General features: G+C 73.1%; 38 protein-coding genes (1 of these 38 only partly in view). 9 read left to right on the forward strand and 29 right to left on the reverse strand.

What is annotated here, in order from left to right; genetic code table 11:
* Positions 1 to 110: 110 nt before the first annotated feature.
* From B9S64_RS26335 to B9S64_RS26360, 6 genes are all read right to left on the reverse strand, one after another.
* Positions 111 to 566 (reverse strand): nuclear transport factor 2 family protein, encoded by a 456-nt coding sequence (locus B9S64_RS26335; RefSeq protein WP_103489862.1) that lies wholly within the window; start codon positions 564 to 566, stop codon positions 111 to 113.
* A 36-nt stretch (positions 567 to 602) separates the two neighbouring features.
* Entirely contained in the window at positions 603 to 782 is a 180-nt protein-coding gene (locus B9S64_RS34220) for a hypothetical protein (protein ID WP_146060090.1), read from the reverse strand.
* Between the two features lie 138 nt (positions 783 to 920).
* Positions 921 to 1,916 carry a phosphotransferase gene (locus tag B9S64_RS26340; protein ID WP_181012195.1) on the reverse strand — a complete coding sequence of 332 codons (996 nt, stop codon included), beginning with the start codon at positions 1,914 to 1,916 and terminating at the stop codon, positions 921 to 923.
* Between the two features lie 389 nt (positions 1,917 to 2,305).
* Positions 2,306 to 3,049: a DinB family protein gene (locus tag B9S64_RS26350; protein ID WP_103489868.1), complete on the reverse strand. Its 744-nt coding sequence runs from the start codon at positions 3,047 to 3,049 to the stop codon at positions 2,306 to 2,308.
* Between the two features lie 203 nt (positions 3,050 to 3,252).
* Complete coding sequence (locus B9S64_RS26355; protein ID WP_103489869.1) at positions 3,253 to 3,438, reverse strand: DUF397 domain-containing protein; 186 nt, start codon at positions 3,436 to 3,438, stop codon at positions 3,253 to 3,255.
* On the reverse strand, positions 3,435 to 4,301 hold the full coding sequence (locus B9S64_RS26360; RefSeq protein WP_219818761.1) for a helix-turn-helix transcriptional regulator: 867 nt from the start codon (positions 4,299 to 4,301) through the stop codon (positions 3,435 to 3,437). The genes B9S64_RS26355 and B9S64_RS26360 overlap by 4 nt, the downstream gene beginning before the upstream one ends.
* A gap of 144 nt (positions 4,302 to 4,445) precedes the next feature.
* On the opposite strand from B9S64_RS26360, the gene B9S64_RS26365 reads away from it, so the two are divergent.
* Together B9S64_RS26365 and argG are read left to right on the forward strand one after the other, a co-directional pair.
* The gene (locus B9S64_RS26365; protein ID WP_103489873.1) at positions 4,446 to 4,907 is read left to right on the forward strand and encodes an ATP-binding protein; all 462 of its coding nucleotides are present in this window, start codon (positions 4,446 to 4,448) and stop codon (positions 4,905 to 4,907) included.
* 100 nt (positions 4,908 to 5,007) lie between these two features.
* Positions 5,008 to 6,453, forward strand: coding sequence for an argininosuccinate synthase (argG, locus tag B9S64_RS26370; protein WP_028440940.1), 1,446 nt, complete (start codon positions 5,008 to 5,010; stop codon positions 6,451 to 6,453).
* 123 nt (positions 6,454 to 6,576) lie between these two features.
* On the opposite strand, the gene B9S64_RS26375 is transcribed toward argG, so the two are convergent.
* The gene (locus tag B9S64_RS26375) at positions 6,577 to 6,999 is read right to left on the reverse strand and encodes a PPOX class F420-dependent oxidoreductase (protein WP_103489875.1); all 423 of its coding nucleotides are present in this window, start codon (positions 6,997 to 6,999) and stop codon (positions 6,577 to 6,579) included.
* 244 nt (positions 7,000 to 7,243) lie between these two features.
* Between B9S64_RS26375 and B9S64_RS26380 the strand changes: the two genes are divergently transcribed.
* The 4 genes from B9S64_RS26380 to B9S64_RS26395 are packed head-to-tail and all read left to right on the forward strand — an operon-like array spanning position 7,244 to position 12,039.
* On the forward strand, positions 7,244 to 8,509 hold the full coding sequence (locus tag B9S64_RS26380; RefSeq protein WP_109492136.1) for an NAD(P)/FAD-dependent oxidoreductase: 1,266 nt from the start codon (positions 7,244 to 7,246) through the stop codon (positions 8,507 to 8,509).
* A gap of 31 nt (positions 8,510 to 8,540) precedes the next feature.
* Entirely contained in the window at positions 8,541 to 9,773 is a 1,233-nt protein-coding gene (locus B9S64_RS26385) for a lycopene cyclase family protein (protein ID WP_109492137.1), read from the forward strand.
* Positions 9,770 to 10,486 carry a methyltransferase domain-containing protein gene (locus B9S64_RS26390; protein WP_103488644.1) on the forward strand — a complete coding sequence of 239 codons (717 nt, stop codon included), beginning with the start codon at positions 9,770 to 9,772 and terminating at the stop codon, positions 10,484 to 10,486. The genes B9S64_RS26385 and B9S64_RS26390 overlap by 4 nt, the downstream gene beginning before the upstream one ends.
* Entirely contained in the window at positions 10,483 to 12,039 is a 1,557-nt protein-coding gene (locus B9S64_RS26395; protein WP_103505061.1) for an FAD-dependent oxidoreductase, read from the forward strand. Before B9S64_RS26390 ends, B9S64_RS26395 begins: the two co-directional genes overlap by 4 nt.
* A 23-nt stretch (positions 12,040 to 12,062) precedes the next feature.
* Here B9S64_RS26395 and B9S64_RS26400 read toward each other — a convergent pair whose 3' ends face one another.
* The 5 genes from B9S64_RS26400 to B9S64_RS26420 form a co-directional block, all read right to left on the reverse strand.
* On the reverse strand, positions 12,063 to 13,085 hold the full coding sequence (locus tag B9S64_RS26400; protein ID WP_109492138.1) for a DUF5914 domain-containing protein: 1,023 nt from the start codon (positions 13,083 to 13,085) through the stop codon (positions 12,063 to 12,065).
* Positions 13,082 to 14,062, reverse strand: coding sequence for a phytoene/squalene synthase family protein (locus tag B9S64_RS26405; protein WP_109492239.1), 981 nt, complete (start codon positions 14,060 to 14,062; stop codon positions 13,082 to 13,084). Before B9S64_RS26405 ends, B9S64_RS26400 begins: the two co-directional genes overlap by 4 nt.
* Positions 14,063 to 14,094: 32 nt before the next feature.
* A complete protein-coding gene (gene crtI, locus B9S64_RS26410; RefSeq protein WP_103492882.1) occupies positions 14,095 to 15,642 on the reverse strand; it encodes a phytoene desaturase family protein in 1,548 nt (515 codons plus the stop codon).
* On the reverse strand, positions 15,639 to 16,799 hold the full coding sequence (locus B9S64_RS26415) for a polyprenyl synthetase family protein (RefSeq protein ID WP_103492881.1): 1,161 nt from the start codon (positions 16,797 to 16,799) through the stop codon (positions 15,639 to 15,641). Before B9S64_RS26415 ends, crtI begins: the two co-directional genes overlap by 4 nt.
* Before the next feature lie 278 nt (positions 16,800 to 17,077).
* Positions 17,078 to 18,604, reverse strand: coding sequence for a glycoside hydrolase family 43 protein (locus B9S64_RS26420; RefSeq protein WP_103492880.1), 1,527 nt, complete (start codon positions 18,602 to 18,604; stop codon positions 17,078 to 17,080).
* Between the two features lie 376 nt (positions 18,605 to 18,980).
* Between B9S64_RS26420 and B9S64_RS26425 the strand changes: the two genes are divergently transcribed.
* Positions 18,981 to 19,853, forward strand: a complete 873-nt coding sequence (locus B9S64_RS26425) for an SGNH/GDSL hydrolase family protein (protein WP_103492879.1) — start codon at positions 18,981 to 18,983, stop codon at positions 19,851 to 19,853.
* Between the two features lie 149 nt (positions 19,854 to 20,002).
* On the opposite strand, the gene B9S64_RS26430 is transcribed toward B9S64_RS26425, so the two are convergent.
* Genes B9S64_RS26430 through B9S64_RS26445 form a run of 4 tightly spaced genes read right to left on the reverse strand, consistent with a single transcriptional unit; the run spans position 20,003 to position 21,529 of the window.
* On the reverse strand, positions 20,003 to 20,443 hold the full coding sequence (locus tag B9S64_RS26430; RefSeq protein ID WP_103492878.1) for a DUF6010 family protein: 441 nt from the start codon (positions 20,441 to 20,443) through the stop codon (positions 20,003 to 20,005).
* Complete coding sequence (locus tag B9S64_RS26435) at positions 20,440 to 20,736, reverse strand: DUF3817 domain-containing protein (protein WP_309136930.1); 297 nt, start codon at positions 20,734 to 20,736, stop codon at positions 20,440 to 20,442. Before B9S64_RS26435 ends, B9S64_RS26430 begins: the two co-directional genes overlap by 4 nt.
* Positions 20,737 to 20,738: 2 nt before the next feature.
* Positions 20,739 to 21,215 (reverse strand): DUF2269 family protein, encoded by a 477-nt coding sequence (locus B9S64_RS26440; RefSeq protein ID WP_103492876.1) that lies wholly within the window; start codon positions 21,213 to 21,215, stop codon positions 20,739 to 20,741.
* The gene (locus B9S64_RS26445) at positions 21,212 to 21,529 is read right to left on the reverse strand and encodes a hypothetical protein (RefSeq protein WP_103492875.1); all 318 of its coding nucleotides are present in this window, start codon (positions 21,527 to 21,529) and stop codon (positions 21,212 to 21,214) included. Before B9S64_RS26445 ends, B9S64_RS26440 begins: the two co-directional genes overlap by 4 nt.
* A 329-nt stretch (positions 21,530 to 21,858) precedes the next feature.
* Between B9S64_RS26445 and B9S64_RS26450 the strand changes: the two genes are divergently transcribed.
* Positions 21,859 to 22,800, forward strand: coding sequence for a GlxA family transcriptional regulator (locus B9S64_RS26450; RefSeq protein ID WP_103492874.1), 942 nt, complete (start codon positions 21,859 to 21,861; stop codon positions 22,798 to 22,800).
* A 147-nt stretch (positions 22,801 to 22,947) separates the two neighbouring features.
* Here B9S64_RS26450 and B9S64_RS26455 read toward each other — a convergent pair whose 3' ends face one another.
* From B9S64_RS26455 to eccD, 10 genes are all read right to left on the reverse strand, one after another.
* Positions 22,948 to 38,856, reverse strand: a complete 15,909-nt coding sequence (locus B9S64_RS26455) for a hypothetical protein (RefSeq protein WP_375153044.1) — start codon at positions 38,854 to 38,856, stop codon at positions 22,948 to 22,950.
* Between the two features lie 135 nt (positions 38,857 to 38,991).
* Positions 38,992 to 39,348: a hypothetical protein gene (locus B9S64_RS26460; RefSeq protein ID WP_103490406.1), complete on the reverse strand. Its 357-nt coding sequence runs from the start codon at positions 39,346 to 39,348 to the stop codon at positions 38,992 to 38,994.
* A gap of 2 nt (positions 39,349 to 39,350) precedes the next feature.
* Positions 39,351 to 39,803, reverse strand: a complete 453-nt coding sequence (locus tag B9S64_RS26465) for a YbaB/EbfC family nucleoid-associated protein (protein WP_103490407.1) — start codon at positions 39,801 to 39,803, stop codon at positions 39,351 to 39,353.
* A 103-nt stretch (positions 39,804 to 39,906) separates the two neighbouring features.
* Positions 39,907 to 42,255: a hypothetical protein gene (locus tag B9S64_RS26470; RefSeq protein ID WP_258317582.1), complete on the reverse strand. Its 2,349-nt coding sequence runs from the start codon at positions 42,253 to 42,255 to the stop codon at positions 39,907 to 39,909.
* Positions 42,153 to 43,340, reverse strand: coding sequence for an AAWKG family protein (locus B9S64_RS35195; RefSeq protein WP_258317583.1), 1,188 nt, complete (start codon positions 43,338 to 43,340; stop codon positions 42,153 to 42,155). Before B9S64_RS35195 ends, B9S64_RS26470 begins: the two co-directional genes overlap by 103 nt.
* Before the next feature lie 66 nt (positions 43,341 to 43,406).
* The gene (locus B9S64_RS26475; RefSeq protein WP_103490409.1) at positions 43,407 to 43,850 is read right to left on the reverse strand and encodes a type VII secretion system-associated protein; all 444 of its coding nucleotides are present in this window, start codon (positions 43,848 to 43,850) and stop codon (positions 43,407 to 43,409) included.
* 171 nt (positions 43,851 to 44,021) lie between these two features.
* Positions 44,022 to 44,345 (reverse strand): WXG100 family type VII secretion target, encoded by a 324-nt coding sequence (locus B9S64_RS26480; protein ID WP_103488375.1) that lies wholly within the window; start codon positions 44,343 to 44,345, stop codon positions 44,022 to 44,024.
* Between the two features lie 103 nt (positions 44,346 to 44,448).
* Entirely contained in the window at positions 44,449 to 44,772 is a 324-nt protein-coding gene (locus B9S64_RS26485) for a hypothetical protein (protein ID WP_203631478.1), read from the reverse strand.
* A gap of 507 nt (positions 44,773 to 45,279) precedes the next feature.
* Positions 45,280 to 46,860: a type VII secretion protein EccB gene (gene eccB / locus B9S64_RS26490; protein WP_109492140.1), complete on the reverse strand. Its 1,581-nt coding sequence runs from the start codon at positions 46,858 to 46,860 to the stop codon at positions 45,280 to 45,282.
* A 52-nt stretch (positions 46,861 to 46,912) separates the two neighbouring features.
* A complete protein-coding gene (eccD, locus tag B9S64_RS26495) occupies positions 46,913 to 48,313 on the reverse strand; it encodes a type VII secretion integral membrane protein EccD (RefSeq protein WP_109492141.1) in 1,401 nt (466 codons plus the stop codon).
* 433 nt (positions 48,314 to 48,746) lie between these two features.
* Here eccD and eccCa point away from each other — a divergent pair, with 433 nt between their 5' ends.
* On the forward strand, positions 48,747 to 52,682 hold the full coding sequence (gene eccCa / locus B9S64_RS26500) for a type VII secretion protein EccCa (protein WP_103489606.1): 3,936 nt from the start codon (positions 48,747 to 48,749) through the stop codon (positions 52,680 to 52,682).
* Positions 52,683 to 52,742: 60 nt separating this feature from the next.
* Here the strand turns inward: eccCa and B9S64_RS26505 are convergent, their stop codons facing one another.
* The 3 genes from B9S64_RS26505 to B9S64_RS26515 all read right to left on the reverse strand — a co-directional run.
* Complete coding sequence (locus B9S64_RS26505) at positions 52,743 to 53,978, reverse strand: S8 family serine peptidase (RefSeq protein ID WP_109492240.1); 1,236 nt, start codon at positions 53,976 to 53,978, stop codon at positions 52,743 to 52,745.
* Positions 53,979 to 54,019: 41 nt separating this feature from the next.
* Positions 54,020 to 57,328, reverse strand: coding sequence for a right-handed parallel beta-helix repeat-containing protein (locus tag B9S64_RS26510; RefSeq protein WP_103493650.1), 3,309 nt, complete (start codon positions 57,326 to 57,328; stop codon positions 54,020 to 54,022).
* Between the two features lie 181 nt (positions 57,329 to 57,509).
* A protein-coding gene (locus B9S64_RS26515; protein ID WP_258038054.1) for an RICIN domain-containing protein crosses the window boundary here: on the reverse strand, positions 57,510 to 57,671 show its 3' end. 1,263 nt of this gene lie beyond the right edge of the window; only the last 162 of its 1,425 coding nucleotides appear in the window; its start codon lies off the right edge, out of view — the gene reads right to left on this strand; its stop codon occupies positions 57,510 to 57,512.

The following is a 57,671-nucleotide window of genomic DNA, read 5'->3' on the forward strand; positions in this document are numbered from 1 at the left end:
AGGTCACAGCCCCAGATGCACTGGGTGGGCCCCGCGAGCCAATCCGCCGAGGGCTGTCGGCCTCCACCGACACCGGCTCGCGCTCCGACGAGACGCCTGACCCAGGAGTCTCAGCCGGCCCCACCGGGTTCGTTCGAGTCGAAGGCCTGGGCGACGGCGAGGCTGTCCTCGTAGACATGGTGCCGGGTGACGAGGCCGTCCTCGACGGTGAGGTGCAAGGCGAACCGGGCGCGATAGGCGCGTCCGGTGGAGCGGGCGGTCTGGCGGATCTCGCCGAGTACGACCGCGTGGTCACCGTCGACGAGGATGCGCTCGATCTCGGTCGCCGCCTGTCCGGGCACATGGTGTGCGGCGAGTTCGCGGTAGTGGGCGGTGGCGTCGGCGCGGGTGGAACGATAACGGATCCACGGCGTAGCGGCCCGGCCGTGCTCGGCCTCCGGCCAGTCCAGCTTCCAGTCGCCCCGCTCGGCGTACATCTCGGCGATGTGCTCGGGGTCGCCCCGTCCGATCCGGCGCAACAGCTCTTCCACCACAGTGCGGGTGGTCGCGGGTGTGGCTGTGGACACGACTCATCACTCCGATCCGGCATCCGTATCCGCGTCCTACTGACGCGGCGGCGGGATCACCATCTTCGTCGGCACCGGCAGACCGACGCCATTACCTGCCAGGTAACGGCTCAGCGCCTCAAGACCCCCGCTCACGACATGTTCCGGCGCGAACACGGCCTCGGCCTCGGGATCCTGAACACCCTTTCGTAGGTGACCATTCGGAACGACTGCCATACACGCGGCCGGCTCCTGTCCGATGTGCTTCGGCCATGTGAGTCGGCGGCCCTGAGTCCCGTGGGTTCAGGTGAAACACGAGGATGCTGAGCGGTCAGGGAGCGCAGGCCGGCAAGCTGTGTCCGGCGGCCCCGGCATTTAGATCGGTGGCTCAGTGAGGAGTTGCAGCAGCCAGTTGGCGCTTTCTACAGCGCCCGTGGTGGTTGCTCCGGGGAAGAGCCGGCCCCAGGAGCACGCGCGGCCAAGAGCGCCAAGTCGCCACGCCAGAGTCACCGCGCGTCGCAGTTCCGCGCTCGTCCGACCGCCTCCCGTCCAGGGTTCCAGATAGGCATCTCGTAGCCGTGGCAGCACTTCGGACCCGTATCGTGTACTGGCTGCCCGGGCCGGGACCAGGAAGCTGCAGAAAGGGTGGGAGACCGCGGCGTCGCCCCAGTCGAAGAATGTGAATCGGCCTGGTTCTGGGTTGAACAGCTGGCCGTCGTGCAGGTCGGAATGGTCAAGGGAGTCAGCAATGCCCACCGCGGCAAGTTCAGTGCACCAGTTCACGAGGCGCGGCCGGAGTTCATACAGCCTTTTGAGGTCGTCCGGCTGAAGTGTGGTGTTCTCCGCGATGACTTGGTCGAAGACGTCGGGAAGCGCGGTGGTGCGTGCGCTGGGGACACCGAGCAGCTCGATCTCGTGAGCGTACGGAACAAGCGCCTGCTGCATGGTTGCGTACTGGCCCAGCGGCTCTTCCCAGACTCGTGGATCGGCGGGGCTGCGGTTGAGTACGTCCCTGAAGAGCTCGCCGCCGTGGGGAAGTAGCGACCAGCCGTGATCCGCGTCGACGGCGAGGGGTTCCCATACGTGCTCCGGCACCCAGTGAGCCAAAGCGGAGGTCAGCGTCGCCTCAAAGGCGCTGCCGGGCGGATTGGCCTTGAACCAAACGGCGTTGTGGTCTTCGACCGCCAGGCGCACCAGGACAGACCACGGTCGTAGCCGCACTCTCCGTTGCCCTGTCTCGCGCAGACCGCGAGCAGCGAGCTCGCGCTCAACCCATCCGAGGGCAGCGTCTCGCCAGGCTTCTTGCTCCCAGGGCGTGACCGCATCTTGGTATTGGCCCTGGTCCACGACCACCGACGCGTCATGTCGCATCGCGCCATCCCAGCATCGTGCTCGCCGGTTTTTCCATCGATTTTCTTCTTGGGCCCATCGGCAGCGTCTCCCAGAAGTGCGCGCGCTGAGTCCGGGTAGCGAATGGCGGTCTCCGCACCGATGCCGATGCCGATGCCGAAGACGAGTTGGAGCGCGTCGGCGCCGTGGCTGAGGGGGCCTCTTCGAGCTGGCGTGGCCCGGGTGGTCCAGAGCTTGCAGGCCGGGCTGAGTTCGACGGCGGTCTTCTGGGTGATCAGCAGGTGGGAGTCGGCCGTGTTCGGCCAGTGGAGCCAACGCCCCTGAGCACATGGGCTATCCACGGATGCCGGAATTGCCGACTGAGTCCTCAGGCCGGCGCACTGCGGGCGGAGGGAGGGCGCGGAGCGCCGTCACCGGTCCCTGGAGCCGTGGTTCCACCCACCCGTGGTGAACCGGGTCCGCCACAGGTCACGGAGCAACGCGATCTCGGCCATGTGGTGGATGAATTCGAGGTTGGCCCCCGCCAGCACGGCGATGTACGGATCGTCGCGGTCGGAGCCGTACGGGTACTGCGAGAAGCCGACCGTGTCGAGCTGTTCCTCGGTGACGGCGCCGACGTTCTCGCGCCAACGGTTGATCAACGCCCAGAACCGCTCAAGCGACAGCCCGGCGGACGGTGTGAAGTCGACCAGCAGATGGGGATCCTGCCGCCGCTCACCGAAGGTCCACTCCCACTGGCCCGCGAAGAAGGAGTGCAGGTGCGCCAGGCGCCAGGCGATGGTGGTGATCGGCGTTTCGTCGGGGCCCGGCGTCCCGGTGTGGGCGAGGACTTCCTCGACCCGTTCGACGCTCACGCTCCAGTCGTCGGCGATCTTGCCGATCGTCATGCCGCCGGCTGCCTGCCGGGCGACCTCGGCGTATTCGCTCGACGGGATGTCAGGAGCGCCCTTGTCGATGACCCAGGCGCCGGGCCCATACGCCTGGGGCGTCACCGCCTCGTCCCGGGGCCGGAGCGACCAGCACCCGGCCACCGGCTCCCACAGGTGCTCCTCGTCACCGAGCCCCGCCAGCCGTACCTGGGCCATCTCCCGTGCCTGGTCGAACTGGCCGAGCAGCAGGCCCAATCGATCGGTCCGTGTGCCCTCGGTGCTCATGTCCGACCTCTCTCGTCCCGTAGCCGTACCTCGTTCGGCACAGACGGAAGCTAGTGGCTCACCGAGGCAGGCGCGACCGAATTACCTTTCGCAGTGAGGTACTTCGCACTCATCGGTCGTGGTGGCGGAGACGGGGCCGGAGCGAGGTGTCTGTAACCCCGGCCCCACGCGCGCCGACGTGGGTCTGGTACTCCGGCGTGAGTTCAGCCCAGCGCCGCGTACGAGACGAAGTGGGCCCAGGAGGCGGGGGAGAGGGCGAGTTCGGGGCTCTGCTCGTCCTTGGAGTCCCGGACGTGGACCGTTCCGGGACCGGTGGCCACCTCCACACAGCTGTCGCCGGAGCCACTGCTGTAGCTGCTCTTGAACCAGACCAAGTTGGTGGTGCTCATGCTGCTCCTCGCATCTGCCGCAACAGGCTCAAGGATTCCTCTAGGGAAAGTGCCTGTGACCGCATCCTGGCATACCGCATCTGGAGCGTGCTGACCACTTTGGCGTCAGAGACGAACTGGCCACTTTCCTGCCCCTCGCAGTATCCCAGCCACTTGTTGTCCGGCGTCTCCAACAACTGCACTGGCCCGTGCAGTCCAGCATGGTCATGCTTCACCACCCGCATGAGCTGGATCTCGATGTTCCTCAACTCCGCGAGCGCGAGCACTTGGTCCAAGAGTTCCCGGGTCGTACCCACCCCGCCCGTCTGCCGCAGAAAGAGATGCTCCTCAAGGATGAAGCTGTACGTCGTACCCGACTTCCCCCGCAGTAGCTGCTGTCGACCCAGTCGGGCCGCCAACTGCTCTTCAACCTGCTGCTCGCTCAGCAACGGCAACTGGTTGACGAACAGGTTCCGCGCATACGCCTCCGTCTGCAACAACCCCGGAACCAACCGGCACTCGTACGTGTAGAGGTTGATCGCCTCCGCCTCCAGCCTCGCCCACTGCCGGAACCAGCTCGCGAGACCCGGCCGCCGGGACAGATGCCGTGCCGCAGCCCGCAGCGACCCGAAGGCGTCCAGGACCTCTTCGGCACGGTCCACGAAGTCGGCGGGCGGGAACCGGCGGCCCTGCTCGATGGAAGCGACGGTCGGCACCGAGTACCGCACCCGGGGGGCGAACTGTTCCTGGGTCAGCCGGGCCCGTTTTCGGAAGGCCTGCACCACGGCACCGAAGGTCTTCAGGCTGTCCGAACCTTCCGGTTCCGTGCCCCCGGCGGCCTGCGCACCGCAGTCGACTACCGCCCCGTCCGACGCCTGGTCCACGCCGCCCACCTCCGTGCTCGTGCCGCAATCCGCCCATGGTGGTGTGACGGGGCCCTTACTGTCCACAGTCGGTACCCGTACGCTCACTCAGCGTACGGGTGTCTGCGCTGGAGCCGGTTCGGATCGCGGGCCAGATTGGCCGACATGAATACCCCCGTCACGCCCGCCACGGCGCACCCCGCCACCCCGCACACCTTCACCCAGCGTTTCAGCTCCACCCCGCGCGGGGCCAGGCTCGCCCGCCGTCTCGCCGCCCTCCAGCTGGACCGCTGGGGCGTCGCGTACGGCAGTGACCTCGCCGACGCCGCCACGCTGGTCGTCGCCGAGCTGGCCGCCAATGCCGTGACGCACGGCCGCGTCCCGGGCAGGGACTTCGAGCTGCGCCTGACCCGGGTGCCGGGTGCCGTCCTCCGGATCGAGGTCTCCGACGCGCGCGGCGAGAGCCGCCCGTCCCTTCCGGAGGGCCTTGCCGAGCCCACGGCCGACGACCTCTCCGGGCGCGGCCTGCTCCTGGTCAGGGCGCTGGCGGACCGGTGGTGCGTACGCGACCGGGTGCCGGTCGGCAAGACGGTGTGCGCGGAGCTGGACCTGCGCCGACGGCCGTGAGGGGTCGCGTGGGAGTGAGGTTCTGTCCATCCGGGGCTCCCGGAGGCATTCGAATCGAAGCGGTTTTGCATGGTCATGCGTAATCATGCATACTCTTCCTATGTCTAAGGTCCTCACCTCCCTTCCGGCCGGCGAGCGCGTCGGCATCGCCTTCTCGGGCGGCCTCGACACCTCGGTCGCGGTCGCGTGGATGCGCGACAAGGGTGCCGTCCCGTGCACCTACACCGCCGACATCGGCCAGTACGACGAGCCCGACATCGCCTCGGTGCCCGGCCGCGCTCAGGCGTACGGGGCCGAGATCGCGCGGCTGGTCGACTGCCGTGCCGCGCTGGTCGAGGAGGGCCTGGCCGCGCTCACCTGCGGGGCGTTCCACATCCGCTCCGGCGGGCGTGCCTACTTCAACACCACCCCGCTGGGCCGCGCCGTCACCGGCACGCTCCTGGTCCGGGCGATGCTGGAGGACGACGTGCAGATCTGGGGCGACGGCTCCACCTTCAAGGGCAACGACATCGAGCGGTTCTACCGCTACGGCCTGCTCGCCAACCCGAACCTGCGGATCTACAAGCCCTGGCTCGACGCGGACTTCGTGACCGAGCTGGGCGGCCGCAAGGAGATGTCGGAGTGGCTGCTCGCCCATGAGCTGCCCTACCGCGACAGCACGGAGAAGGCGTACTCCACCGACGCCAACATCTGGGGCGCCACCCACGAGGCCAAGACGCTGGAGCACCTGAACACCGGTGTGGAGACCGTCGAGCCGATCATGGGCGTGCGGTTCTGGGACCCGTCGGTCGAGATCGAGACCGAGGACGTGACCATCGGCTTCGAGCAGGGCCGGCCGGTGACGATCAACGGCAAGGAGTTCGGCTCCGCGGTCGATCTCGTCATGGAGGCCAACGCCATCGGCGGCCGCCACGGCATGGGCATGTCGGACCAGATCGAGAACCGGATCATCGAGGCCAAGAGCCGGGGCATCTACGAGGCGCCCGGCATGGCCCTGCTGCACGCCGCGTACGAGCGCCTGGTCAACGCGATCCACAACGAGGACACCCTCGCCCAGTACCACAACGAGGGCCGGCGCCTCGGCCGTCTCATGTACGAGGGCCGCTGGCTGGACCCGCAGGCGCTGATGGTGCGCGAGTCGCTCCAGCGCTGGGTCGGCGCGGCGGTCACCGGCGAGGTGACACTGCGGCTGCGGCGCGGCGAGGACTACTCGATCCTCGACACCTCGGGCCCCGCGTTCAGCTACCACCCGGACAAGCTGTCCATGGAGCGCACCGAGGACTCGGCGTTCGGCCCGGTGGACCGGATCGGCCAGCTCACCATGCGCAACCTCGACATCGCGGACTCGCGCGCCAAGCTGGAGCAGTACGCCGGGATCGGCCTCATCGGCACCGCCAACCCCGCCATCGGCGCCGCGCAGGCCGCCGCGACCGGCCTCATCGGCGCCATGCCGGAGGGCGGCGCCGAGGCCATCGCGTCCCGTGGCGAGGTCTCCGACGACGAGGCCATGCTGGACCGCGCCGCGATGGAGTCCGGCACGGACTGACCCGGCTCCCCGGCTCCGCGCGGGCCGAATCCCGCCCGGTACCGCGAAGAGGCCGGTCCGACGCCCACGGGCGCCGGACCGGCCTCTTCCGCTGTTGCCCGTCACGGGGCCGGCCGGGGTGCGTCAGGTGGACGCCTGGTCGCTGTCCTTCAGCGTGCCCCAGCCGTGCCACCGCTCGACCTCGACCCAGGCACTCACCCGGGTGCGGCTCCGCTCCGGGTACGGCTTGCCCGTGTAGTGGGTGGAGAGCCGGTCGATGTCGGTGAGGCCCTCGTCGTCGTGCATCTCGGCGACGCGCCCGATGAGGGTGACATGGGTGTACCAGTCGTCGTCGGCGAGCACGGTGAGGGTGATGCGCGGGTCGTTGCGCAGGTGCTTCAGCCGGACCCGGCCCTCGTCCATGTTGATCAGCACCCGGCCGTCGTCCCACAGGTACCAGGTGGCCGTGGAGACCGGAGCGCCGTCCGCGCGCAGCGTGGCGACGACGCACGGGTTGGGGCGGCGCAGCAGTTCCACGGCTTCGGGGGGAAGCGGCGGCTTGGACATGGGGACTCCTCGGTGTCGGCGGTCGTGGTCGTCGGTGTACGGACGAGGGTGCCAGGTCGCGGCGGGCGCCGCCCCCCGGCACCGGCCGCGCTTCCGGACCCGGTACCCGGTCGGCGGCGGGCATACGGGTCACACGATGAGGCGATGTCCGTGGAGGCGGCTCGCTTCGGCTCCCGGATCGTGATCGAGTTGACGCACCGTCAGCTGTGTGGCTGTACGGGGACGGAGCGGCCGAGGGGAACGGATGACGAACCGACAGCAGCCACCACCACCGGACGCCGTCGTGGTCGGCGCGGGACTGGCCGGCCTGGCCTGCGCCCTCGACCTCCGGAGCGCGGGTCTGCGCGTCGAACTGCTGGAGGCGTCCGACGCGGTGGGCGGCCGGATGCGCACCGACCGCAGGGACGGCTTCCTGCTCGACCGGGGCTTCCAGGTCTTCAACACCTCCTATCCGCAGGTGAAGGCCCGCCTCGACCTGCGCTCGCTGCGCCTGCGGCCGTTCACCCCGGGCGTCGTCGCCCGGACGCGCTCGGGCCGGGTCCGCCTCACCGACCCCACCCGGTGTCCGGGCGACGCGGCGCACCTGCTGCCCGGACGGGTCCTCTCGGCACGCGACCTCGCCGCGCTCGCCGTCCTCACCGCGCGTGACGCCCTGCTCCCGGCGAAACGCCTGGCCCACATGCCCGACCGCTCCGCTTCGGCCGCGCTCGTCCGCGCCGGGCTGTCCCCGGACGCGATCGAGGACCTCGTACGGCCGTTCCTGTCCGGGGTGTTCCTGGAAGAGGGGCTGGAGACCTCCGCCCGCTTCCTGCACCTGGTCTGGCGGAGCATGGCACGCGGCACCCTCTGCCTGCCCGCCCGGGGCATCGGCGCGGTGCCGGAACAGCTCGCCGTCCGCCTTCCGGAAGGCGCCCTGCGGCTCGGCACGCCCGTCGCGGACCTCACCGGTTCCGGGGTGCTCCTGGCGGACGGACAAGAACGCCCGGCGGCCGCCGTCGTCGTGGCCACCGACGCCACCACGGCCGCCCGTCTGCTGCCCGGCCTGGAGGTCCCGGACGGGCGCACGGTGACGACGTACTACCACGCGGCCGGGAAGTCGCCGCTGAGCGAACCGACGCTGGTCGTCGACAGCTCCCTGGCCGTCCTGAACAGCTGTGTCCTGACCGAGGCCGCCCCCACCTACGCCCCGCCCGGCACCGCCCTGGTGTCCACCTCGGTCCTGGGCGGCGGCCCGGCGGGCGGTGAGAAGACGGTGCGCGCCCGGCTGGCCGAGCTGTACGACACCGACACGAGCGCCTGGGACCCGGTCGCCGCGTACACGGTCGAGGGCGCGCTGCCCGCGATGCGTCCGCCCTGGCCGCTGAGCCGCACCACCCGCTTCGCGCCGGGCCGGTACGTCTGCGGGGACCACCGGGCCACCGGGTCCGTCCAGGGCGCGCTGGCCTCCGGCAGCCGGGCGGCGCGCGAGGTACTGGCCGACCGCGCGGCGGCCCGCGCCCCCCGGCCGTGAACGGGCGGCCCGGGACCCGGAGGCCGCCCCGGTGAGCCCCGCCGGTCCCGCCCGCGCCGCCGGGGACGCGGCGGACGGCGTCGTCGTCCTGGGCGGCGGCGCGGCCGGGCTCTGCCTGGCGCACCGGCTCACCGAGGGCCCCGCCCTCCCGACGAGCGTGACCGTGGTCGAGGCACCGGACGGGCCGCTGCGGCCCCCGGAGCGGACCTGGTGCTACTGGGAGGCGGGCACCGGGGACTTCGAGGACGCCGTCACCGCGTCCTGGACACGGCTGCGGGTGCGCGGCGCGGACGGCACCACCGTGGAGTCGGACCCCGCCCCCCTGCGCTACCGCATGGTCAGGTCGGCCCGTTTCGAACAGCTGGTCCACGCCCGGCTGGCGGCCCGCCCCGGCGCCCGCCTCGTACGCGCCACCGCCCACGAGGTGCGCGAGGCGCCGTACGGGGCCGAGGTGCGCTGCACGGCCGAGGACGGGAAGCCGCTCATCCTGCGCGGCCGCCATGTCTTCGACTCCCGGCCGGTGCGGACCGTACCCGCGCACCGCACCCTGCTGCTCCAGCACTTCCGGGGCTGGTTCGTGCGCACCGCGGCCCCCCGGTTCGACCCCGGCGTCGCCGACCTCATGGACTTCCGGGTGCCCCAGCCGCGCCATGGACTGGCCTTCGGCTACGTCCTGCCCCTCGCACCGGACCGGGCGCTGGTGGAGTACACCGAGTTCTCCCGGACCCCGCTGACCACCCCCGCCTACGAGACGGCCCTGCGGCACTACACGGCCGAGGTCCTGCGCCTCGGCCCGCTCACCGTGGACTCCGCCGAGCAGGGCGTCATCCCGATGACCGACGCCCGCTTCCCCCGCCGTACCGGGCCCGCCGTCTTCCGGATCGGGGCCGCCGGGGGCGCCACCCGCCCGGCCACCGGCTACACCTTCGCCGCCGTCCAGCGCCAGAGCCGGGCCGTCGCCGCCGCCCTGCGCCACGGCCGCCCGGACGTCCCCCCGCCGCACGGCCGCCGACAGCTCGCCATGGACGCCGTCCTGCTGCGCGCCCTGGACACCGGGCGGGTGGACGGCCCGCGCTTCTTCACCGACCTCTTCCGCCGAGTGCCCATGGAACGGCTGCTGCGCTTCCTCGACGGCGGAAGCACGCCCTGGGAGGACTTCGGCATCGGGCTGCGCACCCCCGTGGGACCGATGCTCCGCACCGCTGCCGAACTGCCCTTCCTCGCCCGCCGGGACACCGGCCGATCCGAAGAGAGCCCCCGATGACCCTGTTGCGCGACCATGACCTCGCGCACGCGTTCGACCACGCGTCGCTCAGCTACGACCGTCTCACCGCGCTGAACCCCGGCTACCGCGGCGACCTGATCCGCTCGGCGGACCGGCTGCGCCTGCCGGACGGCGGACGCGGCCTGCGGGTGCTCGACCTCGGCTGCGGTACGGGCGCCTCGACACGGGCGCTGCTGCGGGCGGCGCCGCTCGCCCGGATCACGGCGGTGGACGCCTCGGCCGGCATGCTGGAGCGGGCCCGCGCCAAACGCTGGCCGCCGAACGTACGGTTCCTGCACCGGTCGGCGGAAGCGCTCCGCACCGCCGACCGCGACGCCGGCCCCTACGACGCGGTCTTCGCCGCCTACCTCTTCCGCAACGTCACCGCGCCCGGACCGGTCCTCGACACCGTGCGGGCCCTGCTGCGGCCCGGCGGCCGGCTGGTGGCGCACGAGTACACCCTCAGCGGCTCACCCGTCCACCGGGCGCTGTGGCACGCCGTCTGCCGGGGAGTGATCATCCCGGCGGGCACCCTGACCGGGGACCGCGCGCTCTACCGCCATCTGTGGCGCAGCGTCCTCGACTTCGACACCGCCCCCGCCTTCGCCGCGCGGATCAGCCGGGCCGGATTCCCGTTCGTCCGCACCGCCCCCGCCTCGGGCTGGCAGACCGGCCTCGTCCACACCTTCCTCGCCCGGACGGAGGCACCATGAGACGCGCCCGCCCGCCCGCCGACCGCCATGGACGCGACCGCCGCGCCGAGGTGATCGCCCCGCCGCCGGGGCGCGAACGCCTCACCGGCGACGCCCCGTCCACCGCCGTCGTCGGCGGCGGCATCGCCGGTCTCGCCGCCGCCACCGCCCTCGCCGAACGCGGTGTCCGCGTGACGCTGTACGAACGCGAGGACACCCTCGGCGGACGCCTCGCGGGATGGCCCGTCCACCTCACGGACGGCACCGGCGCGACCATGAGCCGCGGCTTCCACGCCTTCTTCCGCCAGTACTACAACCTGCGCGGCCTGCTGCGCCGTACGGACCCCTCGCTCTCCGGCCTCACTCCGCTGCCCGACTATCCGCTGCGCCACCGCGACGGCCTGTCCGACAGCTTCGCGCGCGTGCCCAGGACCCCGCCCTGGAGCGCGCTCGGATTCGTCGCCCTCAGCCCGACGTTCGGCCCGCGCGACCTCGCCGCGATGGACGCCCGCGCCGCGCTGCCCCTCCTCGACGTGCGGGTCCCCGAGGTGTACGAGCGCTTCGACCACATCAGCGCCGAGGACTTCCTACGCCGGATCAACTTCCCCGAGGCCGCCCACCACCTGGCCTTCGAGGTGTTCTCCCGCAGCTTCTTCGCCGACCCCCGCGAACTGTCCGCCGCCGAACTGCTGTTGATGTTCCACATCTACTTCCTCGGCTCGTCCGAGGGGCTCCTCTTCGACGTACCGCGCGAACCCTTCCCCCAGGCCCTCTGGGAACCGCTCGCCGGCTATCTGCGGCGGCTCGGCGCCGACGTGCGCACCGGCACCCCGGTCCACCGGATCCGCCCCGCCCCGGACACCACCCTGACCGTGGAGCACGACGGCGCGGCCGACCGCCACCAGGCCGTCGTCCTCGCCCTCGACACCACCGGGCTTCGCCATGTCGTCGCCGCCTCCGAGGAGTTGGGGGACCCGGGCTGGCGCGCGGACGTCGCCGCGCTGCGCACCGCGCCCCCGTTCCTCGTCTCCCGGCTGTGGCTCGACCGGCCCGTACGCGCGGACCGCCCGGGATTCCTCGGCACCAGCGGCTACGACGGCCTGGACAACATCAGCGTCCTGGACCGCTGGGAGGGCGAGGCCGCCCGCCGGTCCGCGCGGACCGGCGGCAGCGTCGTCGAACTGCACGCCTACGCCGTCCCCGAGGACGCCGAACCCAAGCGGGTCCAACGCCACATCGTGGACCGGCTGCACGAGGTCTACCCGGAGACCGCCGACGCCCGGATCGTCGACGCCCGCCACGAATGGCGCGCCGACTGCCCCGTCTTCGCCGTCGGCGGCCACCACCGGCGGCCCGCCGTCCGCACGCCCCACCCGCGCGTCGTGCTGGCCGGCGACCTCGTCCGCACCGGCCTGCCCGTCGCCCTCATGGAACGCGCGGCGACCTCCGGCTTCCTCGCCGCCAACGCGCTGCTCGCCGACTGGGGCGTCCGCGGCCAGACGCTCTGGACCGTCCCCCGGTCCGGCCGCTCCCGCACCCTCGCCGCCCTCGCGCGCCGGGCCGGACGGCACTGACCACGACGGATGTTGACGGAGCGTCAGCCGATGAACCGACCGGTGCTCCGCAGCGCCCAGCGCCGCTCGGCATAGGCCAGGTCGTCGCGCCAGAGGCGCCCCGCCGTGCCCCGCATCAGCGGACGCAGCAGCGGCGCGGCGGCGCGCGCCAGGGCGAACCCCCGCCGGTCCGAGGCCGCGACGACCGCCTCGACCACCGCCGTACGCGGCTCGGCCGCGCCCGGCGCGGTGAGCGGCGTGGCATGGGTCTCCACCACCGAACCGGCCCCCTCCCCGTCCGTGATGCGCATGACGACCGTACGGGGCCCGGGGGCCGTGAACACGGCGCGCACCGGCACCACCAGCCGGCCCGCGACCTTGAACGACACCTCGACGGTGAACCCGTCGTCCGCGTCGGCCCCGTCGCCCCCGTCGCCGCCGGGCGTGCCGAGCACCTTCAGCCCGACGAACGCGTACGGGTGGAACCAGGACCCGTGCCAGGGGTCGAGCCGGTTGGCCACGACGTCCTCGGGCTCGCACCGGCCCACCGCCGTGAACACCGCCTCCACCGCGCCCCCGGCATCCGGCCGCACCGGCACCACCGGCCGCCCCGACGCCCGCTCGCTCCCGGCCGCGTCCAGCCGCACCCACACCAGCACCCCGTCGTCGTACACCGGATAGGGCTCCCACCCGGCGAGCGGCCCCCCGTTCAGGGCCAGCCCGTGCCAGTGGCAGAGCAGCGTCCCGCACACCACCCGGCTGTCCCGCAACGGAGCCCCCAGATGCGGGCACACCCCGGGCCCCGCCCGCAGCGAACCGTCCCCGGCCCGCCACAGGACGACCTCCTCCCCGGCCACGGTCCGGCCGTACGGCCGCTCACGGGACCCGACCTCCCGCGACGCGCCGACGACGTACCAGTTGTCCGACGGCCGCGCCGAGGCCCGCTCCAGCGCCCCCGCGATCAGGCCCGGCCGCGCCTCCCGCCAGGTCGGGGCCTGCCGCTCCCAGGCCGGGGCCCGCCGTACCCGCAGCGGCGGGGTCCACGATCTCCCGTGCCGTGCGCTCATCGCCTCGTCCCTTCCGCTCTGCTCGCACCCGGCGCGGCCGCGGGCCGGGTACGCGTCCGCGCCGCCAGCACCCGTACCAGCCCGGCCGCCGCGGTGGCCGCCCGGCGCCCGCGCGGGACGACGGCACGCCCGTGCAGCACCGCGTAGTCGGCGTCGGCCACCGCGTCCAGGATGGCGCCGTACAGCGTGAACGCCGTACGGATGCACGGCCGCACCCGCGGATCGAGCATGGCGATGCCCGGCTCGGCGTCCCGGTAGACGGCCCGGGTCATCGCCTCGGCCTCGACCAGCGCCGCCCGGATCCGGGGATCGCGGCGCCCGGTACGGCGGCTCCACTCCAGCAGCGGGCGCGCCACCCCGTGCGCGGCGAGCAGGTCCGCCGGCAGGTACACCCGCCCCCGGTCCAGGTCCTCACCCACGTCCCGCAGGAAGTTCGTCAACTGGAAGGCCACCCCGAGGGCGGCCGCGTGCGGGGCCGCCTCCTCACGGTCCACGACCGTCCCCAGCACCGGAAGCATCTGGAGGCCGATCACGGCGGCCGAACCGTGCATGTAGGCCCGCAGATCCGTGTACGTCGGGTAGTCCGTGACGGTGAGATCGCTACGCATCGACGCCAGGAAGTCCGCGAACAGCCCGGGGGCGATGGCGTAGCGCCCGGCGGTGTCCGCGACCGCCCGCACCACCGGCTCGTCGCCGCCGCCCGTGCGCAGGCCGTGCGCCAGGTCGTCCTCCAGGAGGCGCAGCAGCCGGTCGCGTTCCGGTGGGGGCTCCCTGCGGTCCAGGTCGTCCACGATGTCGTCCGCCCACCGGGCGAAGCCGTACAGCGCGTGCACCGCGCACCGCCGCTCCAGGGGCAGCAGCCGGGTCGCCAGGAAGTACGTCCGCCCGTGCCGGGCGTTCAGCGCCCGGCACCGGGCGTAGGCGTCGCGCAGGGCGGCCCCGGTGATCCCGGCCGCGTCCAGCTCGCGGCGGTTCACCGGGGGCTCCTCGACGACGTGCGCGCGGCGGTTCACGGGCTGCCCTTCGACGACACGGCCGGGACGGCGGCACGCGGCCGCCGCGCCGCCTTCGGGGGCCGGAGCCCGGTGACGCGCGCCGCGGCGAGCTTCCCGCTGACGAGCACGGTCGGCACCCCCACCCCGGGCGTCGTCCCGCACCCGGCGAGTACGACGTTGTCGTAGTCCCGCACGAGGTTGCGCGGCCGGAACGGACCGGTCTGCGCGAACGTGTGCGCCAGCGAGAACGGGGTGCCCGCCCCATGGCCCCGCGCCGTCCAGTCCACCGGCGTCACCAGCAGCTCCCGGTCGAGCGAGGCGCCGAAGCCGTCGAGCCCCCGGCGCTCCAGCTCGGCCAGCAGACTGTCCCGGTACCGGGGCCCCAGACCGTGCCAGGCGTCCGCCGACGGGCCGGTCGTGGTGTTGGGGCACGGGGCCAGGACGTAGTGCAGGTGCTTGCCGTCCGGCGCCAGCGACGGATCGTGCGTGGTCGGCCGGGTGAGCAGCAGCGAGGGGTCGCTCATCAGCTCTCCCCGCCGGGTGAGTTCGTCGAAGGTGCGTTCCCAGGCGCCGCCGAACGACAGTGTGTGGTGCGCCAGTTCCGGCCAGGTGCGGTCCGTGCCCGCGTGCAGGACCACGGCCGAGGGGGAGTGGCGCAGGGCGACCGGGCGGCGTGGCGCCCGGCCCAGGAGGCGGTGGGCGACGGGGAGGTCGGCGGTCAGGACGAGCGCGTCGCAGGCGATGCGCTCGCCCGAGGCCAGCCGGACGGCCCGCACCCGGCCCGCCGCGTGCTCCAGCCGGGTCACCTCGGACGACCAGCGCAGCCGCGCCCCGGCGTCGGCCGCCGCGTCCGCCATCGCCCGGGGCAGCGCGTGCATCCCGCCCTTGGGGAACCAGACGCCCGCCACCGTGTCCATGTACGCGATCACGGCGTAGGCGGCGAGCGCCCGCGCGGGCGCCACCCCGGCGTAGAGCGACTGGAAGGAGAACACCCGGCGCAGCCGGGGATCGGAGAGGAACCCGCCGATCCGCGGGTCGAGCCGGCCGAACCCGCCCAGCGCGGCCAGCCGGGCCAGGTCCGGGTGCAGGAGCTGGAAGGGGGAGTCGAAGTTGGTGTCGATGAAGCGGCGCATCTGCGCCCGGTACAGCCGCTCCAGCCAGTGGCGCAGCCTGCGGTACCCCTCGGCCTCCCGGCCCCCGGCGAACCGCCGGACCTCGGACTCCATGGCCTCGCCGTCCGTGTGGACGTCCAGCCGGCTGCCGTCCGCGAACAGCGCCCGGTAGGCCGGGTGCAGCGGGATCAGCTCGACGCGCCGGTACAGGCTGTCGCCCACGGCGGCGAACGCCTCGTCGGCCAGATGCGGCATGGTCAGCACCGTGGGACCGGTGTCCAACTGGTACCCGCCCAGCTCCAGCCGTCCCGCGCGGCCGCCGGGGCCCGCGTCCCGCTCGACGAGCGTCACCCGGCGTCCCGCGCCGAGCAGGTGCAGGGCGGCGGCGAGACCGGACAGCCCGGCGCCGACCACCACCACATGGTCCGTGGGACCCGGTACCGTCCTCACACGCCCTCCCCGCCGGCGACGGGCACCGTGCCCACGGCCCGCTCCACCGACCAGGCGAACTCCCGCCGGGCACCCGCGTCCGCCCCGGCGTCCGCGAAATGCCGCAGGCTCGCCGCGGCGAGGGCGTCGATCTCCTTCTCCACCTCCGCGCGCGCTCCCGTACGTTCGAGGGCGGCGCGCATCCGGGCGACCGAGTCCTCCGGGTGCCGGGCCGCGTCGGGGGCCAGCGCGGCCAGTGCCTCCGTGTCGCCCGACTCGGTGGCGTACCGCACGGCGACCGCGAGGAGATAGGTGGGCTTGCGCCCGCGCAGGTCCTCGTCCGCCGGTTTGCCCGTGACGGCCGGGTCGCCGAACGCGCCGAGCAGATCGTCCCGGAGCTGGAAGGCGAGCCCGGCACACCGCCCGGCCGACCTCAGCGCCTCCATGGTGCGGGCGTCGGCGGCGGCCGACGCGGCGCCCAGGGTGAGGGGCCGCTGCACCGTGTAGAGCGCGCTCTTGAGCGTCGCGATGCGCGTCGCCTCGGCGCCGTCCGACGAACCGGTCGCCTGCGCCCGCAGGTCGAGGTACTGACCGGCCACCATCTCCGCGCGCATCGCCCGCCACTCCCGCAGCAGCCGGTCCCCCTGCGGGGAGGACAGCGCGGTCTCGGTGAACAGGTCGTCGGCCCAGGCCAGCGCCAGGTCACCGGCGAGCACGGCGGCCGTGGTGGAGAAGGACGCGGCGGAACCCCGCATCCCGCCGGCCCGGTGCGCGCGGGCGAAGTCCGCGTGCACGGCGGGCGCACCCCGGCGCACCGGCGACCCGTCCATGACGTCGTCGTGGATCAGCGCGGCGGCCTGGAGCAGTTCGAGAGCCGCGCCGACGCGTACCGGTGTCTCCGGGTCGCCCGCCTGCCCGGCGGCCAGCCGGCCGCACCACACGAAGGCCGACCGGAGCCGCTTTCCGCCGCGCAGGACGAAGGCGGCGACCCGGCCCGCCACCTCCTCGGCGAACACGGCGTCCACCTGGCGGGCCTCCTCCAGCCGGGCACCGAGGTGGGCCGCGAGGAACGCGTCCACGGCCGCGGCGGCGTCGCCGGCCGTGGACGGGGTCCCCCCGGTGCCGGGTGGCCCGGGCGGCCCGGCGGTCTTGGGCCGCGTCGCCCGTGGACCGAGCATGAGAACCCCTTTCACTCCACGCCTCCGCGTCCACCGGTCGTTCCGGCCGCGACGGGAACGCGGATGCGCCTATCCCTGCCCGGCGCGTGGCCTGGTCGGAGCGGGGTTCACTCCAACGGCCGGGGCTGACGGCCCGTCAGGCCGTACGCCGGGTACGCCACACGGAACGCTGTGCCGTGGCGGGAGGCGACGGGGTCACGGTCACGCCGGTGCGGGGGCCACGCCCGGCGAGGACCCGGCGGGCCGGGCGGCCCCCACGGGGCGCCGCCCGGCCCCCGTCAGGCGGGGCGCAGCTCGAACCAGTCGAAGGCCGCGCTGCCCCGGGTGGCGTACATACCGACGACCCGGCCGGTGAAGCCGCCCGCGACCTCGGTGGTGAGGTAGCGGCCGTCGAGCTCCGCCAGGACCTCGAAGCCGCCCTCGGCCGTCTCGTACCCCAGGCGCAGGGCATCCGGGGCGCCGACGCGCAGGCCGGGCGGGACCGTGGCGTCCTTCCCGGTCACCGTGGGCGGCAGGGTGACGGTGGTGGTGACATCGATGCGCAGCGTCAACGGGCCGTCGGGGGCGGGGCGTTCGGCGACGGTGTGGCACAGCGGGCCGATCCGGGCGACGGCGCGGACCATGCCGTCGCCCGCCTCCACCCGGTAGTGGTGCGCCTCGTCCAGCCGTACCGCGAGCCCGCCCCGGCCGCCCTCACCGACCGTGACCAGGGTGCGGGCGGAGCAGTCGGGGTCGCGCTGGCGCCGCCCCACGAAGACCGCGCCGGGTGTGTCGAGGCTGTCCGCGCGGGCGTGCAGCACCAGATGCCCCGGCCGTTCGTCCAGGCGGACGGCGGCGGGGCCGAGCCTGCGGGGCGTCACCCAGCAGGGCGCCGCCACGGGGGAGTCGAAGTCGTCCCGGGCCGGCTCCGGCGGCCAGGGGTGCGGCACCAGCGCCGGTGCCGTGGCGCGCGTCTCCAGCGGTCCTGGCAGCGGCCAGCCGTCCTCCCACCGCACCGGCACCAGGAACGTCTCCCGGCCCATGCCGTGGAACTTCGGGGTGTCGCCCCGGGGCCGGGTGCCGAGCAGCACCATCCACCAGGTGCCGTCCCCGGCCTGGACCAGGTCACCGTGCCCGGTGTTCTGCACCGGGTGGTCCGTACTGCGGTGGGAGAGCACGGGGTTGGCGGGATGCGGCTCGAACGGCCCCGGCAGGGCACGTGCCCGCGCCACCGACATCGCGTGGCCGCGTTCCGTACCGCCCTCCGACAGCAGCAGGTACCACCAGTCGCCCACGTGGTACAGGTGCGGCCCCTCCGGGTACTGCAGCCCGCTGCCCGACCACAACGCGACCGGCTCGCCCAGCCGTTCGCCCGTCGCCGGATCGACGCGCACCCCCTGGATGCCCCCATGGGAGAAGACGCACCAGCAGGTCCCGTCCTCGTCCCACGCCAGATCCGGGTCGATGCCCGGCACGTCCACCGTCACCGGGTCCGACCACGGCCCGGCCGGATTCGTCGCGGTCACCAGCACCGTGCCCGCGCCGCCGACGACGGTCGTGATCATCCAGAAGCGGCCGTCGTGGTACCGGAGCGTCGGCGCGTACACCCCGCCCGACGACCCGGTGCTCTCCGGCAGGTCCAACTGCTCCGGCCGTTCCAGGGCATGGCCGATCAGCCGCCAGTGCACGAGGTCGCGGCTGTGCCACAGCGGCACCCCGGGCACGTACTCGAAGCTGGACGTCGCCAGGTAGTAGTCGTCACCGGCCCGGCAGATGCTCGGGTCCGGGCTGAAGCCGGGTATCACCGGGTTGTCGAAGAACGTCATGTCCGTCCTGAGGGGTGGGTGCGGGTGAGGGCGTCGGGCACATCGCGCGAGTGGGTGGGACGCGTGGTTGAAGCGCTTCGAAACTCGCACCCGCCCAGCTCACTGTCAATGGGTCGGCGCGGAAGCCGCCACGGTTGGGGCGATGATTGAAGCGCTTCGACGAGGCTCGCGGTGCCGGGAGGTGCCGGTCGCGGTCCGGGACGCTTGCGAGAAGTCCGGTCGGAGGCGTTGACGTGCCCGCCGGGCGGCTGCACATTACCTAGCGGTAGCACCGTGCGGTAACCCTCACGACCCTCACGTCCCGGAGCCGGACGGCCGTCCGGCCCCGTCCGCACGCGCCTCGTCCGCACCCGCCCCCACCGAGAATCGAGTGCCCATGCCGAAGCGAACCCTGCGTCATGTCATGACTGCGACAATTGCTGCCGTCGGTGCGCTGGCGCTCAGCGCCGGCGGAGCCGTCGCCCAGACCGCCGCCCCCCTCGACTACGTCGCCCTCGGCGACAGTTACGGCGCGGGATCGGGCGTGCTGCCCATCGACCTCAGCAGCCCGTTGTGTCTGCGCTCCACGGCCAACTACCCCCACGTCCTCGCCTCCGCCACGGGTGCCCGCCTCACGGACGTGACCTGCGGGGCCGCCGAGACCAAGCACCTCGCCCAGTCCCAGTACCCGGGTGTCGCCCCGCAGTCGGACGCTCTGAACGCGGACACGGACCTGGTGACCGTGACGATCGGCGGCAACGACAACAGCACCTTCGTCAGCGCCCTCACGGCGTGTGCCTCCGCAGGGGTCCTCAGCGGCGGGAAGGGGAGCCCCTGCAAGGACAAGAAGGGCACCCACTTCGACGACCAGATCGAGGCGAACACCTATCCCGCCCTGGTGGAAGCGCTGCGGAACGTCCACGCGAAGGCGCCCGGCGCCCGCGTGGCGGCCCTCGGCTACCCGTGGATCATGCCCGCCACCGCCGACCCGTCCTGCTTCCTGAAGCTGCCGGTCGCCTCGGGGGACGTGCCGTACCTGCGTGGGATCCAGGCGCACCTGAACGCCGTCATCGCCCGCGCCGCCGCCGAGACCGGGACCACCTACGTGGACTTCACGCAGGTGTCCGAGGGCCACGACGCGTGCAAGGCCTCCGGTACGCGGTGGATCGAGCCGCTGGTGTTCGGCACCAACATCGTGCCCGTACACCCCAACGCGCTGGGGGAGCGGCGCATGGCCGAACACGCCATGGACGTCCTCGGCCTCGGCTGAACCGGCCACGGCCCGGTCGTCCTGCCGAGCGGGCGGAGTCGTGCGTACGGACCGTGATGGCCCGTCACCGGGCGGCCCCGCCCGCTCCGCTCGCGCCGGTGGGGTCCTACGGCTCAGCTCATGGGATCGCGGGGCGCCGGAGCGGTCGGTCAGGAGGGGGCGGAGGCGTGATCGTGCACCGGGTCCGTCGTCCGGCCGGGCTTGCGCCGGCGGCGGACGAGCGCGGTCGGTGAAGGTCCTCCGCACAGGCACCACAGGGCGATGACGGGATCGCAGAGGGCGCAGCCCATGGACGAGTTGTGCGCGAACGGCAGGATCGGATTGCCCTTGAGCCAGTGGGCCACGTCCCACGCGGTGTGCAGCAGCCAGCCGATACCGATGAAGGTCCAGGAGTCCAGCCCTCTGTAGGCGACGTACGCCATGAGCGCGACGAACGGTAGCTCCCACAGGCCGAAGCCGCCCCCGCTCAGATAGGCGGCTCCGGCTCCGCCCACCATGATCGCGTTGAAGTGGCGCCGGTGCGGTTCTCTGACCAGTGACATCAGCGAGCAGTAGACGATGCCCACGATCAGCGGTGACACGAGGGTCATGAGGGGATGACTCCTTCCGTCCGGCCGCGGGCCGGAGCACCGGGGGCGAGCTGTCGCAGAGCGAGCAGTCCGCCGACGCCCGGAACGAGGGCCACGACCTTGGCGGCGGCCGGGGCCCGGCCGAAGCGCCAGGTCGCGATCACGACGAACAGGTAGGCGCAGCCGTGGGTGGGGCCCGTCAAGGATGAGACGGGCTTGAGGTGGACGGTGAACACGTTGGCCAGCAGCACGATCAGCGAGATCAGCTCGGCGTGGGCCGCGACGCGCAGGTGGCGCGGAGACTTGAGGCGCATGCTCATGCTCCCGTGGTGGAGCCGGGACGGATGATCATCAGTACGGTGACGGTGGTCCAGAGCAGGTTGAAGACGCCCGTGAGCATGGCGAGGCGACCCGGGACGACGGGGGTCGGCGCCGACGACGAGGAAGCGGAACCTCGTGTCTCGGCCAGGGCGCGGTCCTGGGCGGGCAGGATCAGGAGCGCCAGCACGCCGGCGGCCGTCGCGGTCAGCAGGATCGAGACGATCAGCCACGTGTCACCGAGGACGCCGAGACTGCCGGCCGTCGCGAAGCCGAACACGGGAACGGCGATGCCGATGCCCGCGTAGACCCGGCAGATGCGGTGCAGCGTCCGCAGGGTGGCGCGGGCGTCACTGTCGCCGGGATCGCCGAGAGAGCGGCGCAGCGTCGTGGGGAACATGCTCGCGGCGACGGTGACCGGGCCGACGGCGATGACGGCGGCCAGGACGTGCACGGACAGAAGGATTTTGGTCACGCCTGGTGCTCCGGGGTGGTCTGGCGCTCGCCGGTGCCCTTCAAAGACGGAAGGCGCCCGGCCCGGGAAGCATCCCGGAGGGTGTCGCCGTCGCCCGTCGCGTCGAGTGCCGGGGTCTGCCGCGCGGGCTCGGCGACGGCCTGCTTCCAGGCCGTCCGGTCTCCGTCGGGGGAGATACCGGTGAGTGGTACGCCCTCGTCGGCTCCGTGGGCGACGCCGGTCAGGGGGCCGTCCCGCTCGCGGAGTTCGGCCGCGGCCTCGATCTCGCCCACGGGGGAGGAGACGGACGGGTTCCAGGTGCCTTCGATGGACATGCGGATGGGATTCCTGACTGTGCGGAGAGCGACGACGGGCGGCTGATCCGCGAAGGGCCGACCGCTCGGAGGGCGGGTGGGTGTCAGACCCTGGGCGCGCCAGACGGTCCCACGCCGCTCGTGGGCGAAGAGGTCCTCGACGGCGTGTGCGCCGTCCGTCGGACACTCCGAAGTCAACAGGCTGTCGCCCACGTCGCCCAGTGGCACTGGTGACAGCTTTCAACGGGATAGTGCCAACGCCGTCGCGGAGGGTGTGAGCTGTGACGACATGGAGCTCCCCGGGCATTAGGCCCGTGCGGTCCGGCCCGGAGGGCAGGTAGGTTCTGGCCATGCACACCGTTGCCGTTCTCGCGCTGGACCAGGTGATCCCGTTCGACCTGTCCACCCCGATCGAGGTCTTCTCGCGGACCCGCCTGCCCGACGGGCGGCCCGGCTATCAGGTCCGGGTGTGTGCCGAGCGGGACGAGATCGACGCCGGAGGAGCCTTCACCCTGCGCGCCCCCTGGGGCCTGGAGGGCCTCCAGGACGCGGACACGATCATCGTGCCGGGCGTCGCCGATGTCACGGCCCCGCTCCCCACCGCCGTGCGTGACGCCCTGCGGTCGGCCGCTGCCGCCGGCACCCGGATCGCCTCCGTCTGCGCGGGCACTTTCCCGTTGGCGGCCACCGGGCTCCTCGACGGGCTGCGTGTCACGACCCACTGGTGTGCGGCCGGGCTTCTGGCCGCCACCCACCCGGCCGTCGAAGTCGACCCGGACGTCCTCTACGTCGACAACGGCCAGTTCCTCACCTCGGCCGGCGCGGCCGCAGGCATGGACCTGTGCCTGCACATGATCCGCCGTGACTACGGCTCGGCCGTCGCCGCAGACGCCGCCCGGCTGTCGGTGATGCCCCTCGAACGAGAGGGCGGGCAGGCGCAGTTCATCGTCCACGACCACGCTCCCGAGCCGCACGGCTCCGAACTGGAGGCGCTGCTCACCTGGCTGCGGCAGAACATGGTCCGTGACCTCACCCTCGCCGACATCGCCGAGCAGGCCGGGACCAGCACCCGGACCCTGATCCGCCGCTTCCGCGACCAGACCGGCACCACTCCGCTCCAATGGCTCCACCGGGCCCGCGTCCGCCAGGCACAGCACCTCCTCGAAACCACGCAGCACTCCGTCGAACGCATCGGCGGCCAGGTCGGCTTCGGCTCACCCACCGCCTTCCGCGACCGCTTCAGACGCACCACCGGTGTCAGCCCGCAGACCTATCGGCGCACGTTCAGCTGAACCCCCCGCTCGACGGCGGCGCGGCTGTCCCGGCGATCCCGAAGACGTCGCGGGAGGCCCGCCGTCCTCGCAGCGAGCCGTGCGAAGTGGCTCACGGGGGCGCAGTTCCGCGTAACCGGTGGCGCGCCCCCCCGCCCGGACTCGGCGTCAGCCCAGTACCCCTTCGGAGATCTTCCGGAGCTGCGCCACCACCGCTGCCAGCCCGGGGTAGCCGGTCCGGTCCCACGGCAGGGCGGCCTCCAGGTCCCGGTGGAAATCGCGGGCCGACTCGGCGTACGGGAGGTTCTTGGCGAGGAGGGTGTCCCGGTCGCCGATCTTGAACGGGTAGTCGTCCAGGATCTCCTTGTTCCGGTTCTTCAGTCTTCCCAGCAGAGCACGTACCTCCTTGCTGTTCGCCAGCGTGCCGGACTCCTCGAACGCCCGGGTGAAGTCCAGCTTCTCGAAGCCCTCCCGGATCGTCCTGCGCGCCTCCATGAGTTCGCGGTGGGTCGCGCCGAGACCGATCGCCGCCGACCGGCGCTCGCCACGGAACGTCGCCGGCTCGTCGGTGAGGCTGTAGTCCACCGGCACCGTGGTCGGATTGCTCCGGAGGAACTCCTCGAACCCGCTGTGGATCTCCTCGGCGATCCGCGCCTGGCTGGCCCAGGGCAGGACGAGATCCCACACGAAGCGGTCGGCCGCACGCCGGTACTCGGGGCGCCCCTGGTTCGCCTGGTCCTTCAGGTGCTGCGGGGCGTGCTTCCAGAAGAACTCCTTCACGAAGGACTTCGGCACGACCCGGTCGCTCTTCTCCAGCAGTGTCGTGGTGTTGGTGTGCGCCGACGCGATCCTGCGCAGCACCGAGGTCTTCTCCGCGTACTTGGAGTGGCTGAGGAACTCCCCGCTGTCGTCGGTGAAGACGGGGAATCCGGGGATGTCCTCGGTGGGGATGCCCAGCTTCTCGCGCAGTTCACCGGCATCGCGGACCTCGCCCCAGGACGCGGGGGCGCCCTCGGTGTCGCCGTAGGTGTATGTGCGCAGCGATCCGGGCAGGGCGAACTGCCGCAGCGCCTCCAGCGATTCGGGCTCCCTGATGCCGAACTGGTTGGCGGCGAAGTGCTTGTCCACGTTCAGGTCCTCGGTGTGGTCGCCGCCGGAGTTGTGCTCCGTCACCGCCTTGCGGGAGATGTCGTTGAGGACGTGCAGCGGCACCAGGAACGACCGGATCAGGGGGAGGGGCGCCTTGCCGTGCTTCGCGTACTTGTCCATCCACTTGAGCTGGCGCAGCGACTGGCCGACGCTGACCCACAGCACCCGTTCGCCGGTGCCCGAATCCCCTGTGTGGATCTGGATGAGGCCGTGGGCGTCTTGCCCCACGTCCTTGTTCCTGGGCGGTGACTCGTGGAGGGCGTCGGCGTAGACGGTCGAGAAGACCGGTGCGTACGGTTCGCCTTCCACGATCACCACGCCGGGGATGTCGCGGTTGATGTACCCGTTGCCGACGGCGCCGCTCACATAACTGGCGGACACGTACCGCGCGCCGGGGACGGCGAGGGCGGGACGGGCGTGGTCGTAGGTGTCGAGCGCGGCGTGGGCGGCGTTGACCGACTCGTCCGGGTAGTGGTCCGGAAGTCCGTCGATCAGCGACCTCGCCTTCTTCACCCTCCGCGTACGCGTCTCGGGGTCGGTGCCGGACACGTATGTGTCCAGCGACGCGGAGAAGTCCGCCGCGACCGCGTCCGGCCGGAAGGCGACCGACGTCAACTCGTGCTCGAAGGTCTCGAACGCCACCTTCTCCGGGTCCTCCCCGCCCCGGCGCGGGGCCCGTGGCGCCACTGACTCCGGCTGGTCCCGCGTCCCGGCCGCCTGGTCGTCGGGCCGGGGCAGCGACACCGGATCGACCCAGACCGTGCGCCGGGTGACCGGGGGCGCGGCGGCACGAGCCGCGCGCAGGCCGTCGTCCCGGTCCGGATCCGGGCTGTCCCGCTCGGCGTCGTTCCGCTCCACGGGGCCGGTGTGGGCGTCCAGGTCGCCGATGACGGCGGACAGCAGATGCAGATGGCGGCTCCGCAGTCCGGCCGGGGCCAGGGACGGGTCCGGGGGCGCCTGCTCGTACGCGCCGAGGAGGCTGCCGGTGACCTGCGGACGTTGCGGCGCGCTGCCGTCGCGGTACTCGTCGCGCAGGCCCAGCTGGTGGGCGAGTTCGTGGGCCAGGTCGGTCGCGGTGGCGTCCGTCCACCAGGCGGACTGCGTCATCTCCCTTTCGCGTCCGATGAGTTCGACGGTCAGGTGGGCGTCCTCGGCCCGCTCGACCGGCTCGACGGTGACGTGCAGCCGGTCGCCGTTCGGCAGATGGTGCCCGGGTGCGTTGAAGTGCGCGGCCACGCCCTCGTTCAGCCGCTTCAGCACGGCGGCGGTCTGGTCGGCGGGCCCGTTCACAGCGATCCGCACGGTCAGATCGGTGACCTGTTCGCCGCCGTACGTGAACCGCCGTGCGTCGAAACCCGAGTTGACCACGTAGCGGGGCCGGTTGTCCCGGCGGGCCGGGGGCGGCAGCGGGTGGTACTCCGGGTTGGCCCGGTAGGGGCCGAACGGCTCGCCGTCCAGCATCCGTTGGGCGCCCCGGATGAAGCGTGGGGCCACCCCGCCGGGGAAGAGCACCTCGCGCCGGCCGGGGTGGGGTGAGGCCATCCCGAGTGTCCCGTTCACATCGATGCCGCCCGGCAGATCCAGGTCGTAACGCCAGCGGTAGCGGGCGTCGAGCGCGGCGGCATCCTCCGGTGTGCGGCGGATCGACGTGGCGACGTACTCCGTGTCGCGGCCGGCGCTGACATAACCGCTGCCCTGGCCGGTGCCGTTGTGGACATGGTCCAGCACGTGCGCCAGGCCGGTCCCCTTGGCGCGCAGGCCGTTCAGGAACACCTCCTGCGGGCCCAGCGGCGCGAACCGGTACAAGGGATCGGTGTCGGTCCGCCAGCGCATCGGATGGGGCAGCTCGTCCAGGGACGGCGTGGACTGGGCGGCCGTGCGGTGGGGCGGCACCGGCGGTACGGGGGCGGTCGTGGTGTCGTCCCGGGGCGGCAGGGCGAGCGACTCCGCGTCGGCGGGTGTGCGGTCCGGAGCGGGCCGGAAGGGGGACGAGCCGATCAGGCCGTGCGTCGGGTGGTACCAGTCCCAGGCCGGCCCCCGGTCGTACGGGCGTCCCGAGGCGTCGGTGCCCCGGCCCGCCGTGGACCCTTCCGCCCGGAACACACCGCGCAGGCCCAACGCCTTGTTCTCGGCCACGAGTTCGGTGAGGTCCGGGTCGCTGTCGAGATGCCCCCACACCGTCCAGCCGTCGCCCTCGCGCACCACGGGGGACGCACCGGAGGTCAGCGCCTCCCACTCACGGTCGTACGGCCACGGGGAGGTGTCCGTGGACGTGTCGCCCATGGGGGTGGACGGTGCCGGGGAGGTGGTCGCGCCGGACAGGGTGCTCAGCTCCAGGGCGTCCTCCATACCCGGCAGGTCGCTGCCGGTCGGCGACGGAGGCGTCAGGAGCGCCGGGGGCGGCGGTGTGACCGGCGGCGCCGCGAGCGGCGGGACGCTCGGGGACGTCAGGGGCGCGGGAGCCGGTGGCGGTGGCGGGGGAACGGGTGCCGGAGGCGTCGGCGTCGTGGGCGGAGGCGTCGCGGGCGCCGGGGTGTGCGGCAGCAGCGGGACGAAGTCTCCTCCGCGCCGCCGCAGGACCACATGGGCGTCGATGGCGGGGGCGCCCTCCCGCGTGCCCCCCGGGAAGGTGTGCGCGGTGCCGTCTTCCTCGACCAGCGTCACCGTGACGCCGGACGTCCGGGCCGCCCACTCGGCCATCGCCCGGTCGGCGTGGGTGCCCCAGTCCGCCTGGCCGATATGGGCGCGCAGCAGCCGGTCCCGCTCCATGTCGCTGGGGGTGAGCTGCCCCCGGCGTGTCCGTACCGGCGGCGGCCGGAACAGCCCGTCTCGCTCCGTGGGAGCCCCCGGCATCCCGTACAGCCGCATCAGCCGGCCGGGCGGGGACCCCGCGTAGGCGCGCATCCGCCCCAGGTGCCGGACGAGCAGACCGGGCCGCCGTGACGCCGTGGTCAGCGCCTCGGACAGGGCGCCGAAGAACGCGTTGCCCCGGCCGGTGGGCGTGCCCTGGGTGTAGGTGGCGCCGTCCGGCGCCGTGAGCACGCCGTCGTGGCCGAGCCGGTAGCGGGGCTTCGAGGGGCCGGTGCCCTTGGTCGGCGGTGCCCACGGCAGGGTGCCGGGGCTCGGGCGGACCGGCGGCGCGGGGGTGTGCGCGGTCTTCGGAGAGCCCTCCGTCGCGGGCGGCGGTACGGGGGCGGGATAAGGGGCCGGCGTTCCCTCGGGCAGCGCCACATGGAAGTGCTTGTCGGCGACGAACAGGGTCAGTTCCGGGCCGAGCGTGTCCCCGGCGGTCACCGGATCCACTCCGGGCGGCAGGAACCGCTGGTGGACGCCGTCCGACGTGACCACGGTGACCGGCAGCCGCAGCACCCGGGCGGCGAGGGCGGGCAGCAGGTCGGCCGCGCCGTGGTCCCAGGCCGCCGGACCGGAGGCGAACGTGCGCGACAGCGCCTCGGCGGCGAGCCGCAGCCGTTCGCCCTCGTCCAGCCACCGGGACTGCGGCACGGTCCCCAGCGTCTCGAACTCCTTGCGGTGCGGGGCGTCCAGCGGCACCTTCGCGGCGGTCAGCTCGTCCTTCGTGAAGGTGTCGGAACCCTCCGGCGCCAGGGCGGCCAGCAGATCCTCGTTGCCGCGCTGACCCAGCGCCTCCACGAGCCGGGAACGGACCGCCTCGACGGTGTCGGGGTGACCGGGCGCGGCCACCGGCGTCTTGTTCTCCGGGGTGGTCCCGAGCAGCGGGGGCAGCCGGTCGTGGTGAGCGGCCGCGGTGATCAGCGCGTGGAAGAACGACGCCCCGTCGTGCGGCACCGCGTGCACCTCCAGCACCGGTCCGCCGCCGGGCGCGGTCAGCGTACGGAGGCCGGACTCGGTCGCCTCCGAGACGGTGTACCGGGGCGGGGTCTCGGAGCGCCACTCCGGCTTCGTGTACGTGGACGGGTCGTCCGGGGCGGGCGACGCCGGGTCCTCGGCGGTGGTCTTGTCGCTGCTCTTGTCGCTGGTCTTCTCCGTGGCCATCTCGGTGGCCGGGGCCTGCCCGTAGTGCCGTGCGGTGACGCGCTCCGCCGCCGCGTGCAGCCGCCGGGTCTGCTCGGCCGCCTCGACGGTGCGCGCCTCCCACAGCAGCGCCTCCTCGCGGGCGGCCCGCCAGTCGGTGACGGCACGGGACACCTCGGCCGGTACCGGCGCCTTCGGCGTCGTGCCCGCGGCCTCCGGGGAGGTGGTCCCGGTGGGCGTGGCGGCCTCCGCGAGGGCGCCGTCGCGTTCCGCCTCGGTCATGTCGAGCCACGCCGTACGGGCACGGGCCCGCGCGTCGTAGTAGCGCTTCTCGGCCTCGGTCATGTCCGCCTGGGACTCGGCCATGCGGTCCCAGGCCGTCCGCGACTCGTCCGGGAAGGTCTTCGTGTCGAGGAGGCCGAGGTCGTGCGCGATGTCCTCCCGCACCCACACCAGCGTGGTGGTCTCCGCCTCGGTGGCGCGCGGGCCCCGCCGGGCGTGGCCGAGCGCCCGGAACGCCCGCCCGTCGGTGAGGTGGTGGTCCGCCTCCACGACGGACAGCCAGCGCACCGGCAGTGCGAACAGCATGCTGCGCTGGGTGCTCACCTTGAGGTGCGTACCGAGGTGGGCCTCCGTGGCGCCCTTGAGGCGCGCGGTGTCGGTCGTGCTCGCGAGCGGGGCCGAGACGCCCGGGGTGATCACCCCGGCCCCGTCGGTACCGGCCATCGGCGCCGTGCCGGTGACGCCCTCGACGGTGCCTGAGAGGCCCGCGTCATGGCTGTCGGACTCCTTGTTGCGGACGGCGCCCTCCATCCGCGGCTTGTTCTCCACGGCGAGCAGCCGCGCGCCGCGCCGGTCCAGCTTGGCGTACAGCCGGGCGTCGGCGGTGTGGGACTGGCCGAGCAGCCGGGCCGAGGAGAGGGGCGGGAGCGAGAGCCCCTGCGGGGAGAGCGCCTCGCGCAGCCCGGCGGTGAGCCCCGTCTGCCCCGAGGCCTCCTGGAGGGCCTGGGCGGGGGCGGTGCCGAGGACGGTGAGCGGGGTCCGCCTGGCCTCCCGGACGGCGCCCTTCAGCGCCGTACCGTCGAGCACGGTGCCGGCGTGCCCGTCGCCCGTGCCGTCGGCCTGGGCGGTGGCCAGGGTGAGCGCGTCGTGCACGTTGGCCGCGCCGAGTACGTCCACGGCGAGGAACCCGGTACCCACCATGTCGTCCAGCGAGAGATCGCTGTCCCGTGAGCGCCAGGCGGACACCTGGTCGGGTCGCGCCTGGGCGGCGGTCAGGACCTTGACCCGGCGCTCCGGCCCGTCCACCGAACCCTGGGGATGCGTCGTGGAGTTGGCGTCGGACTCGGTGTCGTCGTTCCGCGTGCCTGTGGTCTCCGGGGTGAGCAGGCTGACGGGCAGCAACTCACGCAGAGTGCCCACGTCTCCGGTGACCGGGCCGAGGAGCGCGTCTCCCACGCCGTCCGTCATCGTCACCGTCAGCTCGTACGAGGTGATCAGCTCCGCGTGTGACTGCGTGGTGGCGATGTTCGGGTTCACCGCCCTGCCGACGCCGCGCGAGCGGCTGCTCTGCTGCTGCCCGGCCGCCCCGCCCTGGAGACTGGGGCCGACGCCGAGCAGCCCGGAACCCTTCTGCACGGCCGGGCTCTCGGACACCGCCAGCGTCGCGTCCCGGCCGTGGTCCTGGGACGACCCCTTCTCCACGTCGCGGCCGGTGGGCCGGTAGTCCTCCACCTCGTAACCGTTGCGCAGCCGGTCCACCGTCGTCCTGACCGGGGTGAGCTGGAACCGCAGCTGACCGGGGCTGCCCCCGGTCGGCAGATCGCCGGGGCGGGCCCACGCCCGGTACTGGACGGGCAACGTGGCGCCCTCGGTGGTGAGTTCGTGCACCTGCCCCCGGAGGAAGTCCGGGGACAGCATCTGGAGCACCTGCTCCCGGTCGTGCGAAGGCACACCCAACGCCTCCAGCTGGGGCAGCAGTTCACGGGCGTGCGCGCTCGCGTCGAGCTGGCCCGTGGCGTGGGTGGCGAACCGGCGCTGCCGCAGGAACGGCGGCACCTCGTAGCCCTTGCCCAGGTGGTGCGGGGTCTCGGTGCCGAGGCCGTCCGGCGCGAGACCCGTCTCGATGGCGTCCTGCATCGGCACATGCATGACCACCGCGTCCGGCACGTGGTGGCTCCGGGCCGCCGCCGGACGCGGCTGCGGCGCCTGCCGCCCGAGCCACGGGGCGGCCCGCCCGGCCAGCGAGCGGACGGCCGACGCGGAGCGGGTGCCGATCAGCCCCAGCGCGGCGCTCCACCGGTCCCGTACCGCGACCGTCTCCGTGAGGTCACTCAGCACCGGATAGGTGCGCCCGGCGTACGTGAGGATGGTGTTGCGGCCGTTGCTGTTGGCGCGGGACTCCGACGAGCCCTTGCCCCAGGAGAGCTGACCGCCCGCCGCGTAGCTGCCGTGGACCGGATGATGGCCGTCCACCTGCTGCAACGCGAGGGAGTTCTGCACACCGACCGTCGTCCTGGACGACGACCCGCCGCTGCCGGTGGTGCGCCGGTCGGCCCCGGTGGTCACCTCGAAGCTGCTCGCGTTCGGATCGCCGGCCACCCGGAGGTTGTGCAGCCGGGCCCGGAACGCCGCCTTCACATGGTGCGTCTGGAGCGGACCCGCGGCCTCCAGCCCCGTCGTGCGGATGCCGAACGGGCCGAGCGCCTGGCTGAGATGACCCGCCACCCACACGTTCTCCATGGCCCGGCGCAGTACGTTGCGCAGCGGTGTGCCGGGGGTCGTGACGTGCCAGGAGTCGCCGGTCGCCTGTGCGGCGGTGCGGTCGGTCATGTCCTGGCGCTGCCGCGCGCCCTCGACACCGAGTACCGCGAAGGGCCGGCTCAACAGGTCCCGGGTCCAGGAGGTTTCGGGGTCCGCCGGGTCCTGGGCGGGGCCCGTGCCGTCGATGAGCGACTCGGCCTCGGTGGAGGAGAGCTCTTCCGGCTGCGGAGTCGGCGCCGGTGAGGGGGGAGTCACGGCGGGCTTCGGCGCGGGGCCGTACCGGGTGGAGCTGTGTGCCGCCGGCACGGCCAGTTCTACGCGTCCGACGGGCGCCGTCCCCTTCTCGAACAGCGGCCGTTCACCGACCCTGCTGACGAAGTACCCGGCGCCGAGCGCCCCCACGGTGACCAGCCGGGCCCAGCCGCGCGGACGCCGGTGCCCGTCGAACGAGGCGTTCAACTCCACGCGGTAGCTGAAGAGATGGGCCGAGGTCTGGGCCGTCAGATGGTCGTTCGTCACCGAGACACCGTTGCGCGTGGCCCGGTTGCGCCCCCACGCCTGCCGCACCCCCACCGTCGTCCAGCCCGTGCGCCTTGCCGTGCCGGTCTCGGGCGCCTTGTCCTTGTCGCGCGGCGAGACACCCACCTCGATCCCGGCGGACAGCGTGCTCGACCCCTGCTGCCCCTGCCCCACCTGCTGGGTGGCGCTCACCGAGTTGCGCAGGGAACGCTCGCTCAGCGACGTCTCGTACCGCCGGTCGGTCAACTGCGCGGTGAGCGTCAGCGTGTGGTGCCCGTCGCGGAACGCCCCGGTCTCGGTGAGGCTCACCGGCACACCCGTGGTCGTGAGCACCTCCAGGCTCTGGGCCAGCGTGGGCCGGTTCAGCGCCTCCCGGACCTGACGGTCGTTGTGCAGCGCCGTGCGGGCGGGCCCGTCACCGCGCAGCAGCCGGGCCACCTTCGGGTGCCGCAGCTCCCAGGGGGCGGGGAACAGGGCCGGGTACGAGCGGTGCAGCGCGTCCAGCACCGAGTCGGCGAACGTCGTCATCGGATCCGGGGCGGTCGCGTCGGCCTCCCGGACGGCGCCGCTCCCCTCGGCCGCCTCCGTACCGGTGCCGGACACGGGGTGTTCGGGCAGGAAACCCTCCGCGCGGGTCTGGCCCAGATGCGTCGGGTCGTCCTGGGTCAGATACGGGGGAGGCGTGGGCTCGGGTGCCGGCTCGGGCGCGGACTGCGCGGGCGTACGGGTGTCCCACGAGGCGAGCCGCTTCGCCTCGGTCGTGGGCAGCCAGTCCAGCGTCACCACACGGAACGGCCGTGCCGCGGAGGCGGGTTCGCCGGGCTTGCGCAGATAGAGCGTCTTCTCCACCCGGTACAGCCCCACCGGGGTGCCCTTGACCCGGCCGGTGACCTTACGCGCCGCGGAACCGCCCAGATAGTGCGCCCGGCCCGCGCCGACATCGACACGGGCCATGGGCCCGCCCTGGAGGCGCACGTCCACCGGACCGCCGGTGAGGGTGTGGTTCGGCCCGGCCGTGACCTGCACACCGATCCGCGTCTCACGGGTGTGCGTACGGTCGTTCTGGAACACCCCCTGGGTGACGTCACGCACCTCGACCTTGGTCGCCTCGGTCACCAGGGTGCCCTCGTGGGCGACGGCGCGCTCCACGATCAGATGGCCCAGCGGGTGGTGCGAGCCGCCCCGGGTCAGCTCCGGGCCCACCACCTGTCCGGACAGCCGGGGGAACAGCCCCAGCAGCTTTCCGGGCCGCAGGAACGACACCAACCGCTGGTGCGCCGAACTACCGGGGCGCGCACCGGACATGGCGAGCGCCATGTCCTCCGGCGAGTCCCGCAGGTACAGGGCCTCGGTGTCCGTGACCCGAGGGGTGAGCCCGTCCGGGAAGGTGATTTTTTTCGGTGCCCGCGCGGGACCCGAGTACGGCTCGGTGAGCGAGTCCTGCAACCGCCAGGTGAGCCCGTGACGTACGGCGAAGTCGTGCCGCCGGATCTCGTGCCGCCGCCATCCGGTGGACTCCACCGGTACGGAGGCGGGGTCCGTGGTGACGGGGCCGGCCGGGTCGCCGGGTGCCGGGGTCCTGGGCGCCGGGGCCTTCGGCGCCGGGGTCACCTCGTCGACGCGTACCCGGTAGTACACGTCGTCCAGGTGCAGGTGGGAGCCGTCCATCCCGCGCATCTCGGTCTGGCTGAGCCCCTGCGTACCCGTGTTGATGTCGGTGCGCCGCGACCGTCCGACCGAGGCACCGAGCTTCAGCATCCACTCCAGCGGCGGGCCCATGCTCAGCGCCCCGGCGACGCGGCGCATCGTGCCGACGCTGCGGGGCACGCCGGTCGTGGCCTGCCCGCGGTGCACGGTGTCCAGCTTGACCGTCACCCCGTCCGGGTCCGGGAGGCGTTCCCAGCGGTGGTACGGGACCGCCTCGACGGTCACCTCGTAGCCGACCTCGGAACGGGCGCGCGCCACGAACGTGGCTCCGCGCGGGCCGGTGAACGCGGACGGCTCCTCGGTCAGCAGACGGCGCAGCTCGGCGTCGTCGAAGCGCTCGCGCACATGCGGGGGGAGGTGCGCCAGGATCTCGTCCGCCACCTGGTCGGCCCCGCGCAGGGTCGTGCGGCCCACGCCGGACATGAGCCCGCCGGGCGGAGGGGTACCGGACGTGTCGTCCGCCTCGGGGTTGAGGAGGACGGCGGGCAGATGGCTGTCGTCCTCGAAGGTGACGGACTTCGGCGGCGGCCCCGGTGGGAGCGCGTCGTCCCCGGTCAACAGGCGTGGTGGGCGGTGCCGTTCGAGCTGGGTCTCCAGCGGCACCCGCTCGCTCTCCTCGGTGGTCACGGGGTCCGCGTCCGTGGGCGGTGTCAGGTCCGGGTCGAGGACGGGGGCCGGGTCGGGGTCCGGGACGGGATCGGGGTCGGGGAGAGACGGAGGCGGGGGTGTGGGCGTCGGCGTGGGCGACGGTGTGGGGGTATGCGTCTCCGTCTCCGTCTCCGGGGTCGGGGCCGGCGAGGGAGGCAGTGGGGCCAGCTCAGGCGTGGGCGTCGGCGCGGGCGCCGTGAGCGCTGCCTCCGGTGCCGGCACCGGAGTGGTGAGCGCCTCGTAGTGGTCCCGGCCGTTGTAGGCGACGTACAGCGTCCCGCCCCGGCCGCCCGGGTTCACGGCCGTGACGGTTCCGTCGTGGACCACCCGCAGATCGACGTCCGTCGCCCGCGCCAGCGCCGTCGGCAGCAGGTCGCCGAACGGGGAGGACCAGAGCGCGGTACGGCCCGCCGTCTCGGTCAGCAGCCCACCACTGCCGAGCCGCCGTGCCGCCTCCGGCGTGGGCGCGACCTCCAGCAGGCCCGGGTACGGGCTCTGGAGCAGCAGCCGGCGCCACAGTGCCGCGTCGCCCGCCAGGATGGCGTCCGACGCCCTCTCCCACGCCGCCTCCCCCGCCTCGTCCCTGGGCGGGGCGCCGCCGATGAAGTGCTCCCGCAGGTCGCCCAGGACGGTGAGGACGGGATCGGGCGCCGACTCCGTCAGGGCGTCCGCCAGTTCGGAGCCGGTGAGGCGGGTGCTCAGCAGGTCGCGCAGCCCGGACACGTCCAGGTCCGCCCACTGGTGGAGGGTGTTCTGCCCGCGCGCGGAGAGCAGGACGGACCGGAAGAAGCAGTCGCCGTCGCCCGGTACGGCGGTACGGCGGAAGTCCCGGTCGTCCGCGCGGACCAGGGGGGTCTTCGTGTCCCCGCCGGGCGGGCCGACGACGGAGAGGTCCGTGACGGATTCCCCGGTGGTGGCGGGCCGGTCGGTGGCCGGGGCGGGCGTCGTGCCGGGGACGAGGTCCGGCCTCCGGCGCAGCAGCGTCGCGGTGTCCTCGGGGCTCAGCCCCAGCTCGGACAGGGGGAGCGGGCCGTCGGACAGCAGCCAGGTCACCCGCGCCGAGTGCGCGTACGCGAGTCCCCGCACGTCCTGCGGGTACACCGGTGCGGAGGGCGACGGTTCGGCCGCCGGAGGCGGGATCAGCGTACGGAGCGTCACTTCGGGGCCGCCGCCCGACCGCAGCCGGGCCGCCTCGCTCAGGAAGCCGGTGTACTGGTCGCGGCTGGGCTCCGTACCGTCCGCGAGCCCGTACCGGTCGGCGACCATCCGGCGCAGCAGATCGGGGGTCATCCGCGCGTCGGCGTAGCGGCCCGCCGGATCCGGGGTACGCCACCGCAGCCCTTCCGCGAAGGCCAGCCCGCGCAGCAACTCCCGGCGGTTCGGCAGCTGTTCGGCGTCCGGTCCCAGCGTGCCCCGCAGTGTGCGCACGGCCTGGAGCGTCCGTGCCCGGGTGAACGCGTCGGCGGGGCCCCGCCCGCCGTGCAGCCCGGCCGAGCGTGCCAGCGCGTCCAGCCGCCGCCCCGAGGGCTCGGGTGTGAACAGCCGCCACTCGCCGGGTCCGTCCGTCCCCTCCGTGAGCACCGCGCGCACGACACCGTCGGAGTCCTTCGCCGTGCCCGCCTCGCTGGTGGGCGCGTACACCGGTCGGCCGGTCCGGTTCGCCACGTGCTGGGCGACCGGGAGGCCCGCCACCCGCGGCTGCTTGCCCGTCTCGCAGGAGAACAGCACCAGCGGCCGGGTGCGGTCACCGGGTGCGCCCCAGGCGCGCAGGACCTCGCCCAGTTGCACGCCGCTCACCACGACGGACGGCAGCGCGGAGTCGTTGGTGCCCAGGGTGACGGTGCGCGGGGTGCCGTGGGCCACGAAGTAGTCCGCGCCCTCCGGCGTCCCGGAGCCCGGTAGCGGTCGCGACGGGCCGGTGAAGACCGTGCGCGGCGGGGGCGGGCCGTCACCGTCCTTCGTCGGCGTGGAGGTGACGCGGCGGGTGTCGCGGTAGCCGTCCTGGTCCAGCAGCCGCTGCCGCGCCGCGCTCTGCGGCGTGTTGTCCTCGGCGGGGCTCTGCGACACGGTCAGCGTGCGTACCGCGGTGCCCTGCCGGGGGCCGGTGACGCCGTCCGCCAGGAGGCGGCGCACCTGGTCCACGGGCAGCGTGTGCCCGTCCAGGGTGGTAACGACCGACGGGGTGCTCCGGCCGGGCGAGTCCGCCGACCGGAACGGGCGCGCCACGAAGCGGGCCAACGAGGACCAGGCGGAGTCCTTCGGGGCCGGTGTGGTCGACGGTGGGAGCGGGGGAGAGGGGGCGGTCGGCTGCGGGGTGCTGCCGGTCGGCGTCGGCCCGGACTCCAGGAGCAGGTCCGAGGCCACCTCCTCCGGGTCCCTGGGCGTGGTGGTGTTCCCGTCCGGTGCGGGGTGCGGTGCGGGGGAGGGAGCCGGGCTCGTCTCGGTGTCGAGGGGCCGGCTGCCCTCCTGCTCCGGGGGAGGTGGCGGGGTGGCCTGGGTGGGCGGTGCGGTTTTCTCGGTGTTGGGGGTCGTCTCCGCCGTGCTCACCGTCTCCACGGTGGCGGAGCTCTCCGTGACGGGCCGCCGGGAACCGGTGTCGAGGCCGGATGCGGATGCGGAGGTGGTGTCCGGGCCGAGGGCGGCGGAGAGGGGCAGCAGGACGTCCGCGCCGGGGAACACGGCCCCCAGGTCGCCGTCCGGGCCGGTCACCGGGGGGACCGTGGAGAGCGGACGGACCCGCACCGGCCCGTCCGGACTGTCGCGGGTCAGCACGGCGGCCTCGCGGGACGGGGTGCCGCGCCCCGGTGTGCCGTTCGCGGGGGCGCCAGTTGTCGGTGTGCCGGTTGTCGTGGTGCCGGGAGCGGGCGTGTCCGTGGCGGACGTGACCGTCGGGGGACCCAGCACCACCGCGCGGTCTCCGCCCGCGAGATCGAGCAGACGTGCCGCCTCCGCCGGATCGTCGTACGGCAGGGGCCCGTCCGTCACGACCACGGTCAGCGGGTCCGTGTGCGTCACCTCGGGATCGCCGTTGTCCGGCGGCGGGGAATCGGCCGAGTCCGGGTCGGTCACCTGGGCCCGCGGGTCCGCGTGGTCCACCGTCTCGGGGGAGGACGTGACGACCGGGGCGTCGCGGTGTTCGCCCCCGCCCGTCGTACGGGCACCGCCGGGCGTCTGGGCCGGGGCGCTGTTCGGTGCGGCGGTGCTGGTGGGCGCGGAAGCGGGCGGGGGCGTCGGGGTCGCCACAGGCGGGGTCGGCGTGGGTGCGGGTGCCGGTGGTGTCGGTGCGGGCGCCGGGTTCGTGGTGTGGTCCCCGGAGGCCGTCTGGGTGGGGTCGGGGACGGCGGCCGTGTCGGTGTCCGTGTGCGCGTCCGAGCCGGTATCCGTGGTCGGGTTCGGGCCCGTGTCCGTGGTCGGGTTCGGGCCCGTGCTCGTGTCCGTGCTCGTGTCCGTGGTCGGGTTCGAACCCGTGCTCGTGTCGGTGTCGGTGTCCGGGGCGTGGGGGTGCGTGGTCGTCGGGGCGGAGTTCTGCGGCGAGGGGCCGGAACCGGTCGTCGCCACCGGAACCCCACCACCGGAATGTGTGGTTCCGCCGGGTCCGGTGGCGGAGGTCCCCGGAGGATCGTGCCGGACGGAGTCGGAGCCGAGGCTGTCCAGCGTGTGGCGTACGTGGTCGGTGTCCAGGTGGACGCCGGTGCCCTGCCCGTCCGCGACGACCCGTAGGCCGGGGCCGTTCGCCAGGTTCCGGTGGAGGGTGTCGCGTATCTCCGTCTCGACCGTGCCGGGCTGACCGCCGCGCAGCTCCGCGAGCGCGTTGAGCGCGTCGGCCCGTTCCTGCGGGGAGCCCGTGTGGACCTGGCGCCACAGATCGCTCTCGGCGGGGTTCACCCCGTACCCGTCGAGGCTCCGGTACGGCGGCGGCGCCTCGTACGGCGGAGGAGGGCTCTGCGTGGAGGAGGGTGTGCGCTCGTCGCCGGAGGCGTTGTCGCGGTGTGTGTCCGGGGCGCCGGTACCGCCGTCACCCGTGCCGGTGGTGGTGAGGCCGGAGTGGCCGGACGTGTCCTTGCCCGAGGGAGGCAGGCCGGAGGTGGAGACGGTGGGTGGGGGCGCACCGCGGAGGCCGGACATCACATCTCTCAGGCCCGTACCGGTGTTGACCGCCCCGGTGTTGAGCGCCGTACCGACCCGGTCGCTGACGCCCGCGCCCACGAAGGTGGACCAACTGGTCGACCAGTCACCGTAGAGGAGGCCACCGGCGAGGATCTCGGCCAGGGACTCGGCGCCGCCCGAGGCCAGGAAGTTGGACGTCTCCTTGATCGCGTGGTGCCCGGTGAGCGGCACCGCACCCGGTCCCGCCCCGGGGAGACCGGGCCCGGCATTCGGCCAGTTGGGGCCGTTCTTGGGCAGGTCGGGCCCGTTCTTGGGGAGGTCCGGTCCGTTCTTGGGCAGGTCGGGCCCGCTCTTCGGGAGATCCGGTCCGCTCTTCGGGAGGTCGGGCCCGTTCTTGGGCAGGTCCGGACCGTTCTTCGGCAGGTCCGGCCCCTTCTTCGGGAGGTCCGGGCCGTTCTTGAAGTCGAGATCGGGGCCGTTCTTGAGGAAGTTGTTGTCGTACCCCTTGACGATGTGATGCGCCGCGTTGTGGAAGATGCTGGCCAACCCGCCCGCGATGGCCCCGAACGCGGCGTCCTTGAGGATCTGCCCCCAGTCGAAGCCGCCCGGCCGCCGCCCGGCCGGGGCGCCCAGCATCATGGCGAGCCGCACCGCGAAGGTGGTGAACGCCTCCGACAGCGCTTCGGTCAACGACGGCAACAGGTGTGTGCGCTGGAGCAGATGGCTCAGTGTGGTGAGGATGAGCAGACGGCTGCGGGCCTTGGCGAGCGCGATCTGGGTGAGCGAGGCGCCGCCCGTGAAGAACGACATCGCCAGGTAGAACGCGATCTCGATGAGCAGCCGGATGACCTCGGCGATCACCTGCCACTTGGACTCCATGATGTCCATCGACGCCTTGACGCGGCCGTCCGAGATCCGGTCCAACTGGTCGCCGAACTCACGCAGGTAGTTCTTGCCGCCGTCGTCGGTGAGCATGCTCATCGCCCGGACGTAGGCCCGGCCCACATCGTCCGGCATGGCGGTCGAGATGTTCTTCACCGAGTCCTCGACGAGCTGCGACAGCTCGCGTACCCGCTTGCCCAGCCGCCCGTACGGCTGCCGGCTGGAGTACGCCAGGTCCTCGTCGGCCTGGAGCAGCCGCTCCCCGGTGAGGATGAACAGCATCGCGTTCACCTCGGGCGATGCCCGCATGCTCACCGCGGGCCCCCTGGTCCGTCCGAGGGCCCGCGGGCCCCCCGGCCCGGCCGGGCGGCGGCGCCGCGCGCACGCACCGGACCGGCCCCGCCGCGACCGCGCGGGGGACCGGACCGGACCGTGAGGAGGGGATCAGTGTCGGGCATGTCCGCCGTTGACGTCGGAGATCCGGCTGCTCTGCTTCGAGATGTCCTCAAGTGCCCTGTTGCGCAGGGTTTTCATCGTCTGCACGTTCTCCAGCGTGCCCTCCGTGATCCCGACCACGGCGTCCCGGATGGCCAGGCAGGTGTCCTTCGTCGCCTGCCGCTCCTCCTGTTCCTGCGGGCGGACCTTCTTGGCGAAGTCGTCGCTGACGCCGGGCCAGGTGACCGTGTCGCTGACCTCGTCGAGGAAGTCCGCCGCCATGGCGTGGGCGATCTCGGCGATCGCCTCCAACTGCCGGGTCCCGGCCTGGATGCGGTTCGGATCCGCGAAGTACCTGTCCGACACGGCTACTCCTCCCCGTCCTCGCCGAGCGCGTCACGCCACCGGGCGTCACCGTCCCGCCCGCCGCGTCCCTCGTCCGGATCGCGCAGCACGTCCGGGCCGAACAGCTTCTCCCAGTCGACCTCCAGACCCCGCAACTCCGGTACGCCGGGGTGGCTTTCCGCGAACGGGGCCATCGCCCGCATGACGTGCCGGCCCATCCGCGTACGTGCCTCCTGCGCGGCTTCCAGCACGCTCGCGGCCAACTCCTGCGGCGCCATGGCCCGGTACTTGCCGTCCAGGAACTCCAGGTCGCTCAGTTCACCCTGGGCGCCCACGGTGACCCGCACGGCACGGTCCGAGGAAACGGCGCCGATCGACGCGTCCCGCAGTTCGCGCTCCGTGCGCGCCACGGCCTCCTCGGTGGCCTTGAGCTCGGCCATCGCCTGATCGATGCGCTTCTCCAGCGAATCGGTCACTGCTCTCGTCTCCCCTCGCTGCCCCGTACGGCGTCCCACCGGATCGCATCGTAACCGGCGTGGACGCCGTACCGTACCGTCGGAACCCCTGTGACCTGCGGCCTCAGCGTCCGATGACGCTCGGTGCGCTTCCCCCCTCGGTGCCCCAGACGTCCTCGTCCTCCTCCAGGTAGTCCGAGGACGTGACCGGCGTGCGCGACCGGTCCGACGCGTCCGCGCCGTCTTCGGGGGTACGGCCGCCGGTGGTCGCCGGACGTGATGCCGGCGTGAGGAAGGTGTCCTCGTCCTCCGCACGGCCCCACGGGCTGCGCCTGCGGCGGTTGCGGCGCTTGCCCTCCTCGGCCGCGTCGGTGAGGACGGCGCGGACCCGCTCGCCGTGCGAGCCCTTGTCGCCCCCGCCCGCGCCTCCCATGCCGCCCATCGGAGACATCGGCATGCCGGGACTCGACTGGCCGCCCGTGCCCGACTGGCCGCCGCCGGCGCCCGACTGGGCGTTGTCCGGCAGCCCGCCGAACGGCGTCTGGCCGTTCGACGCCAGGAGATCGGTCCCGCCGCTCCCGAGGGGTGTGACCGAGCCCGGGACACCGACCCCCTGGTCCCCGAGAGGGGAGGACGAGCCCTGGTTCAGGCCGTCGAGCGTTCCCAGACTCACGCTCTCCCCCGTCCCGCCGGAACCACCGGTGCCCGTTCCTCCGCCTGCCCCGCCCGGCCCCGCCGAACCCGGGGACGAGAGGCCGTCGAGCGACGGCAGATCACCGAGCCGGCTGCCGATGGTGTCCAGACTTCCGGTGTCCCGTGGCGAGTTGAGGCTGCCGAGATCCACCTGCCTGGTGTTCCCCTGCGGATCGGTGACGGTGGCGATCCCGGTGTCCGGGTCGATCACCTGCTTGCTGCCGTCCGGGAAGGTGGTGGTGGGCTTCCCGTTCTCCAGGACGGTGTGGGACCCGTCGGGGTTGGTCACGTCCGCCCCGTAGGTGAGGTCCGTCGTGGTGGTGGTGCCGTCCGGTGAGGTGGTGGTCAGGATGCCGGTGTCCGGGTCGAACGAGGCGCGGCTGCCGTCCGGGTAGCTCGTGAGGAAGTCGCCGCCGCTCAGCGAGGTGATACCGCCGGTGGAGGACTCCAGACCCTCCATGCCGCCCGTGCCGTTCAGTCCGCCCAGGGACTCGGTGACGGTCCGTGAGGCGATGTCCGAGAAGTCAGGCGAACCCGAACCGCCTGTGCCCGTCCCGCCCGTGCCCGTCCCGCCGGTATCCGTCCCGCCCGTGCCCGTCCCGCCGGTCGAGTTGAGTCCGCCGAGGGTTCCGAGGTCCGTCGTGGTGGTGGTGCCGTCCGGAGCCGTGGTGGTGGCCATGCCGGTGCCGGGGTCGATGCTCTGGGTGGTGCCGTCCGGGAAGGTGGTGGTGAGGCGGCCGTCGTCGAGGGTGGTGGTGGAGCCGTCCGGATTGGTGACGGTGGCGCCGTCGCCGAGCCGCGTCGTGGTCACGGTCCCGTCGGGGGCGGTACTGGTGAGGAGGCCGGTGCCGGGGTCGAAGGAGGTGCTGGTCCCGTCGGGGAAGGTGTTGGTGAGGAGGCCTCCGCCGTCCAGGGACGTGCTGCCGCCGGTCGGTGTCTCCAGGCCGGACGTCCCGCCCGTTCCCGGGCCGTTGAGGTCGTCCAGGCCGCCCAGTTCCTGTGTCACCGGTGCGCCGTCGCGGTCACGCCCCGTGCCGCCCGCCCCGTTGATGCCGCCGATGCCGCCGACCGACGTCACCGGCATACCGCTCGGCCCGAGGCCGTCCGCTCCGCCGGTCGTGCCGTCGCCTCCCGTGCCGTCCAGGCCGCCGTTCGTGCCGTCGCCCCCCAAGCCGTTCAGACCGCCGATGTCGCCCAGGCTCGTGGTCACCGGGATGTTGCCCGGCCCGTCGCCGCCACCGGAGTTGAGGTTGCCGAGGTTCTCCTCCAGCTGCTTGCGCTCCTCCTCGGCCTTGGCCTCGGCCTCGGCCTTCTCCTTCTCGTACTCGGCTTTCTCCCGCTCCGCCTCGGCCTTGGCTTCGGCCTTCTCCTTCTCGTACTCCTCCTTCTCCTTCTCCTTCTCGGCCTTGGCTTCGGCCTTCTCCTTCTCGTACTCCTCCTTCTCCTTCTCCTTCTCGGCCTTGGCTTCCGCCTTCTCCTTCTCGTACTCCTCCTTGTCCTTCTCCGCCTGGGCCTTGGCCTCGGCCTTCTCCTTCTCGTACTCGGCCTTCTCCTTCTCGGCCTCCGCCTTCTCCTTCTCCGCCTGCGCGTCCGCGTAGTCCTCGGACGCCGTGCTGGTGGTCTTCGGCTTGGGCACGTTCTCCGTGAACTCGTCCCCGATGTCCAGGAACGAGTTGTTCAGCGCGGACTGGACCCGTGCCGCCGGTTCGCCGAGGTGGGTGTCCGCGCCCTGGCTCCAGATGCGTACGGCCTCTTCGCCGACCTTCTTCCAGGACTCCATGTCGGACAGGTCGCCGTACGTCGGATGGGTCTGGCTGAACCCGGCCTCGGGGCGCGCGCTGTGGACCGTGGCGCCCGGTGCCCCATGTACCCCGGATAGGTCGTGGTGTAGATCTTGGTCTTGGTGATGTTGTTCGCCTCGGACCACCTGCCGAGTTCGTCGAGGACGTACCGCAGCACCCGGTGCGGATCGAAGTAGGCCGACTTGGCCCATGTGAACCACGCCTCCAGGAGCTCCTGTGCCGCGTCACGCAACTCCTGCTTGCCCTCGGCCAGGGCGCGCGCGTAGACGGTGCCGGTCGCGCCCTCCTGACCGCCGGAGCCGGTGAAGGTGTCGACGTACCCCTCGTAGTTCTCCCGGACCTTCTTGATCAGGCTGCGGAAGACGTCGGCGGCCTCACCCTTCCAGGAGGCGTCCTCCTTGCCGAGCGCGTCCTCCCACCCCTTGATCACCACGGCGTGGTCCTTGAAGAACTTCGCCGCGCGGTCGAAGGACTCCGCCGTCCTGTCGAACGACGAGAGGTCCACGGCACTGGCGGTGGGGACGCTCAGCCCGTTGAAGGACATGCCCTCGGTGTTGCCGTTGTACAGCGCGATCAGGGCGTTGCGCGGGCCGTTCATGTACTGGGCGAGACCGATGGTGCTGAGCTTCTGGTCGTTGTAGTCCGTGAAGTCGTTGCCCGCGCTCACCGCGATCTCGCCGGCGGACTCACCCGAGGTGTCGGCGAACTCGACGCCGTCGTCGCCGTGGACGGTTCCCTCGAAGACGATGCGCGCCTGCTTCAGCTGGGCGCTGCTGCCGTTCTGGTCGAAGAACCAGATGTCGTAGTCCTGGCCGCTCTGCATCTCGAAGCCGGACTTCTCCAGGACGTCCTGGAGGGACCGGTTCTTGATGTCCATCCGGAAGAGCATGCCGCCGTGGTCGGAGCGCAGCTTCTCGAAGACGGTCGACCGCTTGGGAACCGGGTAGCCGGTCACGTGGGAGACCACGTTCGCCCATACGTCGTCCTCGTCACCCTTGGCGGTGCCGCCCTCGTACTTGTCGACGTGTTCCTTGGACGTGGGGTCGTACCGTTCCTCGGGCACCGCGCGCCCCTCCTGCTCGGGTCGTGGCCGGCCGAACCGGGCGATACCGCCGGCTCCGCCGACGAATCAGCTCTCGGTCTTCGTGGGCACCACGCTGCTGTCGACCTCGGAGAACAGCTGGAGCAGGGTCTGGGCGTCGATCGAGTCCAGATTGGTCTGCTTGGTCTTGTTCATCGTGTCGATGGTCTCCTGGAGGGCCTCCTTCAGTTCCTTGAAGAAGGTCTCCTGGTCGCCGAGCAGTGTGTCGATGGCGGTCGCAGCGGTGGTGATGCTCTGGATCAGGGTCGGCCCGGAGACCAGGTCCTCGGTGGTCATCTTGCCGATCCGGAGGATCTGCTGGTTCTTGTCCGGGTTCTCCGTCGTGGTGTGCCCGTTGACGATGTGACCCAGGGGACGGATGCCGTCGACCTCTTCCTTGCGGTACCGGTGTGCCGACTTGGACGCGTCCTCCACGTCCACGTCGCGGAACGACTGAAGCTGCTTCAGGTCGAGATGGGTCAGGTCGGCCACGGGGGTCGCCCTCCTGCCTCAAGTGCGGAATTCGGGTGGTGGAACGCCGTCCCGGGGCCCCACCGGACGGCGCCCGGACCAGGGCGGGCCGTGCCGGTGGGGTCTGCCGGTCTGGCGCGCGGCGGCCGACGGCCGGCGCGGGGTGCGCGAGGCGGGGCCTTCGCGGCGGGTTCAGCGCGGGCTGACGGACTGCCACATCTGGCTGTTGCGCCGCTCGTCCTTCTTGTGGCCGTCCGCGACGTCCTCCAGCAGCGTGCCGTTCTCGGAGAGCAACTGCTGCATCCGGGTCACCGCGTTGTTCCACTGGGCCTGGACCTTGCCGTACTCCAGCTGGTCGTCACCTGCCCAGCCGTTCCTGAGGGCCTGGAGTTCGGCCTCCAGCGACTGGAGCGTGCCCTGGATGGCCTTGGTCTGCTGCTGGATGTCCAGGGCGGCGTTGGCCGCCGCGTTGTACTGGACATCGATGATGCCGTCGGTCAGGTTCTCGCCGGGCATGGCGGATGCCTCTCTGGTCGTGGGGTGGTGGGGGGCCGGTCCTACCGGGAAGCCGGTGGAACCGCGGTCGCGGTGCCCGGGGTGCGGCACCGCCGGGCGGGCGTCAGGACAGTGCTTCGAAGACCCCGGCGGACACCTTGCCGGCCTGCTGACCGATGGTGCCCTGGTGCTGCTGCGAGGTGTTCCGCGCCATGGTGCGGTTGTCCTCCAGCGCGTCCGTCATGCGCTTGATCTGGGTGAGGATCCGCTGGGCCTGCTCGTCCCACTTCTCGAAGAGGTTCAGGAAGGCACGCCCCTCGTCACCGCCCACGCCGAGGGCCATGGACCGGACGTTGCCGCGGATGCGTTCGACACCGTCCCTTGCCATGCCCAGGGCCAGTACGCCGTTCTGTACCGCCTTGTCGTCCACCAACCGGTTGTCGGACATGAGCGCTCCCGTCGTTCGAGCTTCGTGACGTCATCGTGTCCGCCGATGTTATGGATAACCAGGTGCCCGGAGCAAGAATTGCCGAAATTCTTGGGCTGTTCCTGAGGCGAGCAAATATGCCCATGCGAAAGGGAGTTACATCCGGGTTACGGCGGTGTGGCCGATGCGGGGACGCCGTGTGGGCCTCGTGCCGTGGTCGTGCGCGGGGCAACGGCGTGGCAACGGGCGGGATTCGGGCGACGGTCGGGCCGGCGTCGCCGCGAAACGGGCGCCAATACGGTGTTCCCGCTGCCCGAGGATTCGGTCAAGCTCCCTTCGGAAGGTGTCCCAAGGGCGCTCCGCAAAGGCGTTGTTGAGCTTCCCCTGAGCTTTCTCCCCGGGGCATTCCGGCATCCGGCGGCTGTCCTGAAATCGCCCCCGGGTGCCCGAGGGGGCGACCGCGCCCCGGGGCCGGAGCGCCCGGACACCGGGGGCGCTCCGGGCGGGTCCCGTACGCGAACGGGTCCGTCAGCCGGAGGAGGACCCCACACCGCGCGGCTGGGCGCCACCGGCGGCGCTGACCGCCGCCGCCCCGGTCTTCGGCCCCGCGGCGTCCCCGCACGCCGGGGCGGTGACGCGGGCGGGCGCGGCGCCCGAGGCGGCACCCGGGTCGAGGTCCGCGCCGGTCGGCAGCGTCGCGAGCAGCGGTGCCGGGACCGAGCCGATGTCGTCCTCGCCGTAGCCGAGGGCCGACAGCGCCTCCTTCGACGGCACCCGGTACTTCACCCCGTTCTCCGCCACCAGGTACGTGGTGCCGCCGTGCGCGGCACCGCTGGCGTTCAGCGCCCGCACCAGCGCCCCGTGCCCCGGACGTACGACACTGGCGTCCGGCTTCACGCACGCGGGCTCCGGCGGGCCCGCCGTGCCCTCGGAGACGGCCACCGGCGCCAGCGCGTCCAGCGGGACCAGCACGGTACTGATCCGCGCGCCCTCGGACCCGCCGAGCACCTTGGCGCAGACCGCGCTCCCGCGCGGCACGGGCTGCGGCCGCGGCGGGCTCGCCGGGAGCTCCGCCGCGTCCGGCAAGCCGGCGTCGGAGGTCGCGCGGTGCCGGCGCAGCGCGTCCGCGCCGACGGCCCGCGCGGTCGGCGACTCACCGGCGTAGGCGTCCTTCTGGGTGGCCGGGTCGCCCAGGACCAGGGCCGCGCCGGTGCGGGTGAGCGGTGCCAGGCCGTCCGCGCGCAGCAGGTGGTAGGTGCTGTCCCCGCCCGGCACCGTCACCTCGAAGACCTGCCCCACCCGGGTGGGAGCGCCGCCCAGTTCCGGACCGGCCTCGCCGCGTTCCGGCAGGTCGGGCGGTGCCAGGTCCGGTCCGGGGGCCAGCGCGTCCAGGAACGCGGCGGAGACCGGCACGGCCGTCTCGGAGCCGTATCCGAGGGCGTTGCGCGCGTCCGACTTCTTGTCCACCGGCAGCCGGCTGCCGCGCCACACCAGGTACTCCTTCCCGTCCGGGCCGCGCACCAGCACGCCCCGGTCGCCGCCGATGGCACCGCTGCCCAGCGGCGCCCCGGCCACCACGGTCGTGGCACCGGGGTCCAGGGCGCCCCCGCTCGGCGTACCACCGGTGCCGGGCAGCGCGCCCTCGGTGCCGGTCACGCACACGTGCCAGGCGCCGCCGTCGAGTTCGCCCGGCCCCGGCACGGTGTCCGGCGCTCCCGGGATGCCCACCGGGGCGCCCACCGGGGTGCCGCTCAGCGAGGCCGTGGAGACGCTCACCGAGGTCATCCGGGCGCCGCCGATCAGACGCGCGGAGGCGTAGTTGCGCACCGGGTGGAGCGCGCCCCCGATGTACAGGTAGCGCGCCCCGGTGTCCCGGTTCACCACCAGGCTCTCGCCGGACCGCCAGGTGTCGTTGCCGCCGGGCCTCAGCAGCCCGTACACCGTCGCGCCCGCCGCGAGGAGCACCGTGACGAGCAGGCCGAAGACCACCCCGCGTGTCGTGCGGCCCAGGGGGCTCTCCGGGGCGTCCGGGTCGGCCATGAGCAGCCCCGAACTCAGCCTGCCCATCAGGAAACTGTGCGCCTGTACCTGGTCCCGTTTCGACTGCACTGCCTCTGACTCCGTCTCTCGTTCTCGCTCGTTCCGGTGCCGCGCGGGCGGGTCAGCCGAAGAGCCCGCGCAGCCAGCCGAACAGTCCGGCCACCCACAGGGCGAGGGGCAGCAGCGCGACGGCGAACAGGGTGTGCGCGATCTCCGCCGCCCGGCCCCAGTACGGCAGCATCCGGCGCCCCGGCACCGTCCACGCGGCCAGGGTGAGCGCCGCCGCGACGCCCAGCAGCACCGCGAACACCACCGTGCGGCCGCCCGGTTCGGCGTCCTCGGCCCAGGCGTGGGCGAGCAGCAGCAGCCCCCAGGCGCCCGGCACCGCCAGGGCCAGCCGCTGGCCGACGTGCACCAGCCCGCGCGCGTGCAGGAGCAGCAGCAGCGTCAGCGCCAGCGAGGCGAGCACCTCGGCGAGTCCGGGGCGGTGGGTCAGCGGGACCAGGGCCGCGGCGGCGATCACCCCGGTCGCCGCGAACAGCGCGGTGATCCAGCGTCCGGCCAGCTCGGTGCGCTCGGCGACCTCCTCGCCGCGGTACGGCTCGATGCCCTCCTGGAGCTGCCGGGCGTCGGACGGCAGCGCGGGCATCCGCATCCCGGCCAGCTTGAACGCCAGCGCCGGCGCGAAGCCCGCGCACAGCGCCACCACCGTGGCCACGACCGCCGCGGCGGCCTGGGGGGAGAGCCCGCTGAACCCCATCAGCCCGCCGGCCACGGCGGTCGCCACCGCCACCACGGCGGTGGCCAGCAGCGCCGGCGCGCCCACGGCGGTGGCGGCCAGCGCGAGCACCGCGCCGCCCGCGCCCGCCGCGCCCGCCGCCAGCAGGCGCGCGCCGACCACCCGCGCGGCGTCGGGGCCGGTCACGTCGCCGCCCGGCAGCACCCAGCCCGCCAGTGCCAGGCAGGGCGCCACCAGGAGCCCCAGCGCGGTCGCGGACACCCGGTCGCCCACGGCGCGGCTCGCGGAACCGGCGCCCGCCAGCAGCAGCAGCCCGGCGACCGCGGCGCACAGCGCCCGGGAGGCGCCGGGAGTGCCCGGCCAGAACAGCAGGAGGAGGGCCGCCACCACCGCGGCGCCGGCGGCGCCCACCAGGAACAGCCGCGCCGCGTCCGGACTCCAGTTGTGCAGCCGGCGGCCCGCCGTGTCGGCGATCCCGTCCACGAGGTCGTCCAGCCGTGCCTCGGGCAACGCCTCGGTGTGCGGCCGCAGATGGAGCACGGCGCCGTCGGTGAGACCGGCCTGCGCGAGCGTGGCCTCCTCGTCCAGGGGTGCGTCGCCGAGCTGCTGGAGCACCCAGCCCGCGTGGTCCAGGCCGGACTCCTCCGCCTCCTCGCCCACGTACCGCAGCAGGGTCGGCAGCAGGTCGGCGACGGGCACGTCGGAGGGCACGGCCAGATCGATGGAGACGGCCGGAGCACGTACGGTGAGGCGGCACAGTTCGGCCACCGCGCTGTCGGTCATGTTGTGAACTCTCGTCTCCCGGTACGGGTGCGGACAGGGAAAGGACAAAAGGCGCCGCGGGAGCAGCCGTGAGCGGGCCTCGGAAGATGCGGGGGGACGTACGGAAAGAGGGCCGGTAACGGTCATGCGCACATGGACATGTGCGATGTTCCGTGTGCAGACTACTGCCGCCGCAGACGTGATTGTCGCGGGGATCCCCTCGTTCCCGGTACGTCGATGACCGTTCTCGGTGTAATTCTCCCGGACTGTTCACCGGGGGTTCAGCGCGCTTTCGCGGCTGTCCCGGGATTCTGGGACACTGTCATGCGTTCCTGGTGCACGGATGTCCGGGCCCGGTGAATTGGACGCTGGCGCAATTACCCGTCGATCCGGGAGGTTTTGTCCCTTGAGTGTGGTTCTGATTCGCCGGCCCGCCCGCCGGCGCGGGCCGGAAATGCCCGAGGGACAATTGACGCTCCAGGAACCACCGGTCCTCGCGGAGACGGTGCCGGACACCTCCGCGTTCTGGACCTACCTGCCGATGGCGATGATGTCGGTGTCGATGATGCTGATGTTCCTCCGCCCCGGAGGAGCCAACGGCGTCTTCATGTACATAGCCATGGGCATGATGATGCTGGCCGCGGTCGCCATGCTCGTCGGCCAGTTCATGCGCACCGCCGGCCAGCGCAAGCAGCGCCTCAAGGGTGAGCGCCGCGACTACCTGCGCTACCTGTCCCAGACCCGGCGGCGGGTACGGCAGACGATCGTCGAGCAGCAGCGCGCCCTGGCCTGGCGCCACCCCGAACCGACCGCCCTGCGGTCCATGGTGCGCACCACCCGGCTGTGGGAACGCCGCCCGGCGGACGAGGACTTCGGAGAGGTCCGGCTCGCCGTGGGCGAGCAGCAGCTCGCTCTCACCCTCACCCCCGTCTCCACCCGCCCGGTGGAGGACCTGGAACCGCTGTGCGCGCACGCGCTGCGCCGCTTCATCCGGGCCTACTCCACCGTCCCCGAGCAGCCCATCGGCCTCTACCTCCGCTCCTCCGCACGGGTGTTGCTGCGCGGCGACGAGGACGCCACACGTGGACTGGTGCGGGCCGTGCTGGGTCAGCTCGCCGTCTTCCACGCCCCCGAGGAGCTGTGGATCGCGGTCTGCGTCACCGACGAGCGCCGCCCCGGGTGGGAGTGGGCCAAATGGCTCCCGCACGTGCTCCACCCCTACGAGGAGGACGGCGCCGGCCCCGTCCGCAGGATCGCCGCGGACATCGCCGAACTCGACGACCTGCTGGGCGCCGAGTTCGCCGAACGCCCCGGATTCGACCCGGAGTCGGTGCCCGGCCGCGAGGAGCCGTACACCGTCGTCGTCATCGACGGCGTCTCCGTCCCCGAGGGCCATCGCTGGGACGGGCCCGGCTACCGCAACGCCGTGATCCTCGACCTCTCCGGGGCGGTGCGCTGGCGGCCCGGCCGCAACACCCTGCGCCTCACCGTCGAGGAGGACGCGGTCGGTCTGGTCCGCACCGACCGCAGCCGCAAGGAACGCACCACCGTGCTGGGCCGCCCCGACCGGCTGGGAGCCGTCGCGGCGGAGTCCCTCGCCCGGCTGCTGGCGGCGCCCCGGCTGAGAGTGGGCACCGACCTCTCGCAGCCGATGGAGAGCGATGTCGAACTGACCGCCCTGCTCGGCATACCCGACCTGCACCGCCACGACCCGGAAACCATGTGGGCCAAGCGCACCGGCGCCGCACGGCTGCGCGTGCCCGTCGCGGTCGGCGCCGACGGCCGGCCGGTGGAGCTGGACATCAAGGAGTCCGCCCAGGGCGGCATGGGCCCGCACGGCATGCTCATCGGGGCCACCGGCTCCGGCAAGAGCGAACTGCTGCGCACCCTGGTGCTGGGTCTGGCCCTCACCAACTCCTCCGAGACCCTCAACTTCGTCCTGGTCGACTTCAAGGGCGGCGCGACCTTCCTCGGACTGGACGAACTGCCGCACACCTCAGCTGTGATCACCAACCTGGCCGACGAAGTCGCCCTGGTGGAACGCATGCAGGACGCCCTCCACGGGGAACTGCTGCGCCGTCAGGAGCTGCTGCGCTCGGCCGGCAACTACACCTCCGCGCTGGAGTACGAGCGCGCCCGCGCCCAGGGCACCGACCTGGCCCCGCTCCCCAGCCTCTTCGTGGTCGTCGACGAGTTCAGCGAACTGCTTGCCGCACACCGCGAGTTCATGGACCTCTTCGTGATGATCGGACGCCTCGGCCGTTCGCTGGGCGTGCATCTGCTGCTCGCCTCGCAACGCCTGGACGAGGGCCGGATGCACCAGCTGGAGAGCCATCTGTCCTACCGGGTGGGGCTGCGCACCTTCTCCGCGATGGAGAGCCGCGGTGTGCTCGGCGTCCCCGACGCGTACCAGCTGCCCTCCGAGCCCGGTAACGGCTACCTCAAGTCCGGTGTGGAGCCGCTGGTGCGGTTCCGCGCCGCCTACTCCTCCGGGCTCTACCGGCGGCGTACCGGCGCGGTGGTCCGGGCCCGGGTGGCCAGCCAGGTGGTGCCGTGGACCAGCGGCTGGGTGGTGCCGCGCACGCTCGCCCCGGACGCCGAACCGGCCCCGCCGTCCGAGGCCGAGCAGGAGTCCGGCGAGGAGGAGACCCTGATCGGTGTGGCGCTGGACCGGCTGCGGGAATCCGGCCCCCCGGCGCACCAGGTGTGGCTCCCGCCGCTGGACGAACCGTCTCCGCTGGACGCTCTGCTGCCCGGCCTCGCCCCCGACGCCGACCGGGGTCTGACCCCCGCCGGCCGGGCCGGGCACGGCAAGCTGAGGGCCCCGGTCGGCCTGGTGGACAAGCCGTTCGAGCAGCGGCGCGACCCGCTGGTCGTGGACCTCGCCGGGGCGGGCGGCCATGTCGCCGTCGCCGGTGGTTCGCAGAGCGGCAAGTCCACCCTCACACGCACTTTGATCTGTTCCCTGGCGCTCACCCACACCCCGTCCGAAGTGCAGTTCTACTGCCTGGACTTCGGCGGCGGCGGGCTCTCGCAGCTCGCCGGGCTGCCGCACGTCGGCGGGGTCGCTGCCCGCCTCGACCCGGAACGGGTCAACCGTACGGTGGCCGAGGTGATGACGGTGCTGGCCCGGCGCGAGCAGCTCTTCGTGGACCACGCGGTGGACTCCATGGCCTCCTACCGGCGCCGCCGGGCGGCGGGGGAGTTCCCCGACGAGCGGTTCGGTGACGTATTCGTGGTCGTGGACGGCTGGTCCACCGTGCGGCAGGACTACGACGACCTCGTCCCCAAGTTCAACGAGCTGGCGGCGCGCGGCCTCAACTACGGGGTCCACCTGATCGTCACCACCGCCCGCTGGGTCGAGCTGTCCGCACAGGTGCGCGACCAGGCCGCGACCCGGCTGGAGCTGCGGATGGGCGATCCGATGGACTCCGAGGTGGACATGCGCAAGGCCCGCTCGGTACCGCGCTCCGGCGGCCGGGGGCTCACCGCCGACAGCAAGCTGCACTTCCTGGCCGGTCTGCCCAGGATCGACGGCGGCAGCGGCACCGACGACCTCGGCGACGGCGTGGCGCACCTGGTCTCCCGGATCGCCGAACACTGGCGGGGCCACCCCGCGCCCCCGGTACGGATGCTGCCGCACCGCCTCCCGGTCGCCGAACTCCCCGAGGCCGCACCGACCGAGGGCGGCGGGCTGCGCCTGCCGCTGGGCCTCGACCAGGACGGCCTGGAGCCCGTCTGGCACGACTTCAGCCGCACCCCGCACCTGATCGCGGTGGGCGACACGGAGAGCGGCAAGACCAACCTGCTGCGGCGCGTCGCCGCCGGGATCACCTCCCGTTACACCCCCGCCGAGGCGAAGATCATCGTGGTGGACTACCGCCGCGAACTGGTCGACGCCGTGCCGGAGGAGTACCGCATCGGCCACGTCGTCTCGCTGGACAACCTGCGGGAGACCGTGGACGGCGTGGCACGGGCGATGCAGACCAGGCAGCCCGGCCCGGACATCGCCCCCGCCCGGATGCGGCAGTGCGACTGGTGGACGGGCCCCCGGCTGTTCGTGCTGGTGGACGACTACGACATGGTCGCGGGCAACTCCTTCCAGAGCCCCTTCGAACCGCTCTTCGACCACCTCGCGCTCGGCTTCGAACTCGGCCTGCACGTGGTCGTCGCCCGCAGCGCGATGGGCGCGGGACGCGGGCTCAACGAGGCGCTGCTGCGACGGCTCGACGAGACCAACACCCCGGCGCTGCTGATGTCCTGCCCGCCCACCGAGGGCTTCCTCTTCGGCAACGTGAAGCCGCGCAACCTGCCCCCGGGCCGCGCCTTCCACATCGCCCGCCGCAAGGCGAAGCTGGTACAGACGGCGCTGGCCGAGGGCACCGGCTGAACGGAGCGAGGAGAGGGCCCGCCAGGCGGCGGGCCCTCCCCTCCACAGCGTGCGGGCCGGTCAGGCGCGGGGCCCCGCGGGCCGCCAGCGGCGCGCCCTGGCGCGCGGCACCACGACCGCCACCCACACCACCGCCAGCACCCCCGCCGCACCGCCCAGCGTCAGCAGCGTGGCCCGGCGCGCGGCCCGGTCGGCGGCGGCCGTGTCCGGCAGCCGCACCGCTTCGGCGGTCCGCTCGTCCCCGGTGTGCGCCGCCGGGTCCGCCACGGCGGTGACGGCCGCGTACGCGTCGAGCTGGGGCACGTCCGCGGGGTAGGCCGTCGAGACCAGCCGCTGTGCCACCTCGTCCGCCGACGCCTCCGGGTGCGCCCCCCGGACGACCGCCGCGGCCCCCGCCGTGTACGCCGCGGCCAACGACGGCCCCGCGCCCAGGAAGTGGCCCGTACCGCGCGGCCCGCCGGACACGATGCCCGCTCCCGGCGCCGCGAGGTCCACGCCCGAGGTCTCCAGGGCGTGGTCCGGCCGGGCCCCCGACGGAACCATGTCCACCACCGAGATCACGCCCGGCTCCGAGGCGGGCCAGTACGGCCGGGCGGGCACCGGGTCGGCGGTGGCCGCCGGCGGGTCCGGGGTCGCGGCGGCCACGACCACCACGCCCGCCCGCCGGGCCTCCCGCACCGCCGAGGTCAGCTCCGCGCTGCGCTTCGGCAGCGCGACCGACACCGTGATCACGTCGGCCTTCGCGGACACCGCAGCCCGCACCGCCTCCGCGACCCGTGCCGCGTCCGGTCTGCCCAGCGCGTCCGTGCCCCGCAGGCCCAGCACCCGCGCCCGGGGCGCCACCCCGCTCAGGCCCGGCGTGCCGCCGCCCGCGCCCGCCACCAGGTTCGCCACGAACGTCCCGTGCCCCACACAGTCCTCGCCGCCCTCCCCACGGGAGGTGACCCGCCCCTTGAGCGCGGCCGCGGACGAGGCCACCCCGGTGTCGATCACGGCGACGGTCACACCCTCGCCCTGCCCGTGCCGGTGCACCCGGCCGAGGTCGAGCCGCTGCCGCGACCAGTCCTCCTTCTCGGCCTTCGTCTTCGACGCGGGCGTGCACGCCGACCGGCCGGGGTCGTCGGGGAGCACCGACGGCAGTGCGGGCAGCTCCTGTTCCTCACCGGCGGCGCGCCAGGTGCCCCCGGGGGCCCGTACGGCCGCGCCCGCCGGTACCGCGCCCGACAGCAGCAGCAGCGCCGCGAGCCCGGCACCGGCCACCGCCCGTACCGGACCGGGGCCGGTGGACGTACGCACGCCGGTGCCCGGGTACCGCGCGCCCGTCACCACGCGGCCCCTCACCGGCCCGCCGTGTCACGGGCCGTGGCGACGTCCTGCGGGATCAGCGTGCGCAGATCGTCCAGGGTGGGGGCGGCCAGCGCACTGAGGCGTCCCGCCTGCCGGGTGACCATGGACTCCACCATCTGGCGGGCGAGCCGCGCGTTGCCGAACGTACGGTCGCGGGGCAGCGCGTCGAAGTGCTCCTTGAGCAGCACCCCGGTGCCCGGCCCGCACTCGTACCCCATCGACGCGGCGTGCGAGCGGACGATGGTGACCAGCTCCTCCGAGGAGTAGTCCGAGAAGGCCACGCGCCGTGAGAAGCGCGAGGACAGCCCGGGGTTGGAGGCGAGGAAGCGTTCCATCTCGGCGGTGTATCCGGCGACGATGACCACCACGTCGTCGCGGTGGTCCTCCATCAGCTTCAGCAGGGTGTCCACGGCCTCCTGACCGAAGTCCGCCCCGCCGCCCGCCGGGGTGAGCGTGTACGCCTCGTCGAGGAACAGCACACCGCCCCGCGCCCGTTCGAAGGCCTCCTTGGTCAACTGGGCGGTGTGGCCGATGTACCGGCCGACCAGGTCCGCGCGCGCCACCTCGACCAGCTGGCCGCCGCTGAGGATGCCCAACTGGGTCAGGATCTCGCCGTACAGCCGTGCCACCGTCGTCTTGCCGGTGCCGGGCGGGCCGGTGAAGACCAGGTGGTGGCTGATCGAGGGCACCGGCAGCCCGGCGGCGGCCCGGTGCCGGGCGGTGGTGATCAGGTTGACCAGATCGGTGACGTCCCGCTTGACCTCCGCCAGGCCCACCATGTCGCCGAGGCTCGCGAGCGGGTCCCGTTCCCCGCCGTCCCCGGCCGGAGCGGCCGCGGTGGCGGACACGTCCTCCGGCAGCAGCAGCCGCAGATCGCGCTCGCCGATGTCATGCTGCGAGGCGAGCCGCATCGCCTGCCGGTCCACCATCTCCTCGAACACCCCGCGCGCGGCACGGCCGTTACCGAATCCTGCGTCGCGGGGCATCCGCTCGAAGTGGGTGGCCAGTGCCCCGGCGGTGCCCTCGCCCAGTTCGTACTGGTGCTGCCGGCACATGCTTTCCATGATCGCGACCAACTCCGGCACCGAGTAGTTCTCGAATTCGACGGACCGTGAGAACCGCGACCCCAGACCGGGGTTGGAGGCGAGGAAGGACTCCATCTCCCGCGAGTACCCGGCCACGATCACCACCACGTCGTCGCGGTGGTCCTCCATCAGCTTCAGGATCGTGTCCACGGCCTCCCGGCCGAAGTCCGCTCCGCCGTTGCCGCTGTCCGAGGTCAGGGTGTAGGCCTCGTCGATGAACAGCACGCCACCGAGGGCCCGTTGGAAGGTCTCCGTCGTCTTGATCGCCGTACCGCCGACGATCTGCGCCACCAGGTCGGCGCGGGACACCTCCACGAGGTGACCGCTGCGCAGCGAACCCAGCTCCGCCAGGATCGACCCGTACAACCGCGCCACCGTCGTCTTGCCGGTGCCCGGCGGGCCCGTGAAGACCAGATGGCGGCTCATCGGCGGTGCGGACATGCCCAACTGTTCGCGTCTCTGGGCCAGTTGGGTCAGATTCACCAGGGTCCGCACCTGCTGCTTGACGTTCTCCAGGCCGATCAGGTCGTTGAGCGCGCTGAGCGGCCCGCCCTCACGGGAGATCGGTGCCTCCTCGGCGGCACCCGAACCCGCCGGGTCGGTGTTCTCGGCGTTCCCGGACCCCCAGGCATCGCGCTTCCCGTTGCCCGAACTGGTCAGCCCCTCCACGGCGAGCCGCTCGCCGGGCACGGCCTGCACCAGCCCGCCGCCCGCGTTCTCCCGCGCCACACAGTTGACCAGGGACACCGGAGAGGTCGACTCCACCCGGAAGCCGTCCTTCTCGCCACCGCTCACCTCGCAGGCGCTCAGTGAGCCCAGACTGCCCTCCCGCAACACGAAACCGTGCCCTGCCGGGGCGTGCACCGTCGTCCGGCTGGCGGTGATCTCCGCCCCGCCGGCCACCGCCACACCGTCCTCGGCGGACGCCTCGACGCGGAAGTCCCGGACGGTGACACTGCCGCCCTCCTCGACCAGGACACCGCTGCCGCCGCTGCCGGACACTCCACCGCCCGCGAGATACAGCGTGCTGCCGGACGCCACCCGCACACCGGTGTCCCGGGGACGGACGATCTCGCAGTCCTCCACCCGGCCCCGCGCGTCCTTCGCCGCCGTGAACCCGTCACCGGCCGGCTCCACCAGCCGCGCCCGGCGCAGCAGCGGATTGGCGCCCCCGCGCACGGCGACGGCGGGGGAGCAGCCGATGACCTCCAGCCGGTCCAGCTCCGCCGCCGAGTCCTCGTCCAGCAGCAGACCGGTCGCCTCGCAGTCACGCACGGTCAGCCCCGTCAGCGCGGGGGACGACGCGCCGTTCACCTTCAGCGCGGCGCCCTGCGCGGTGTCCACCCAGCAGTCCTCGAACGTGCCGCGCGCCCGGTCGGTGACCAGCACACCGCCGCCCCGGGTACGCGAGGTGCGGCAGCGGCGCAGCACCGGGTCGGTTCCGGCGGCCAGCACGATGCCGGTGGCGGACGCCCCGGTGATCCGTACGTCCTCCAGCGTGGTGCGGCCCGCGCTCGTGATGTGCACCCCGGTACTGGTGTCGTGCACCACCGTCCGTACGACCCGGGTGGTGCAGCGCTCCTCCAGGGCGATCGACGGCTTGTCGGTGGACGAGATGTCGCAGTCCTCGACGGTGCCGCGCGCGTCCCCGTTGGCCAGGACGCCGTTGCCGCGGGCGTCCCGCACGGTGCAGCCGCGGACCGTCGCGTCCCCCTGCTCGGCGAGGACGATGCCACTGGTCGCCAGGTGCTCCACCGAGCAGGACTCCACCGAGCTGCCCGCCGCCGAGGTGATCACGATCCCGGCACCCTTCGGATTGCTCACCCGGCAGTCGCGCAACGCCAGCGAACCGGTGCCGCCCGCCAGCAGCGCCGCCCAGGCGGCCCCGCTGATCTCGCAGCCGTCCAGAGCCGCCTGCCCGCGCCGCACGTCGACGGCCGGCTGCTCGGCGTCCGTACCGCGCAGCGTCAGCTCCGAGAGCATCACCGCGTCGGCCCGCAGCGTCAGCACGCTGCCCGACCGGGGCCGGATCTCCACCGTGCCCCGCCCCTCGGCCGCCGTGAGCGTGACCCGGGTATGGATCACCAGGCTCTCGGCGTACTCCCCCGGACGGATGCTGATGACGGCGCCGGTGCGCGCCGCTGCCAGCGCCTCACCGATCGTCCGGTAGCGGTCGGAGCCCTCCGGGCCGACCGTCAGTACCTGGCGCGACACGCACGAACCTCCTCGCCTGGGCGGTGCCATGAGCCGAGGCGCCCGCTCCTGGAACTACCCGGAAACCCGATCATGCCAGTACACCGCCCCTGTGTTCGAGTGAGGTCTCCTCGCGCGTACCGGCCGGGGGTCTCCCGTGCGTACCGGCCGGGGACCCTGCGCACGGACCGGCCGGCGGCGGTCAGGCGTAGCTCCACTTCTGGTTGTCCTTGCCGGTGCACGTCCACAGCTGGAGCTTCGCCCCGTTCCCCCGGTTGTCGGCGGGCACGTCCACGCACATGCCGACCACGGTGTTCACCAGGTCGTTGCGCTCGTTGATCACGAACTTCTGGGCGATGTTCCC

This window comes from Streptomyces sp. SM18 (assembly GCF_002910775.2).
GTDB classification, from domain to species: domain Bacteria; phylum Actinomycetota; class Actinomycetes; order Streptomycetales; family Streptomycetaceae; genus Streptomyces; species Streptomyces halstedii.

What these genes read in the sequence shown, in the direction of transcription:
- B9S64_RS26415 (WP_103492881.1), bottom strand. Translation starts at nt 16,799, where the DNA reads ATGCTCGGTCCACGGGCGACGCGGCCCAAGACCGCCGGGCCGCCCGGG.
- B9S64_RS26420 (WP_103492880.1), bottom strand. Translation starts at nt 18,604, where the DNA reads ATGACGTTCTTCGACAACCCGGTGATACCCGGCTTCAGCCCGGACCCG.
- B9S64_RS26380 (WP_109492136.1), top strand. Translation starts at nt 7,244, where the DNA reads ATGACGAACCGACAGCAGCCACCACCACCGGACGCCGTCGTGGTCGGC.
- B9S64_RS26480 (WP_103488375.1), bottom strand. Translation starts at nt 44,345, where the DNA reads ATGCCCGGCGAGAACCTGACCGACGGCATCATCGATGTCCAGTACAAC.
- B9S64_RS26485 (WP_203631478.1), bottom strand. Translation starts at nt 44,772, where the DNA reads ATGTCCGACAACCGGTTGGTGGACGACAAGGCGGTACAGAACGGCGTA.
- B9S64_RS26455 (WP_375153044.1), bottom strand. Translation starts at nt 38,856, where the DNA reads ATGCGGGCATCGCCCGAGGTGAACGCGATGCTGTTCATCCTCACCGGG.
- B9S64_RS26445 (WP_103492875.1), bottom strand. Translation starts at nt 21,529, where the DNA reads ATGTCCATCGAAGGCACCTGGAACCCGTCCGTCTCCTCCCCCGTGGGC.
- B9S64_RS26365 (WP_103489873.1), top strand. Translation starts at nt 4,446, where the DNA reads ATGAATACCCCCGTCACGCCCGCCACGGCGCACCCCGCCACCCCGCAC.
- B9S64_RS26355 (WP_103489869.1), bottom strand. Translation starts at nt 3,438, where the DNA reads ATGAGCACCACCAACTTGGTCTGGTTCAAGAGCAGCTACAGCAGTGGC.
- eccCa (WP_103489606.1), top strand. Translation starts at nt 48,747, where the DNA reads ATGCCCGAGGGACAATTGACGCTCCAGGAACCACCGGTCCTCGCGGAG.
- B9S64_RS26340 (WP_181012195.1), bottom strand. Translation starts at nt 1,916, where the DNA reads ATGCGACATGACGCGTCGGTGGTCGTGGACCAGGGCCAATACCAAGAT.
- argG (WP_028440940.1), top strand. Translation starts at nt 5,008, where the DNA reads ATGTCTAAGGTCCTCACCTCCCTTCCGGCCGGCGAGCGCGTCGGCATC.
- B9S64_RS26395 (WP_103505061.1), top strand. Translation starts at nt 10,483, where the DNA reads ATGAGACGCGCCCGCCCGCCCGCCGACCGCCATGGACGCGACCGCCGC.
- eccD (WP_109492141.1), bottom strand. Translation starts at nt 48,313, where the DNA reads ATGACCGACAGCGCGGTGGCCGAACTGTGCCGCCTCACCGTACGTGCT.
- B9S64_RS26470 (WP_258317582.1), bottom strand. Translation starts at nt 42,255, where the DNA reads ATGGAGTCCTGGAAGAAGGTCGGCGAAGAGGCCGTACGCATCTGGAGC.
- B9S64_RS26435 (WP_309136930.1), bottom strand. Translation starts at nt 20,736, where the DNA reads ATGCGCCTCAAGTCTCCGCGCCACCTGCGCGTCGCGGCCCACGCCGAG.
- B9S64_RS26450 (WP_103492874.1), top strand. Translation starts at nt 21,859, where the DNA reads ATGCACACCGTTGCCGTTCTCGCGCTGGACCAGGTGATCCCGTTCGAC.
- B9S64_RS34220 (WP_146060090.1), bottom strand. Translation starts at nt 782, where the DNA reads ATGGCAGTCGTTCCGAATGGTCACCTACGAAAGGGTGTTCAGGATCCC.
- B9S64_RS26400 (WP_109492138.1), bottom strand. Translation starts at nt 13,085, where the DNA reads ATGAGCGCACGGCACGGGAGATCGTGGACCCCGCCGCTGCGGGTACGG.
- B9S64_RS26430 (WP_103492878.1), bottom strand. Translation starts at nt 20,443, where the DNA reads ATGACCCTCGTGTCACCGCTGATCGTGGGCATCGTCTACTGCTCGCTG.
- B9S64_RS26375 (WP_103489875.1), bottom strand. Translation starts at nt 6,999, where the DNA reads ATGTCCAAGCCGCCGCTTCCCCCCGAAGCCGTGGAACTGCTGCGCCGC.
- B9S64_RS26425 (WP_103492879.1), top strand. Translation starts at nt 18,981, where the DNA reads ATGCCGAAGCGAACCCTGCGTCATGTCATGACTGCGACAATTGCTGCC.
- B9S64_RS26350 (WP_103489868.1), bottom strand. Translation starts at nt 3,049, where the DNA reads ATGAGCACCGAGGGCACACGGACCGATCGATTGGGCCTGCTGCTCGGC.
- B9S64_RS26390 (WP_103488644.1), top strand. Translation starts at nt 9,770, where the DNA reads ATGACCCTGTTGCGCGACCATGACCTCGCGCACGCGTTCGACCACGCG.